This window comes from Luteibacter sp. TLI7-4A (genome assembly GCF_056754745.1).
Genome location: NZ_JBPGWO010000001.1, coordinates 2,050,055 through 2,104,851, shown reverse-complemented (window position 1 = coordinate 2,104,851; position 54,797 = coordinate 2,050,055). Strand labels below are relative to the sequence as shown.

The 54,797-nt window shown below is 67.0% G+C and carries 52 protein-coding genes (2 of these 52 running past the window's edge); 16 read left to right on the top strand and 36 right to left on the bottom strand.

Translation table 11 applies throughout. The annotated features are described in order from the left end of the window. The 18 genes from ACR9Y6_RS09300 to ACR9Y6_RS09215 all read right to left on the bottom strand — a co-directional run. Positions 1–878: the 5' portion of an isovaleryl-CoA dehydrogenase gene (locus tag ACR9Y6_RS09300; protein WP_481281029.1), read on the bottom strand. It extends 280 nt beyond the left edge of the window; only the first 878 of its 1,158 coding nucleotides appear in the window; the start codon lies at positions 876–878; its stop codon lies beyond the left edge, outside the window. A 79-nt stretch (positions 879–957) separates the two neighbouring features. Further along, positions 958–3,072 (bottom strand): YccS family putative transporter, encoded by a 2,115-nt coding sequence (gene yccS, locus ACR9Y6_RS09295; protein ID WP_481281028.1) that lies wholly within the window; start codon positions 3,070–3,072, stop codon positions 958–960. A 132-nt stretch (positions 3,073–3,204) separates the two neighbouring features. Continuing rightward, positions 3,205–3,933, bottom strand: a complete 729-nt coding sequence (fabG, locus tag ACR9Y6_RS09290) for a 3-oxoacyl-ACP reductase FabG (RefSeq protein ID WP_426287200.1) — start codon at positions 3,931–3,933, stop codon at positions 3,205–3,207. Next, positions 3,930–4,403, bottom strand: a complete 474-nt coding sequence (locus ACR9Y6_RS09285; RefSeq protein ID WP_481281027.1) for a hotdog family protein — start codon at positions 4,401–4,403, stop codon at positions 3,930–3,932. Before ACR9Y6_RS09285 ends, fabG begins: the two co-directional genes overlap by 4 nt. Continuing rightward, complete coding sequence (locus ACR9Y6_RS09280) at positions 4,400–5,581, bottom strand: beta-ketoacyl-[acyl-carrier-protein] synthase family protein (RefSeq protein ID WP_481281026.1); 1,182 nt, start codon at positions 5,579–5,581, stop codon at positions 4,400–4,402. The genes ACR9Y6_RS09285 and ACR9Y6_RS09280 overlap by 4 nt, the downstream gene beginning before the upstream one ends. Continuing rightward, positions 5,578–6,300 carry a class I SAM-dependent methyltransferase gene (locus tag ACR9Y6_RS09275; RefSeq protein WP_481281025.1) on the bottom strand — a complete coding sequence of 241 codons (723 nt, stop codon included), beginning with the start codon at positions 6,298–6,300 and terminating at the stop codon, positions 5,578–5,580. Before ACR9Y6_RS09275 ends, ACR9Y6_RS09280 begins: the two co-directional genes overlap by 4 nt. Then, a complete protein-coding gene (locus ACR9Y6_RS09270) occupies positions 6,297–6,746 on the bottom strand; it encodes an acyl-CoA thioesterase (RefSeq protein ID WP_481281024.1) in 450 nt (149 codons plus the stop codon). The genes ACR9Y6_RS09275 and ACR9Y6_RS09270 overlap by 4 nt, the downstream gene beginning before the upstream one ends. Then, positions 6,736–7,689: an LpxL/LpxP family acyltransferase gene (locus ACR9Y6_RS09265; RefSeq protein ID WP_481281023.1), complete on the bottom strand. Its 954-nt coding sequence runs from the start codon at positions 7,687–7,689 to the stop codon at positions 6,736–6,738. Before ACR9Y6_RS09265 ends, ACR9Y6_RS09270 begins: the two co-directional genes overlap by 11 nt. Beyond that, on the bottom strand, positions 7,682–8,854 hold the full coding sequence (locus ACR9Y6_RS09260; protein WP_481281022.1) for an ApeI family dehydratase: 1,173 nt from the start codon (positions 8,852–8,854) through the stop codon (positions 7,682–7,684). Before ACR9Y6_RS09260 ends, ACR9Y6_RS09265 begins: the two co-directional genes overlap by 8 nt. Continuing rightward, a complete protein-coding gene (locus ACR9Y6_RS09255; RefSeq protein ID WP_481281021.1) occupies positions 8,842–9,111 on the bottom strand; it encodes a phosphopantetheine-binding protein in 270 nt (89 codons plus the stop codon). Before ACR9Y6_RS09255 ends, ACR9Y6_RS09260 begins: the two co-directional genes overlap by 13 nt. After that, positions 9,108–9,896: a lysophospholipid acyltransferase family protein gene (locus ACR9Y6_RS09250; protein WP_481281020.1), complete on the bottom strand. Its 789-nt coding sequence runs from the start codon at positions 9,894–9,896 to the stop codon at positions 9,108–9,110. Before ACR9Y6_RS09250 ends, ACR9Y6_RS09255 begins: the two co-directional genes overlap by 4 nt. Next, positions 9,872–10,597, bottom strand: coding sequence for a beta-ketoacyl synthase chain length factor (locus tag ACR9Y6_RS09245; RefSeq protein ID WP_481281019.1), 726 nt, complete (start codon positions 10,595–10,597; stop codon positions 9,872–9,874). Before ACR9Y6_RS09245 ends, ACR9Y6_RS09250 begins: the two co-directional genes overlap by 25 nt. Continuing rightward, on the bottom strand, positions 10,594–11,820 hold the full coding sequence (locus ACR9Y6_RS09240) for a beta-ketoacyl-[acyl-carrier-protein] synthase family protein (protein WP_481281018.1): 1,227 nt from the start codon (positions 11,818–11,820) through the stop codon (positions 10,594–10,596). Before ACR9Y6_RS09240 ends, ACR9Y6_RS09245 begins: the two co-directional genes overlap by 4 nt. After that, positions 11,820–13,046: a beta-ketoacyl-ACP synthase gene (locus ACR9Y6_RS09235; protein WP_481282712.1), complete on the bottom strand. Its 1,227-nt coding sequence runs from the start codon at positions 13,044–13,046 to the stop codon at positions 11,820–11,822. Before ACR9Y6_RS09235 ends, ACR9Y6_RS09240 begins: the two co-directional genes overlap by 1 nt. 32 nt (positions 13,047–13,078) lie before the next feature. Further along, positions 13,079–15,490, bottom strand: a complete 2,412-nt coding sequence (locus tag ACR9Y6_RS09230; RefSeq protein WP_481281017.1) for an MMPL family transporter — start codon at positions 15,488–15,490, stop codon at positions 13,079–13,081. Further along, on the bottom strand, positions 15,487–16,095 hold the full coding sequence (locus ACR9Y6_RS09225; protein WP_481281016.1) for an outer membrane lipoprotein carrier protein LolA: 609 nt from the start codon (positions 16,093–16,095) through the stop codon (positions 15,487–15,489). Before ACR9Y6_RS09225 ends, ACR9Y6_RS09230 begins: the two co-directional genes overlap by 4 nt. Then, a complete protein-coding gene (locus tag ACR9Y6_RS09220; RefSeq protein ID WP_481281015.1) occupies positions 16,083–16,880 on the bottom strand; it encodes a glycosyltransferase family 2 protein in 798 nt (265 codons plus the stop codon). The genes ACR9Y6_RS09225 and ACR9Y6_RS09220 overlap by 13 nt, the downstream gene beginning before the upstream one ends. Positions 16,881–16,888: 8 nt before the next feature. Then, positions 16,889–17,158 carry an acyl carrier protein gene (locus tag ACR9Y6_RS09215; protein ID WP_306851401.1) on the bottom strand — a complete coding sequence of 90 codons (270 nt, stop codon included), beginning with the start codon at positions 17,156–17,158 and terminating at the stop codon, positions 16,889–16,891. A gap of 564 nt (positions 17,159–17,722) precedes the next feature. Between ACR9Y6_RS09215 and ACR9Y6_RS09210 the strand changes: the two genes are divergently transcribed. Beyond that, positions 17,723–17,857 (top strand): hypothetical protein, encoded by a 135-nt coding sequence (locus ACR9Y6_RS09210; protein ID WP_481281014.1) that lies wholly within the window; start codon positions 17,723–17,725, stop codon positions 17,855–17,857. Between the two features lie 17 nt (positions 17,858–17,874). Here the strand turns inward: ACR9Y6_RS09210 and ACR9Y6_RS09205 are convergent, their stop codons facing one another. From ACR9Y6_RS09205 to ACR9Y6_RS09190, 4 genes are all read right to left on the bottom strand, one after another. Beyond that, the gene (locus ACR9Y6_RS09205; RefSeq protein WP_481281013.1) at positions 17,875–19,149 is read right to left on the bottom strand and encodes an NHL repeat-containing protein; all 1,275 of its coding nucleotides are present in this window, start codon (positions 19,147–19,149) and stop codon (positions 17,875–17,877) included. Positions 19,150–19,197: 48 nt separating this feature from the next. Continuing rightward, positions 19,198–19,410: a cold-shock protein gene (locus tag ACR9Y6_RS09200; RefSeq protein WP_481282711.1), complete on the bottom strand. Its 213-nt coding sequence runs from the start codon at positions 19,408–19,410 to the stop codon at positions 19,198–19,200. Between the two features lie 177 nt (positions 19,411–19,587). Then, positions 19,588–20,691 carry a Glu/Leu/Phe/Val dehydrogenase dimerization domain-containing protein gene (locus ACR9Y6_RS09195; protein WP_306851397.1) on the bottom strand — a complete coding sequence of 368 codons (1,104 nt, stop codon included), beginning with the start codon at positions 20,689–20,691 and terminating at the stop codon, positions 19,588–19,590. Positions 20,692–20,882: 191 nt separating this feature from the next. Next, the gene (locus ACR9Y6_RS09190; RefSeq protein ID WP_481281012.1) at positions 20,883–21,224 is read right to left on the bottom strand and encodes a YXWGXW repeat-containing protein; all 342 of its coding nucleotides are present in this window, start codon (positions 21,222–21,224) and stop codon (positions 20,883–20,885) included. Between the two features lie 152 nt (positions 21,225–21,376). Here ACR9Y6_RS09190 and ACR9Y6_RS09185 point away from each other — a divergent pair, with 152 nt between their 5' ends. The 3 genes from ACR9Y6_RS09185 to ACR9Y6_RS09175 all read left to right on the top strand — a co-directional run bounded on the left by ACR9Y6_RS09185 (position 21,377) and on the right by ACR9Y6_RS09175 (position 26,859). Further along, a complete protein-coding gene (locus ACR9Y6_RS09185) occupies positions 21,377–22,243 on the top strand; it encodes an alpha/beta hydrolase (RefSeq protein WP_481281011.1) in 867 nt (288 codons plus the stop codon). A gap of 101 nt (positions 22,244–22,344) precedes the next feature. Continuing rightward, positions 22,345–25,797, top strand: coding sequence for a methylmalonyl-CoA mutase family protein (locus ACR9Y6_RS09180; protein ID WP_481281010.1), 3,453 nt, complete (start codon positions 22,345–22,347; stop codon positions 25,795–25,797). Between the two features lie 210 nt (positions 25,798–26,007). Then, positions 26,008–26,859 carry a DUF3014 domain-containing protein gene (locus ACR9Y6_RS09175; protein WP_481281009.1) on the top strand — a complete coding sequence of 284 codons (852 nt, stop codon included), beginning with the start codon at positions 26,008–26,010 and terminating at the stop codon, positions 26,857–26,859. 198 nt (positions 26,860–27,057) lie between these two features. On the opposite strand, the gene ACR9Y6_RS09170 is transcribed toward ACR9Y6_RS09175, so the two are convergent. Both ACR9Y6_RS09170 and ACR9Y6_RS09165 read right to left on the bottom strand, forming a co-directional pair. After that, positions 27,058–27,972 (bottom strand): peptidylprolyl isomerase, encoded by a 915-nt coding sequence (locus ACR9Y6_RS09170; protein WP_481281008.1) that lies wholly within the window; start codon positions 27,970–27,972, stop codon positions 27,058–27,060. 62 nt (positions 27,973–28,034) lie between these two features. Next, positions 28,035–29,453, bottom strand: coding sequence for an aldehyde dehydrogenase family protein (locus tag ACR9Y6_RS09165; protein ID WP_481281007.1), 1,419 nt, complete (start codon positions 29,451–29,453; stop codon positions 28,035–28,037). Between the two features lie 114 nt (positions 29,454–29,567). On the opposite strand from ACR9Y6_RS09165, the gene ACR9Y6_RS09160 reads away from it, so the two are divergent. From ACR9Y6_RS09160 to ACR9Y6_RS09150, 3 genes are all read left to right on the top strand, one after another. Further along, on the top strand, positions 29,568–30,455 hold the full coding sequence (locus ACR9Y6_RS09160) for a LysR family transcriptional regulator (protein WP_481281006.1): 888 nt from the start codon (positions 29,568–29,570) through the stop codon (positions 30,453–30,455). Between the two features lie 80 nt (positions 30,456–30,535). Then, positions 30,536–32,764, top strand: a complete 2,229-nt coding sequence (locus ACR9Y6_RS09155) for a DUF5916 domain-containing protein (RefSeq protein ID WP_481281005.1) — start codon at positions 30,536–30,538, stop codon at positions 32,762–32,764. 71 nt (positions 32,765–32,835) lie between these two features. Further along, positions 32,836–34,653, top strand: a complete 1,818-nt coding sequence (locus tag ACR9Y6_RS09150; RefSeq protein WP_481281004.1) for a glycoside hydrolase family 15 protein — start codon at positions 32,836–32,838, stop codon at positions 34,651–34,653. Here the strand turns inward: ACR9Y6_RS09150 and ACR9Y6_RS09145 are convergent. The 3 genes from ACR9Y6_RS09145 to ACR9Y6_RS09135 all read right to left on the bottom strand — a co-directional run bounded on the left by ACR9Y6_RS09145 (position 34,650) and on the right by ACR9Y6_RS09135 (position 37,746). Next, positions 34,650–35,840, bottom strand: coding sequence for a DUF1501 domain-containing protein (locus ACR9Y6_RS09145; protein ID WP_481281003.1), 1,191 nt, complete (start codon positions 35,838–35,840; stop codon positions 34,650–34,652). The two genes, ACR9Y6_RS09150 and ACR9Y6_RS09145, sit on opposite strands and share 4 nt — an antisense overlap. An 8-nt stretch (positions 35,841–35,848) precedes the next feature. After that, on the bottom strand, positions 35,849–37,357 hold the full coding sequence (locus ACR9Y6_RS09140) for a DUF1800 domain-containing protein (protein WP_481281002.1): 1,509 nt from the start codon (positions 37,355–37,357) through the stop codon (positions 35,849–35,851). A gap of 89 nt (positions 37,358–37,446) precedes the next feature. Beyond that, on the bottom strand, positions 37,447–37,746 hold the full coding sequence (locus tag ACR9Y6_RS09135; RefSeq protein ID WP_481281001.1) for a hypothetical protein: 300 nt from the start codon (positions 37,744–37,746) through the stop codon (positions 37,447–37,449). Between the two features lie 96 nt (positions 37,747–37,842). Between ACR9Y6_RS09135 and ACR9Y6_RS09130 the strand changes: the two genes are divergently transcribed. Then, positions 37,843–38,439, top strand: coding sequence for a class I SAM-dependent DNA methyltransferase (locus tag ACR9Y6_RS09130; protein ID WP_481281000.1), 597 nt, complete (start codon positions 37,843–37,845; stop codon positions 38,437–38,439). Here ACR9Y6_RS09130 and ACR9Y6_RS09125 read toward each other — a convergent pair. Continuing rightward, a complete protein-coding gene (locus ACR9Y6_RS09125) occupies positions 38,436–39,203 on the bottom strand; it encodes a CPBP family intramembrane glutamic endopeptidase (protein WP_481280999.1) in 768 nt (255 codons plus the stop codon). The genes ACR9Y6_RS09130 and ACR9Y6_RS09125 overlap by 4 nt on opposite strands. Before the next feature lie 121 nt (positions 39,204–39,324). Between ACR9Y6_RS09125 and ACR9Y6_RS09120 the strand changes: the two genes are divergently transcribed. Beyond that, positions 39,325–40,914 carry a TerC family protein gene (locus tag ACR9Y6_RS09120; protein ID WP_481280998.1) on the top strand — a complete coding sequence of 530 codons (1,590 nt, stop codon included), beginning with the start codon at positions 39,325–39,327 and terminating at the stop codon, positions 40,912–40,914. Between the two features lie 22 nt (positions 40,915–40,936). Here ACR9Y6_RS09120 and ACR9Y6_RS09115 read toward each other — a convergent pair whose 3' ends face one another. Further along, positions 40,937–41,365, bottom strand: a complete 429-nt coding sequence (locus ACR9Y6_RS09115; RefSeq protein ID WP_481280997.1) for an MAPEG family protein — start codon at positions 41,363–41,365, stop codon at positions 40,937–40,939. Positions 41,366–41,470: 105 nt separating this feature from the next. On the opposite strand from ACR9Y6_RS09115, the gene ypfJ reads away from it, so the two are divergent. Both ypfJ and ACR9Y6_RS09105 read left to right on the top strand, forming a co-directional pair. Further along, positions 41,471–42,340 (top strand): KPN_02809 family neutral zinc metallopeptidase, encoded by an 870-nt coding sequence (gene ypfJ, locus ACR9Y6_RS09110; RefSeq protein WP_481280996.1) that lies wholly within the window; start codon positions 41,471–41,473, stop codon positions 42,338–42,340. Positions 42,341–42,343: 3 nt separating this feature from the next. Next, positions 42,344–42,688 (top strand): YkgJ family cysteine cluster protein, encoded by a 345-nt coding sequence (locus ACR9Y6_RS09105; protein ID WP_481280995.1) that lies wholly within the window; start codon positions 42,344–42,346, stop codon positions 42,686–42,688. A gap of 1,017 nt (positions 42,689–43,705) precedes the next feature. Here ACR9Y6_RS09105 and ACR9Y6_RS09100 read toward each other — a convergent pair. Then, positions 43,706–45,544, bottom strand: a complete 1,839-nt coding sequence (locus tag ACR9Y6_RS09100) for a DEAD/DEAH box helicase (RefSeq protein ID WP_481280994.1) — start codon at positions 45,542–45,544, stop codon at positions 43,706–43,708. A gap of 146 nt (positions 45,545–45,690) precedes the next feature. Here ACR9Y6_RS09100 and fghA point away from each other — a divergent pair, with 146 nt between their 5' ends. Further along, complete coding sequence (gene fghA, locus ACR9Y6_RS09095) at positions 45,691–46,539, top strand: S-formylglutathione hydrolase (protein WP_481280993.1); 849 nt, start codon at positions 45,691–45,693, stop codon at positions 46,537–46,539. Then, positions 46,536–47,090: a ribosomal protein S5-alanine N-acetyltransferase gene (rimJ, locus tag ACR9Y6_RS09090; RefSeq protein WP_481280992.1), complete on the top strand. Its 555-nt coding sequence runs from the start codon at positions 46,536–46,538 to the stop codon at positions 47,088–47,090. The genes fghA and rimJ overlap by 4 nt, the downstream gene beginning before the upstream one ends. Here the strand turns inward: rimJ and ACR9Y6_RS09085 are convergent. From ACR9Y6_RS09085 to ACR9Y6_RS09070, 4 genes are all read right to left on the bottom strand, one after another. Continuing rightward, a complete protein-coding gene (locus ACR9Y6_RS09085) occupies positions 47,074–47,514 on the bottom strand; it encodes a hypothetical protein (protein WP_481280991.1) in 441 nt (146 codons plus the stop codon). The genes rimJ and ACR9Y6_RS09085 overlap by 17 nt on opposite strands. Positions 47,515–47,599: 85 nt before the next feature. Next, entirely contained in the window at positions 47,600–48,982 is a 1,383-nt protein-coding gene (locus ACR9Y6_RS09080) for a DEAD/DEAH box helicase (protein ID WP_481280990.1), read from the bottom strand. Between the two features lie 228 nt (positions 48,983–49,210). Then, positions 49,211–49,873 (bottom strand): class I SAM-dependent methyltransferase, encoded by a 663-nt coding sequence (locus ACR9Y6_RS09075; RefSeq protein WP_481280989.1) that lies wholly within the window; start codon positions 49,871–49,873, stop codon positions 49,211–49,213. 58 nt (positions 49,874–49,931) lie between these two features. Continuing rightward, positions 49,932–50,210 (bottom strand): hypothetical protein, encoded by a 279-nt coding sequence (locus ACR9Y6_RS09070; RefSeq protein WP_481280988.1) that lies wholly within the window; start codon positions 50,208–50,210, stop codon positions 49,932–49,934. A gap of 122 nt (positions 50,211–50,332) precedes the next feature. Here ACR9Y6_RS09070 and ACR9Y6_RS09065 point away from each other — a divergent pair, with 122 nt between their 5' ends. Both ACR9Y6_RS09065 and ACR9Y6_RS09060 read left to right on the top strand, forming a co-directional pair. Then, positions 50,333–51,568 (top strand): MFS transporter, encoded by a 1,236-nt coding sequence (locus ACR9Y6_RS09065; protein ID WP_481280987.1) that lies wholly within the window; start codon positions 50,333–50,335, stop codon positions 51,566–51,568. Between the two features lie 53 nt (positions 51,569–51,621). Next, entirely contained in the window at positions 51,622–52,110 is a 489-nt protein-coding gene (locus ACR9Y6_RS09060; RefSeq protein WP_306851366.1) for an FKBP-type peptidyl-prolyl cis-trans isomerase, read from the top strand. A 169-nt stretch (positions 52,111–52,279) separates the two neighbouring features. On the opposite strand, the gene ACR9Y6_RS09055 is transcribed toward ACR9Y6_RS09060, so the two are convergent. Together ACR9Y6_RS09055 and ACR9Y6_RS09050 are read right to left on the bottom strand one after the other, a co-directional pair. Continuing rightward, positions 52,280–52,735, bottom strand: coding sequence for an organic hydroperoxide resistance protein (locus ACR9Y6_RS09055; protein ID WP_481280986.1), 456 nt, complete (start codon positions 52,733–52,735; stop codon positions 52,280–52,282). Positions 52,736–52,858: 123 nt separating this feature from the next. Next, positions 52,859–53,431 (bottom strand): C40 family peptidase, encoded by a 573-nt coding sequence (locus tag ACR9Y6_RS09050; protein ID WP_481280985.1) that lies wholly within the window; start codon positions 53,429–53,431, stop codon positions 52,859–52,861. 131 nt (positions 53,432–53,562) lie between these two features. On the opposite strand from ACR9Y6_RS09050, the gene ACR9Y6_RS09045 reads away from it, so the two are divergent. Then, a protein-coding gene (locus ACR9Y6_RS09045) for an NAD(P)/FAD-dependent oxidoreductase (RefSeq protein WP_481280984.1) crosses the window boundary here: on the top strand, positions 53,563–54,797 show its 5' portion. 25 nt of this gene lie beyond the right edge of the window; the window shows 1,235 of its 1,260 coding nt (coding positions 1–1,235); the start codon lies at positions 53,563–53,565; its stop codon lies beyond the right edge, outside the window.

Genomic DNA, 54,797 nt, shown 5'->3' with positions numbered 1-54,797 from the left:
GTGTACATGTCGGCGACCTTGGCCTGCATCATGCCGAACGTGCCGATCGGGGCGTTGAACTGCTTGCGCTCGCGCACGTACGGCAGCACGAGGTCCATGGCCGACTGCATGATGCCGATCGGGCCGCCGGACAACACCAGGCGCTCCGTGTCCAGGCCGCCCATCAGCACGCGCACGCCTTCGTTCACTTCGCCCACGATGTTTTCCGCGGGGATCTCGCAGTTGTCGAACACCAGTTCGCAGGTGTTCGATCCGCGCATGCCGAGCTTGTCGAGCTTCTGCGCCGTGGAGAATCCCTTCATGCCTTTCTCGACGATGAAGGCGGTCATGCATCGGCTGCCAGCGGGGCGCGGCGCCGTCCGCATGTACACGAGCAGCACGTCGGCGTCCGGGCCGTTGGTGATCCACATCTTCGTGCCGTTGGCGACCCAGGTGTCGCCGACCAACTCCGCATGGCAGCTCATCGAGCCGACCACGTCCGAGCCCGCGCCGGGCTCGCTCATGGCCAGCGCGCCCACCCATTCGCCGCTGGCGAGCTTGGGCAGGTACTTGCGTCGCTGGGCCTCGTTACCGTTGTGGTAGATGTTCTGCACGCACAGGTTGGAATGCGCGCCATACGACAGGCCGACCGACGCCGAGGCGCGCGAGATTTCTTCCATCGCGATCATGTGGGCGAGGAAGCCCAGGCCCGAACCACCGTATTCCTCGGGAACCGTGACGCCGAGCAGGCCCATGTCGCCGAACTTGCGCCATAGATCTTCGGGGAACACGTTCTCCCGGTCGATCCGGTCCGCGCGCGGCGCGATCTCCTTTTCGGCGAAGGCGTGCACGCTTTCGCGCAGGAGGTCGAGGTCTTCACCGAGGGAAAACGGGCGCATGCGTGGAACTCCGGAGGATGCGGGAAAAGCGGCCCATCGTAGCGCGGGGGCACGTCCAAGCCACGGCGCGACGCAGCAATCAGATCGGTGGAAGGCCGGCGATACGGTCGTGTACGCGCACCAGCAGCAGGCATTGGCGGTCCACCAGACGCACCGTCTCGACCGGTCCGGCGGCCTGGGCGGCGGCATCGACGACCAGGTCCGGCGTGCCGAGCAACGGTGCCGTCGTACCGTCCCTGACGTGTTCGGCAAGCGCGGCGAAGCCGTTGGCGACGCGGTGGGCCAGCCTTTCCACGGCGTTCGCGTCGTGCACGGCCAGGGCCTGGCGGTGGGCGCCGAGGGTGGACAAGTGCGACAGTCCGGCCTGGAGGGCCGCAAGCAGGCGTAACGCGCGTTCGCCCCGCTCGCGGGAATGGCCGGGCTCGCCGAGCAATTCGGCCACGTTGCCCGCCACCGCCGCCTGCGTGGCGTGGGCGTCGCGGCGGGCGATGCGGTAAGCCAGGTCGTCGGCCTTGCCGGTGGCATACTGGCTCGCGATCGCTTCGAGGTAGCGCGCATACGCATGCAAGGTGTCCGCGGCGATGTCTTCCAGGCGGCGTACCCGCCAGTCCGGCAGCACGAAGCGAATGACGACGGTGGCGACGAAGGCCCCCAGCAAGGTGTCGAGCAAGCGGGGACCGATGGCGTCGTAGCCCGCGCCCGCCAGGTCGAAACAGAGCAGGACGAAGATCGTGATGACGGCCGTCGCCAAGGCGTAGCGTCGCAGGCGGAAGGCGAAGAACGCCACGCCCGTGGCGACCAGCACCGGTAATCGCCAATCGCCGCCGGGAAGCAGGCGAAGCATGGCCCATCCCGCGAACAGCCCCGCCATCGTGCCGGCGATGCGCTGCATGGTGCGGCGCTGGGTTGCCCCGTAGCTGGGCTGGCAGACGAACAGCGTGGTGAGGAGGATCCAGTATCCGTGGGTCGGATGCAGGAGCAGCATGAGGCCGTAGCCCGCGAGCATGCCCGTCGCCAGGCGTACGGCGTGGCGGAAATGCATGGAGCGGCGATCGAGGCGGACGCGGATGCGCGCGAAGGCATCGGCGAACGTATCGGGTTCGCTGTCCTGCAAGGCGATGTCGGTACCCTCGCGCAGGCTGCCTTCGTCCTCGATGCTGGCCAGCAGATGTTCCATGTTGGTAAGCAGCGCGGACAGCGCGTCGTCCAGGGCCTGGCCGGGCGGATCGCTGCGGCGTCGGTAGGCGATGGCCTCGCGCACGTCGTCGAGCGCGGCTCGGGGCAGGGCCATCGGGCCCATGGGCGCCACGCGGCGGATGGCATCGGCACGCTCGCGACAGGCGCTGGCCTGCAAGCGCAGGAGGCGGCCGAAACGGAACATCAGGTCGCTGTGGTAGAGCGCCGCCGCCAGTTCGTCATAGGGATAGTGTGACGAACTGACTCGTTCATGGATGTCCTGGGCGGCGAAGAACATGGCCAGCCGCGAGGCGGAACGGCCGCGCGGTTGACGCCGTCCGATGCGATCGAGCAACGCGGCGCGTGTCGCCGCCAGCGCCTCCACCGTTTGCAGGTTACGCCGGGAAAACTCCACGGCCAGCTTTTCACGGTCGAGACCCCGCACCGGCTCGAACAACGCCGCCTTCGCTTCCATCAACTCAGCCAGGGATTCGAACAGCCGGGCCAGCGCGTGGCGTACCGCGCGCTGCGGCGCCATGGCGCTCCACAGCAGCGAAAGAAGGCCATACCACGCCGCGCCGGCGAGGATGGCGGCGGTGCCGCGCCAGTCGCCGGGGGCGGCGGTCGAGGCGTCGGATGCGATCATCGTGTAGACCGAGAGGATCAGCGTGGCCGTGGCGATCGTCGCGTAGCGTCCGCTGGCCGCGCCCAGCATCACCAGCACGAAGGTGCCGGCGGCAAGCAACAGGGCGAACAAGGGAGGATGGCCGATCGACGCCTTTACCACGCTTGCCGCGCCGGCGAAGCAGACGAGGGTGACCAGGAGTCCCCGCAGTCGGCCGCGCCAGGCATCGTCGGTCTCGGCCAGGGCGCAGGCGATGGCGCCGAGCAGGGCGGGCACGAGCGACTCGACGGGGCCGGCGAGGGTGCACCATGCGGCGATGCCGGTCAGCGCGAGGAAGACACGCGCGACGTCGGCGAAGCGATCGGATTCGGCGAGTTGGCGGAGGGGGCGCATGACCCCTAGCTTAGCGGGATGGGATCGGCGCTATCGCGATAGCGCCGCTGAAGCGGCTCCCACAAGGGCTTGCGGTGACTCGTGGGGGAGCCGCTTCAGCGGCGATGCTCTTTCCCCATCCCGCCAAGGCCTTCAACAAAGCCCACCATTCACCGCGAGGACTTGCCGCGTGATGTACCCGGCCTCCGCACTCACCAGGAAACGCACCGCCGCGGCCACTTCCTCCGGCGTGCCGGTCCGTTCCATCGGGATCGCCTTGAGGATCTGCTCCACCGGCACCTCCGGTTCGAGCATGTCGGTGTCGATCAGGCCCGGCGCGACACAGTTGACGGTGATCCGGCGCTTGGCCAGTTCCACGGCCAATGCCTTCGCGGCGCCGATCACACCCGCCTTGGAGGCACTGTAGTTCACCTGGCCACGGTTGCCGATCAGGCCCGACACCGAGGTGATGCATACGATGCGCCCGGGCGCGCGCCGGCGGATCATCGGCATCACCAGCGGATGCAGCACGTTGTAGAAACCGTCCAGGTTGGTCCGCAGCACCTGGTCCCAATCCTCGGACGTGAGCCCGGGAAAGGCACCGTCGCGAGTGAGGCCCGCGTTGCAGACGACGCCGTAATAGGCGCCGTGCGCGGCGACATCGGCTTCGAGGGCGGCCGCCGATGCGGCGCGGTCCGAGATATCGAATTGCAGTATCCGCGCGGCACGGCCTTTCCCTGCGATATCCGCCTGCACGGCTTCGGCTTCCTCGCGCCGCGAACGGCAGTGCAGGACGAGGTCGTAACCGGCGTCGGCGAGGTTCATCGCGATGGCGCGGCCGATGCCGCGGCTCGAGCCAGTGACGAGGATGGTATCGGTCATGGTGGGGTTCCCCTGGAATCGAGGCTGTTGCGTGGATCGAGGAAGGGCGCTGGATCGGGCGGGCTGAAAACGGTCAGCCGGGCCTCCGCGTGCATGCCCGGCGCGTCGATGCGACAGGTGAAGGCACCCATGCCGTCGTCGTCGTGGAAGTTGCGCACGGCTTCGACAGCCAACCGGGTGCCCGGTGGAAAGGCGTCGACATCCGCGCGATAGGCGCGCGTGCCGAGCAGGAATCCCGGCCTCACCGCGCCACCGGCCGTCAGTACCTGGCACCCGTTCCATGCCGCGATGGCCTGGGCCATGAGTTCCACGCCGGTCCAGGCGGGAAGGCCGGTGGCCTGGACGAAGGCGTCGCCAGGACGTACGACCCGTTCGCACACGATGCGTTCGGCGTCCCATTCCACGACGCGGTCGAGCAGGATCATCCTGCCGGCGTGCGGGAGCAATCGATCGATGGACCAGGGGATCATGTCGCGTCCGCCAGGATCAGGCTCGCGTTGTTGCCGCCGAACGCGAACGAATTGCTCATGAGGTGGCGACGGCCCGCCGGCAGCGTGTCGCCGATTCGCGTGAAGGCGAGGGACGGCAGTGCCGGATCGGGCTCGCCGTCCCATGCATGCGGGGGCAGGCGCCGCCACGGGTCGGTGAGCGCGAGCCAGCAGAACGCGGCTTCCAGGGCACCTGCGGCACCCAGCGTGTGCCCGGTCAGCGCCTTGGTCGATGAGCAGCGCACGGGACGCGCGAAGGTGGTGGCCATCGCGTGGCTTTCCATCGCGTCGTTGTGCTCGGTGGCGGTACCGTGCAGGTTCACGTAGTCGACGCTATCCGCGGCGATGCCCGCCGTCGACAAGGCGCGGCGCATCGCTTCGCTGGCACCGCGCCCATCGGGTTCGGGCGACGACATGTGGTGGGCGTCCGAACTGGCGCCGCCGCCGAGCATGACGACCGGCGCGGCGTCACGGGTCATCAGGAACAACGCGGCGGCTTCGCCGATGTTGATGCCATCACGCGAACGGGAGAACGGCAGGCAGCGTTCGGGTGCCATGGCTTCCAGTGCATGGAATCCATTCGTGGCGAGGCGGCAAAGGGTATCGGCGCCACCACAGATCACCGCATCGCACAGGCCGAGCCGAAGGAGCCGCTGCGCGCTGAGCAGGGCGCGTGCGCCCGAGGTGCACGCGGTGGAAATGCCGTAGCAGGGGCCGGCGACACCCAGCCACTCGGCAAGAAAGGCGGCCGGTGCCCCGAGTTCCTGGTCGCTGTAGCGGTAATCGTCGGGCCATGCGCCGTCCACGCCACGCGCGGCGATGCCGCGGGTCGCTTCCTCGATGCCGGTGGTGCTCGTGCCGACGACCACGCCCACGCGGGCGGCTCCGAAGCGGGCGATCGCGGCACGGATCTCCGTTTCGATTTCCCTGGCCGCGAGCAGCAGCAAGCGATTGTTGCGCGTGTCCCGCCCCTCCATGCCGGCGGGTACGGGCGGCAGCTCCGCCGTCACTTCGCCCAGCGGCAAGGTGCGCGCGGGCACCCAGCCATCGAGTGGCCGGAGACCGTGTGTGGATGCGTGAAACAACGCATCGGCCACCGCGGCCTTGCCCGCGCCCAGCGAACAGGCAACGCCGAGCGCGTTGAGGTACGTCGTGTTCATGCCGGGGAGAGCGGCTTGCGCGCGGCCACGTTCACCAGGGTTTCCTCGCGCTCGCCGGGCGGGGGCGGCGCCTTGATGCCCCAGCGTTCGAGCAGGCCGAAATCCTTCGACCGGCTCCACCAGAGGTAGGGCAGGGAAATATTGCTTTGGTCGAAGACGAAACCCCGGGCGCGCAGCATCGCCATGTATTCGTCGGCGCTCTTCTGCACGTGCATCGGATGGCGGAAGAACCAGCGGATCACCCAGGTGTCGATATAGGCGCGCGTGGATTCGGCGAAGAGCAGCAGTCCGCCCGGCTTCAGTACGCGCCAGAATTCGTCGAGGGCGCGTTCCTGTTCCACCAGGTGATGGAAGGTCTGGTGGCAGAACAGCACGTCCACGCTGGCATCGGGCAGGTCGATGCTGGCGCAGTCGCCGAGCATCAGCTTCGCCTCGATGCCTTCGCGTTCCGCTTCCCGGGCCGACAAGGCGATGCTGTGCGGGTCGGCGTCCAGGCCCACGATGCGGGCGGGTGCGAAGGCATCGCGCAGCAGGCGGAACGAGCGGCCCTGGCCGCAACCGACATCGAGCAGGGTGCCACCTCGTGGCAGCGGCTCGCCGGCCAGTCGTTTCAGGTCGTTGATGGCGACCCGTAGCACGTGGTGCTGCCAGGTATGCGTGCGCAGGAAAACGAAACCGATCCGGGTTTCCTCGACATAGGTGGCGCTGGCGTACTTCATGGCGTGCTTCCCGCGGAGCGGCGTGCGAGGCGACGATCGACGTCGTCGGTGAACACGGTGGGCGAGACCAGTTGCATCTCTCCGTCGACGAGGCTCACCGCGACCTGGATGGTGCTGGCACGGGTGAGGCGCTCGCCGCTGGCGGCATCGCTCAACGTGTAGTGGATCTTCAGGCGGTTCTGCCACTCGACCAGTTCGGCGCGCACGCGCAGGATCTGTCCGAAGCGTGCGGCGCGGGCATAGCGCAGTTGCAGGTCGATGATGGGCCAGGCGTAGCCGGTCTCCTTCATCCGCCTGTAGTTGTGGCCGAGGTCGTCGAGCAGCGCGCAACGCGCGATCTCGAGGTACTTCACGTAGTGGCCGTGCCAGACGACGTCCATGGAGTCGACGTCGAAGAAAGGGACGGTCACTTCGATCTCGGCGGCGAGGATGCCGCTAGCGCGCATGGGTTGCTCCGTTCGTCTCGTGCCAGTACGGGTGGAAATTGAACCATTGCAAGGGCGCCTCGAGGCAACGCTCGCCGAGCCACGCGGCATAGTCCGTCACCGACCTGGCGATGGCCGCGTCGCGCGACCCGCGTTCCCAGCCGGCGGCATCGGCGAAGTGGCGCAGGTGGATGCGATAACGGCCCCGGTGTTTCAGGCAGCAAACGAGATTCACCGGGCAACGCAGCATCGCCGCCATCAGCCACGGACCTTGCGGGAAGGCCGCGGGGGCGCCGAGGAAGTCCGCGTCGACGACGCGGCCGCCATGTTGCGGCACGCGGTCGCCGGCGATGGCGATCCATTCGCCTCGCTCCAGGCGCTGCGACAGTTCCAGCATCGCGGAGGTGTCCAGGTCGCCCACGTGCATCAGGCGCAGCCGCTTGTCGCCCGATTCGCCAAGCAGCCGGTTGAAGTGCGCGGCGCTGGGCAGGTGCATCAGGACGTTCAGCGCCACGCCCTCGCCGAGTTCGGCCATCGCACGGCATACGTCGAGGTTGCCCAGGTGGGTGCAGACCAGCAGCTGCCCGCGCCCACCGGCCAATAGCGCATCGCGTACGCCATCGGGATCGTCCATGTCGATCGAGGCGAGGCGCAGCTTGCCGCGCCAGACATCGAAGCGGTCGAGCATGCATTCGCCGAAGGCCAGGTACTGGGCGAACACGGCACGCGAACGTGGGAAGAGGCCGGCGCGCCCGCTCCATGCGGCGAGGCGCCGCTGGTAGTCGCGCACGTTGTGTCGCGCCGCGCGCCCGGTGACGAAGAAGTACAGCACGATCAGCTGGATCACGGGCGTGACCACGCGCCGGCCGAGTAGCCGCACGGCGATGGCGGTGAGCTTGATGCCGAGGAAGTTGCCGCGCTCCTTCTGCGCCGCCCAATGCACGTTCGCCGTCGCCTCAGGCATGGGTGGCATCCAGGCGAAGATGGGCCGAGGAGACGGCTGCGTCGTCCATGCGATAGGCGAAGTGAAGGCGCGCGGTATCGCGGTCGTGGCGCAGGACGAGACGGACCCGGTCGCCGGGGCGGAGCAGCCGCTGGAACTTCAGGCCGTCCACGGCACGGCAAGTGCGTGATGTGCCCAGCCGCGGCGCGGCCAGGTCGAGCGCCCAACCGACCTGCAATACACCGGGCAGCACCGGCGCATCGGGGAAGTGGTCCGCGAAGCAGGCGAGGTCGAGCGGCAGTTCGAGGTCGATCGTGCAGGTGTCGCCTTCGCGGCGCTCGCCGAGCACGATGGGGGTCTCGGGCAAGGGAGCGCGCAGCAGCGCATCGACGCCGGGCGATTCCGGCAGCGTATCGACGAAGCGCCAGACCAAGGGCGTCGACAGGGCGTCGTCACCGGCCGCGTACTGGCCGAGCTCGTTGACCAGGCCCTCGCGGCCGTGACGAAGCAGGGCCAGCCGTCCAGCGGTGCCCAGCGCGACCACCATGCCCGGGCCCCGCTTTCCTGCATACCCGCCCGCCGCCGCGGCGACCCATGGATGCGAGGCGAGCCGTCGCGCCGCATCGTCCATCGGCGCCTTGTTGATCCGCCGGCGAAGGCGCTGGCGGAGTATCCACTCGCCCAGGAACAGCGCGCCCATGACGGAATAGGCGAGGATGCCGTTGTAGAACGTCCACCATGAAAGCGGCCCCCACTCGGCGAGCACGCCGGAGGCGGTGCCGTTGAGCGCGAAGAACGCCACCCATACCCAGGTCACCCGGCGCGTATAGCGGACGGCCACCGGTGGCAGGTCCGGTTCGCTCACCCGGGCGATGCGCTCGATCATCGGCGGTCCGTATTTCAGGCTCAGGCCGAAGGCCGCCAGCAGCAGGGCGCAGATCAGGCTGGGGTACCAGCGCAGCAGGTGTTCTTCGCCGCCGAAGGCGAGCACGGCGCAATAGACCAGGGTGATGCCGAGCATCCAGCGCCCGCCTGGCTGGCGCAGGAGCGCGGGGGCGCGGACGAGCCAGAGGCTTCCGAGGATCAAGCCGAAGACCGGCGTCGACACGTGATCCATGCCGAAGTACACGATGAACGGGTACAGCACGCCGACGATCAGGAGGACGAGGTCGCTCAGCTTGCGCATGCGGGCCCACTCGCCTGGACGTAGAGGGCCAGGCTGCGCACGGTTTCGAAATGGCGCCGCGCGTCGCGCGAATCCGATGCGATCTTCAGGCCATAGCGGTTTTGCAGGGCGAGCGCGAGTTCCAGCGCATCGACCGAATCCAGCCCGAGGCCCTGGCCGAAAAGCGGCTGGTCCGGGGCGATGTCGTCGACACCCAGGTGTTCCAGGGCGAGCGTGTCGATGATGAGGCGGGCGATATCCCGCTCGAGGTCGTTCATGCCTTGAGTTCCCTGGCGTAGAGGGCGTGCAGGTGTTCGTTGAGACGTCGGGAGGCTATCGGCGCGGGAGTACCTTCGCTGAAGCCCTCCACGGGAATGTCGTCACCCACGCGCAGATGCATGCGCACGCGGCGGTGCGGGACGCGATACCACGGCTCGGCCTTGGTCAGCGTGGTGGGCCGGACGCTGATGAACACCGGCGTGACCACCCGCGCCCCGCGAACGGCGATCGCCGCCGCGCCACGGTGGAACACGGGGAATTTTCCCGGCGTGGTCCGCGTGCCTTCGGGGAAGACGATCAGCGTCTGTCCTTCGCGCAGCACGTCGGCCGCGCGCTCCAGCATGTCCGCGCTGCCGTCGTTGCTGATGTACTGCGCGACGCTCACGGGCCCGCGCATGCAGGGGTTCTTCCAGAGGCTGTGCTTCACGATGCAGTTGGCATCGGGCACGTGGCCGATGAGGTAGACCACGTCGATCAGCGAAGGGTGGTTGGCGACGATCATCTGGCCGGGGCGGCCCAGCTTCTCCAGGCCTTCGAAGGAATAGTTCACCACGCCGGTCCGGTACATGAACTGGGCATGCAGCCAGAAGGCGTGGCCGACCGTGCGCCGGGCGCGCCGCCGGCGCACGGCGGGCGGCCCTGGCCAATGCAGGACCACGGGCAGGATGAGCAGCCGCAGCAGCACGCCGCCGACGCCGAACAGCGCGAAGCTGAGCGCGGTGAAGACGAAGCGCCACGCCCAGGCGTCGCGGCGGCGGCTCACGCTATCGGCTGCCAGGTCCATCGTCGTGTCTTCCACGGGTGGTCGAGGGTCGCACCATGGTGCAGGGCGCGGACGAAACGCAAGGCGTGCGGCTCACCGGCCGCCGGCGTGGCGCCGGTGTTTTCACCGAGCGACAGGCGCCAGCGCGGGCCGTCGCCTGCCAGCGACACACGCAGTGCCAGCGTATACGAGAAGGGCACGTCGTCGATCCACCCGTCGTAGGCCTTGGCGGGGAGCTCTTCGGCGACGACCACGATGGCGGCGGAAGCGCCCTCGGCCAGCAGGGTCGCGGCCTCCACGACGGCGTGCTCGAAGGTGTCGTCCTCGCCGGCGATGGCCACCGATTCGCCGCGCTGGCCGCGCAGGATGGACCATTGCCCGGCGATGGCGTTGTGCACGGACAGGCCGAACCGCGTCGGTGACAGCGGGGCTTCGCGGCCGATCTCGTCGAGCATGGCGAACGTATGGGTGGTTTCGCCGTGGCGAGAGGCGAACACGAAAGGCAATTGTTCGTCGTCGCCGCACAAGGGCCACGCGGTGTGCATCACGATGCGCGCCAGCCTGCTGAGACGGCGGCGTTGCATCGCCGGTACGAAATCGCAGGCAGGCTGTTCGCCACGATCGACGACGGGGTGCGGAGCGGCGGCCCATGCCGCCCAGTCGGCGGCGTCGTCGATGCCCGGCGCCCAGGCACGCCACGCGTCGATGTGCAGGTCGATCATGCGTTGTCCCCGTCGAAACGGCGGATCACCAGCGCGGCGCAACTCCCGCCGAAGCCGAAGGTATTCGAAAGCAGGCTATCGATGCGTGCCGCGCGTTCGCCCTCGATGAGCGGAGCGTCGGCGAAGGCGGGATCGCGTTCGCGTGGCGTGGCACCGCCAAGCAGGACCTCCCGTTCCATCATCGCGATCGCGGCGATGGCATCGAGCGCACCCGCGGCGGCGGGCGCGTGGCCGATGAGGCCCTTGATCGACGACATCGGCGGCACCGGGTGGCCGCGATCGCCGAAAACGCGGCGCAGCGCCTCCCATTCGGCGAGATCGCCCGCGACGGTGGCGCAGGCGTGCGTGTTCACGTAGTCCGGCAGGGTGCCGGCGAGGTCGATGGCCTGGTGCATGGCTTCCGCCATGCCGTCCGCGGCGGGGCTGATCATGCCGTCCGGATCGGAGGCGGCGCCGTAGCCCGCCATCTCGGCGAGGATCGTCGCTCCCCGTGACAACGCGTGTTCCAGCGATTCCAGCACCAGCACGCCGGCGCCGCCGCCGAGCAGGATGCCGTCGCGGTCGATGGCGTAGGGCGTGGACACGCGCTCCCCGGCCACGCTGGTGGAGGAAAGGGCATTCATCACGTCGAAGCACATGGCGGCCTTGTCATGCAGTTCCTCGGCCCCGCCACACACCACGATGTCCTGGCGGCCGAGCTGGATCAGTTCCATGCCCTGGCCGATCGCGTGCGTGGCGCTCGTGCAGGCGGAGCCGACGGTGAATCCGCGGCCGCCGAATCCGAACGCATGGGTGAGCGTGGCCGATACCGCGCTGCCCATGCTGCGCGGCACGATGAAGGGTGACAGCCGGGATATCCCCTTGGCGTGGAAGACATCCAGGCCGGCCTCGTACTCGCTCAACGCCGCGGCACCGCCCATGACGATGCCGACATCGCGTTCGCGCACCCGCGCCTCGTCGAGCTTCGCCTCGGCCAGTGCTTCACGCGTGGCGTGCCAGGCGAACTCGGCCGCCTGGGGCAGGTAGCGGCGCAGCTTGCGCGGTGGCGGCTCCAGCGCGGACAGGTCGACGGGCGCGGCGACCCGGCAGCGCATGCCTAGCGCCTCGAAGTCGTCCCTGTGACGAAAGCCCGCACGGCCCGCGCGCAATCCCTCGAACAGCGCATGCCGGCCGGCGCCGAGGCAGGACACCGCGCCCATGCCGGTGACGACGACACGCCGCATCAGCGATGCGCCTTGAAGATGAGCGAGGTGTTGATGCCGCCGAAGGCGAAGTTGTTGTTCATCACGTGGTCGGTCTGGATGTCCCTTCCTTCGCCGGTGAGGTAGTCCAGTGCCGCACACTCGGGGTCGGGCGTGTCGAGGTTGATCGTCGGGGCGAACCAGCCGCCGCGCATCATCTCGATTGCCCACCAGGCTTCCAGCGCGCCGCAGGCGCCCAGCGTGTGGCCGACGTAGCTCTTCATCGAGCTGATCGGCACGCCGGCGCCCAGCACGTCGGCGGTGGCGTGGCTCTCGGCCACGTCGCCGCGATCGGTGGCGGTGCCATGCGCGCTGACGTAGCCGATCGCGGAAGCCGGCAATCCCGCATCCGCCAACGCCAGGCGCATGGCGCCCGCCATCGTTTCCCGCGTGGGTTGGGTGATGTGCGCGCCGTCGGAATTGGTGCCGAATCCGACGACTTCGGCATAGATTCGCGCACCGCGCGCCAGTGCGTGTTCGTATTCTTCGAGGATCAGCGTGGTCGCGCCTTCGCCGACCACCAGGCCGTCGCGCCCGGCGTCGAACGGTCGGGGCGTGAGTTCCGGCGTATCGTTGCGGGTGCTGGTGGCGAACAAGGTGTCGAACACGGCCGCGCCCGGGCCGGAGAGTTCCTCGGCGCCACCGCACAGCATCAGCGTCTGCTTGCCTTGCTGGATCGCTTCGTAACCGTAGCCGATGGCCTGGCTTCCCGAGGTACAGGCGCTCGAAGTGGTGATCACCCGGCCCTTGAGGCCGAAGAACACGCCCACGTTCACCGCCGTGGTGTGCGCCATCATCTGGATGTAGCTGGTGGCGGTCACGCCCTGCATCGAGCCGGTTTCCAGCATGTGCCCCACGGTACGGGCCGGCTCGATACTGCCGCCGGACGAGCCGTAGGCCACGCCCATGCGGCCATCGGCGATGCGCTCGTCGTGAAGCAGGCCGGCATCCGCGAGTGCGCGTTCGCTGGCGGCGACGGCCAGTTGCGCCACGCGGCCCATCGAACGCACGTGCTTGCGCGACCAGTGCGTGGGCAGGCTGAAATCGTCCACCGGTGCGCCCAGGCGGCCGTTGAGCTTGTCGAAGTAGTCCCACTCGCCCATCCGGCGCACGGCGTTATGGAACCGGCGCAGGCGCGCCTCGATGCCGGCCCAGTCGTGGCCAAGCGGCGTGATGCCGCCGATGCCGGTGACGACGACGCGTTTCATCGTGCGATTCCCCATGGAATATGCGGTGGTGTTCATGCGTTGGATTTCTTTGGTGCGGGGACGCTTACCGGTGCCAGCAGCGCGGTGAAGCCGATCCCGAGGAGCAGGGTAAGACCGAAATGCCGGAGGGCGGGCATCGTGCTGAGCGCGAGCAGCCCGAACGAGAGCAGGGCCGTGACGGCCGATAGCAGCACGCCCGCGTAGGCGGCCCCGGGAACATGGGCGGCATGGGGTTCGCCTTCGCGGAGGAAGACGGCATAGTTCGCGCCGATGCCGAGCACCAGCATCAAGGCCATGATGTGGAACAAGGTGAGCGGTTGGCCGAGATAGCCGAGCGCGGCGACGCTGAAGACGATGCCGGCGGCCGGTGGCAGGAGCACGCGCCAGGCGGCCCGTGGCCCGTAGCGCCAGGCGAAGGCCAGGCCGACCAGCGCCAATGCCGCGCCCAGCCAGATATCCGCGTAGCCGCGATAGCGGCCGAACAACAGGGAGATGCCGGCGGGCTTGTCGACCAGCGAGACGCCGGGCAGGCCTTCGGCGGCCGTGCGCAGCAGGTTCACGTCGTCCTGGCCCTGCGGCAGCACGATGCTGCCGGTGCCATGCTCCCCGCTCATCCACAGGTAGTGGAAGGGCATGTATGCGGGCGTCCCGAGCCAGTCGTCGAGGGTGAACGCCCTGCCCGGGAAGGTGGCCTCGTAGGCGTCGGCCGCCTCGGCCTTGAAGCCCGCCGTCACCATGGCGGAGCGGACCTTGCCATGGCATTCGTCCGCGATTATCGGCGCACTTCCTGCTTCGTCCGATTCGCGCGCAGGCGCGCTCCCACAGAAGAGATGGGAGACGGCGGCCAGGTTGTCGCGTTGCCGTTTCATCGAGGGCAGCATCGTGGTCACGCTGGTCCAGCCGCTGAGCTTGCCGTCATCCCGCCACTTGCCCAGGCGACCGGTGAGTGCTTCCTCGCGTTGCAGTACCTGCTCGGTGTCCTTGCCTTCCACCAGCCAGAACTGGCTGCCGCCACCGAAACCGGCGATGTCACGGATCGCGACCGTCTGCGCTTCGAGCGACCGCGGCGGCGAGATGAGCAGATGGATGTCGTCGTCGTGTCCGAGGCGCAGCCAGCCGGGAAGGGCGAGCAGCGCCAGCACGGCGATGGCCACGAGGGCGTGGCGACCCGAGGCGATGCGCTGCCAGCCGAGCGCCAGCCGCACCAGGGAAGGGGCGAGCGGTGCACGTGCCGGCTTCGCCGCCAGCACCGGCAGCAGCCAGAACACGCTGGCGCAGGCGACGGTCATGCCGGCGATGGCGAAACAGGCCATCTGCCGCAAGGCGGGAAAGGGTACGAGCGCGAGCAGCGCGTAACCCAGCAGGGAGGTGGCCAGTGCCAGCAGCAGCGCCGGGCGGACCTGCCGCACGCCGTGCCCGGCGTTCCATGCCTGGCCTGCGTTGGCACGCGCGCAAAGGTACTGGATCGAATAATCCACCGCTTCGCCCAGCAACGCCGCACCGAAGACTAGGGTCAGCAGGTGTAACTGGCCGAACACCAGCACCGTGGCGACGATGGCGCCGACCACCCCGAGCGCGGTGGAGACGAAGGCGATCAGCAGTGGCCGGAGCGAGCGGAATACGAACAGCAACAAGGCCGCGATGCCGAGCGACGAGGCGATGCCGACCACATGCGTATCCCGTTCCGCGCCGGCACGCGCCGCGGCGGCATAGAAGATCGCTCCGGTGCGCAGCAGTCGTGCATCAGGATGCTTCGCCGCCATGGCCTCTTCGGCCTTGGCCAGCGCCGCCAGCGCCTGGTGCTGCACGGTGTCGTCGTATGACGAGCCGTTGAGCGTGGCGATCACCAGGACATGGCTCCCGTCGTCGCGATGCGCGACGAGCAGGTCGTCCTCGGGCACGAGGACGGCGCGGTTCCATGGCTGGCGGTCGAGCCAGTGTTGCAGCCAGCCGAAGGGATCGTCGGTGAGTTTCGCGCCTGCGTTCGCGCCGAAAGGTTCATTCAACCGCCGCTTCAGCGCGGCGACGGGATCGAAGCCCGGCGCCGCGATGGCGGCGCGATCTTCCGCCGTCAGCAGGTGGAAACGGAACGGCAGGAACGGGGTGACGAGCTGGTCGAGGTCGAAGGGCGGCAGTTCGGCGACGACCGAGGTGAAGGCGGGATCGTTGCTTAGCGTGGCGCCCAGCTCGCGCGCGGCGTCCTTGGCGGTGCCGTCGTCGGCGCTGCCCACCAGCAGCACCATGCGGTCCCCGCTGGACTTCGCCAGCCGTTCCACCGCGTCTTCCGCCAGGGGATGGCGCTCGGTGGCTGGCAGCATGGCCAGCAGGTCGGTCTGCAGTGGGGAGACGCCGCGGCCGAACAATAGCCAAGCGCACAGCACGCAGGCCGCCAGCGCGGTGAAGGCGAACAAGCCGGCACGCACCGCGGTCGGAACCTGCCTCATGGGACGCCGAGCACCTTGGCTTCGAGCAGGGTAAGCGGCCCCGCGTCGCGCGTGTCGGAGAAGGCGATGTGGGTGCGTTCGCCATTGGCGAGCTCGACCTCGATCGACTGCAGGAAGGCGTCGCCCTTCAGCGTGATGCCGGCCAGTACGCGGGCCATGCGTGCCTGGCGCGGTGCGAATCGCAAGGTCCAGCGTTCCGGCGAGCCCTCCTTGGTGACGCTGAACTGGCGCATGGCCTCGGTCGATTGCCCGGCGAGCAGTGACTGCAGCATCGCCGAGACCTGGCTGACGCCACGATTGCCGTCGCGAACGCGTTCGAGCCTGCCTTGAGCATCCAGCCGCGAGGTGCCATCCGTGGTGAGCACGAGGTTGTCGTCGAAAGGCTCGCGTGTGTGCCAGAGCATGCCGTGCCCGACGACGAACAGGAGTTCGCCATGGCTGACCTGGGGCTCCGCCAGCGCGGGGTTCTCGCGGCTCTGGGTGAACGTGGCGCGCACCTGGGCGTGCCGGGCGAGTTGCGCCAGGATGTCGTCCACGGCGGCGGGCACCTGGGCCCGGGCGGCGAACGCGCAGAACAGCGCGGCGAGGACGATCAGGCGGCGCATCGGGGGTTCCTCCGGCCCAACCTGCGAAGGAGCAGGCGTGGCATGCGTGGCAGCATGCCGAGTAACAGGCGGGTATGCATGGCGGTGATGCGGACGTTGTCGTGCCACATGCGAAAGTGCGACAGGCCGTCTTCCGGATAGATCACGCGCGTCGGCACGTTACGCACCGGCACGCCGCGCCAGAAAAGCCGCACCGCGATCTCGGTGTCGAAATCCATGCGCGCCGGAAGCGGCTTGCGCGCGATTTCGGCGGATGTCTCGGCGAGGGGATAAAGGCGGTACCCGCACATGGAATCGTGGATGTCGAACGAAAGCGTCTCGGCCCACACGCAGGCATGCGTGAGGTAACGGCCGTACAGGCGCGCGCGCGGCACCGTGTCGTCGTAGATCGGCTTGCCACAGATCATCGCCTCCGGGGTGGCGCGTGCCTCGGCGAGGAAGCGCGGCACATCGGCGGTGTCGTGCTGCCCGTCGGCGTCGATCTGCAGCACATGGCTGTAACCGGCCGCGTGCGCGGCGAGGAAGCCGGCGGTGAGGGCGGCGCCCTTGCCCGCATTCTCGGGCAGGCGGATCAGGCGAAGCTCGTCGCGGCCGGTGACCAGCGCGTCGAGGATGTGGCGTGTCTCGTCGTTCGAGCCGTCATCGACGATCAGCACGGGCAAGCCATGCGCCGCCAGGGCGTTCGCCGTGGCGGCGATGGTTCGGCCGTGGTTGTAGATCGGTACGACGGCGCAGGGCGCGAAGGAGCGCGCCGCGGCATCGCGCGGTCCGGGCCTGCCCGCCATCGGTCCGCTCAGCGGGTGAGCAGTGACTGCACGGTGGCGACGACGTCGCCGACCGTACGCACGCTCTTGAAGTCCTCGGGCTTGATCCGGGTGCCGGTCATGTCCTGGACCTGGATCGCCAGATCGATCGCGTCGATGCTGTCCAGTTCGAGATCGGTGAAGAGATTGGCTTCCGGAGTCACCTTGCTCGGGTCGATCTCGAAGGTCTCGTGCAGGACCGAGCGGAGGCGAGCGAGGACGTCGTCGGAGGTAAAGGTTTCAGCTGGGATCGCGCTCATAGCTCGGTAAGTCCATTTCATCCCCGGGGTCGCGCAGGCCCGCGCCCGAGAGGGCAAACGGAAACGAGCGCCACCATCGAGGCGACGAAGGTGATCGGAATGCTCTGGTTGTCGCCGCCATCCGGCGGCATTCCCCTGAACCCAAAAGCACCGTGTAGGCAAAGCCTTACAAGAGTGCCCGGGTGTGGAAAGTGTAGCAGATCGAAGCCCGGAACATGGGGGCGGTGCGAACCGCCCGGAGTGGAAGCCGCCCCTGATAGGAGCCGGCCTGGGTGGGAGCCGACCCTGTCGGCGATGAGTGCTTGCCTCAGTCTGGCCCGCTGCCGCGGGATCGCCGACAAGGTCGGCTCCCACCAGGCCGGCTCCGCTGGCTCCTTGCCAACCTCGGGTGCGTCCGGACGCGGTGGCCGTCCGGACGCCGTACCGTCCGCGGACACGTACCGGTATCGCGGACGCTCCGCACGAAGCCCCGTGGAATGCGCCTTCCAGCCCGTTGCAGCGGTTGGCACGGCCCTTGCGATACCACTCTCGAAACCTCTTCATCCATCGTCCTGGAGAACGACCATGAAATTCGAGACCGTCATGCTGAAAACCTTCTTCGTCGCCGCCGTCCTGACCTGCCTTTTGACCCTGGGCGCGATGGTGACCGCGCCGTCGGCCGCCGTGACAGCCACGAACCTGGTCGCCGCGGTGCCCTGAACGCCAGCCGTGGCGCTTCAGGTATTCACGAATCGCATCACCATTGCACGCGAGCCATCCAGTCCCGAGATCTGGCCCGACACCAGGATGCCCCGCTCGCCTTGCATCGCGAACCCACGACGGATCTCGGTATGGGTTGGTTCGTTGAAGAACACGAAGCCATCCAGGTCACCGAACGAGGTATCGAGGGCTCCGGAAGCGAGGTAACGGCCGATCAGGATGCCATCGGAGATCAGGCCGCCACGGTTACCGACCGCGATGAGGTGCCCCTCGCTGTCGAATCCGCCCGTCTTCAGCCACGAAGGGCTCACGGCCGCCGTGGTGTAGAGAATTTCGCCGTCATTGAATGCGCGGTTCGGTTGACCCGTCGAGTCCACGCCGGCAAGGAATCCGCGAAGTTCATGGTTCTGTTCGGGGACCGCATTCATGCCGACGACGATGAACGCCCCTTCGTCAGCGGGGATGAGGTCGTCGAGGGAGCCCACAGCGGTGTGACCGGATTCGGTGTTGATCGGTATCGCGAAGTTCCCGTCGACGCCGAATGAACCGTCGATACTTCCGTCATCGAAGTAGCGGCGAACGAGCAACATGCCGGCGTATTGGCCTGCCACGACGAAAGCGTGACCCTGGGCATGACCGCACTGGACATTCTCTTCTTCCACCTGGCCGGGGAAGCTGCTCAGAGGGAGTATGCCTCCCCCGTTCAGCGTCATATCCCATTGCCCGTTGGCCAGCAATCGAAGGATGACGCCTTCGATCTTCGCGTTCTGCCTGTGTCGGCGTTTGCCCACGACCAGGATGCGCCCGTCTTCCAATGGGGTCACCGTTGCGTGGATGAGGGCGTGGAATTCCATGTCCAGGACAGCCAGGCCGCCGTTCCCGAACGTCTCGTCACGAACGCCCTGGAGATCCACCATCGCGAGTGCGTGGACGATCGAGTCTTTCAGCGACGTCGTCAGGTGCACGAGGATATTGCCGGTCGGGTGCATGTAAACATGTACGGCCTCCGCTCCGATCGCCGGAGTTACCAGGCTCAGGCCCTCGGTGCCGAAGCTGGCATCGACGGACCCGTCGGCACGCAGTTTCATCACGAAGGCGCTGTTCTCATCCTTGCCCGTGCGAATGCAACTGCCCGAGACATAGACCGTGTCGTCGCGCGTGTCGCTGGTGACGCCGTATGCCCTCATCAGGTCGAATCCGGGGGCGGAAAGGACGGTCATTCCGTTGTCGCCGAACGTCGGGTCCAGCCCGCCGGCCCGGTTCGAACGTGTTTTCGATGCATTGCCATTCACGGCGTCGCTCCCTGGCCGTCCATTCCATTCATGTGCCGCGATCCATCTTCAAAGGGGCTGTACGTCGTCGGCCTGCAAGCCTTTCTGGCCTTGCACCACGATGAACGACACCCTCTGTCCTTCCTTCAGGGACTTGAAACCCGGCGACTGGATGGATCGGTAGTGCACGAAAACATCGGCACCCGTTTCCGGCGCGATGAAGCCGAATCCCTTCGCGTCGTTGAACCATTTGACCGTGCCGTTCTGCCTTCCGTTGTTCATGATGCATCCACTCCCTGGGTTGTCGATGGCGGGCTCGAATGTAACCGCCGCATCCAGCGTATGCCCGGCCTCGCCCCGCCGGTAGGCGAGGGCACCCGTCCAGATGGCGTAATCCCGAAACGAAAGAAGCCGCCGGATCGCGCCGGCGGCTTCTTCGTTGCCCATTATGCGTAGTGCTTACTGCCCGCGCATGCGGCCCTGGAAGCGCGGTGCGCCGTTGCCCATGTGGGGCAGGCGGATCTTGCCGATGGCGCTGATGCGCTCTTCCGCCATGCGGTCCGCGGCCTTGTAGGTCGGGATGTTGTCGCGGGCGGAGATCTCGAAGATGCGGCCGACGTTGTAGTAGATCGTGCGCATCATGCGCATGGCGCGCTCGCGGTTGTAGCCGTCGATCTCCAGCGAGACGTTCATCACGCCACCCGCGTTCACCGCGTAGTCCGGGGCGTAGACGATGCCACGACGTGCGACTTCGTCGCCGATGGCGTCGGTGGCGAGCTGGTTGTTGGCCGCGCCGCAGATGATCTTCGCCTTGATGCGGTCGATCGTCTGCTCGTTGATCGTGCCGCCAAGGGCGCACGGGCTGTAGACATCGGCGTCGACGTCGTAGATCTCGTCCAGGCCCACGGCCTCGCACCCGAGTTCGTCGACACAACGCTGCACCGCGTCCTTGTTGATATCGGTGACGAACACCTTCGCGCCCTGCTCGCGCAGCAGCTTGATGAACTCGCTGCCCACATGGCCGCAGCCCTGCACGGCGTAGCTGTACTTGCCGACGTCTTCATTGCCGTGCTTGCTCTGCAGCGCGGCCATCAGGCCCTGCAGGGTGCCGAACGCGGTGAACGGCGAGGGATCGCCCGAACCGCCATGCACCTGGTGCACGCCGGTGACGTATTCGGTCTCGCGGTAGACGTATTCCATGTCGTTGACGTCGATGCCCACGTCCTCGGCGGTGATGTAGCGGCCGTTGAGCGAGTTGACGAAACGACCGAAGGCGCGGAACAGCGCCTCGGACTTGTCCTTGGAGGGATCGCCGATGATCACGGCCTTGCCGCCGCCGAGATTCAGGCCGGCCACCGCGTTCTTGTAGGTCATGCCACGCGACAGGCGGAGCACGTCGTTGACGGCGTCCTGCTCGGTCTTGTACGGCCACATGCGCAGGCCGCCCAGGGACGGGCCAAGCACGGTGTTGTGGATCGCGATGATGGCCTTCAGGCCCGCGTCCTTGTTATGGCAGAAGACGACTTCTTCGTGGCCCGTGTTGGCGATGGTTTCGAAAATCATCGAACGCTAACTCCAGTGTCAAGCGGCAGCAGCACCGCCCTCTAGGTGAAAACCGGCGGTGGGGACCACCGGTGGATGATTGTGACCGTCCAAAAAAATCGCCCCGGCCTGCGAGGCGGGGGCGATATGTCGTGTCAGCTGCCTAGTTTAAACCGTTGCGGCGCTCAGTGTAGGTGCGGCGCAGCACGGCCTCAGCGGTGCCAGTGCGGATCCCGGTACCATGTCTCCCGTTCGATCCGCCAGCCGTGGCCATAGGGGCGCCAGACCGGCGGCCGGTAGACGTACCCGGGGCGCCCCGCGTACCAGTGGCCGCCTACCCAGACATAGCGCCCGCCCGCCCAGTTCCAGTAGCCGGGCGCCCATACGTAGCCCACCCGGGGCGGCGGAACGCGCTCGAAGCGCGGCGGCGGCGGACGGTTGCTCACGGTGACCGACACATATTCCCTTGCGGCGGCGGGGGGCGTGAAGCTCGCGGCGCCGACAGCCAGGCCGAGGGCGGCGACGGCGGCGAGGGTGCGGGTCAGGGTCGTCATTTCTTGCTCCTCCGGGACGTCCGCGGATGCGGATTCGTGCGCCAGAACGCGAGCTCCGGGGCCAGGGTTGACCACCGCCCGATGCGAGCGTTCAGGTTCGTGAAAAGCCCGGATGCGGGATAATCCAGCCGGCCCTCCTGATCGGTTCTCCCATGAAACCTCCTCGCCGCTTCGGCGTCCGCACCATCGCGACCCTGCTGGGCATCCGTGTCGCGTATCGGCTTGGCGGCCGCCTTTTTCCCAAGCGGACCGTCGTCCATGCGGCGCGGGTCTTCCAGACGCCGCTGCCCAGCAGCCGCGAGCGCGCGGCAAGCGCCCTGGCGGCGATGACGGCCCGCCGGGAGCCTGTGGAGGTCGACGGCATCCCGATCGCCACGTATGTCTGGGGCGATCCGTCGACGCAGCCTTACGTCTTGCTGGTGCACGGGTGGTCGAGCATGGGCTTGCGCTGGGAAAACTGGGCGGCTCGCCTTCTCGCCCGTGGTTGGGCTGCCGTGGCCTTCGACCAGCCAGGACATGGGCATAGTGGAGGCACGTTGTGCACGCTGCCCGATTTCGCCCGTACCGTAGGCGCGATAGGGCGCCATTACGGCGATGCCGAGGGTGTGGTCGCCCATTCGCTGGGTGGCGCGGCGGTCACGCTGGCGTTGGACCAGGGATGGACCGCGAAGCGTGTCGTGCTGATCGCGCCCGCCGCCGATCCGCAGGCGGCGACACGACGATTCGCGCGTTTCGTGCGACTGGGCGAACACCTGAGGCCGGCATTGCACGATGTGCTTGCGGAGCGCACGGGCGTCCGTATCGACGATCTGCACATCCGCCACCACGCACCGAAGCGGGCCCAGCCCTTGCTGGTCGTGCACGACGTGTCTGATCGCGACGTGCCGGTGGGCGAGGGTGAGCTGTATGCCAGCCTCTGGCCGGGGGCGAGGTTGCTCAAGACCGACCGCCTCGGCCATCGCCGCGTGGTGGACGACGAAGCGGTGGTGGCGGCCTCGTTGGCGTTCTTGGCGGACTGATTTCATCGCGGCGCCTGCGCTGCACCGCACCAAAGGCCATCGGCGCCTCCGCAGTAGAATCGACGGGTTCCCCACCGTTGTCGGTCTTCCCCGGAGTTTCCATGAGTTCGCAGCCCAAGCACATCCCCGCCAGCAGCACGGACGCGGAGGCGACGCCGCTGCGTTTCGTCACGGCGGCGAGCCTGTTCGACGGCCACGACGCGGCCATCAACATCATGCGCCGGATCATCCAGAGCCAGGGCGCCGAGGTGATCCACCTTGGTCACAACCGCTCGGTGGAAGACGTGGTCCGCGCGGCGCTGCAGGAAGACGCCGACGCGATCGCGCTGTCCTCGTACCAGGGCGGCCACGTCGAGTACTTCAAGTACATGGTCGACATGCTTCGCGAGCGCGGCGCCGCCCATATCCGTGTGTTCGGCGGAGGCGGCGGCACGATCACGCCGGAAGAAATCAAGGAACTCCAGGCCTATGGCGTGGAACGGATCTACCATCCGAACGACGGCATGAAGCTCGGCCTCACCGAGATGATCGAGGACGTGATGTCGCGTACCCGCGCCGCGGTGAAGCGGCGCGTGGAAGCGGCACCGCCGGCCACCTCCGTCGAGGACGAGATCTCCATCGGTGCCATGCTCTCGGCGATCGAGGAAGACCGGTTCGCCGAGGAAGAACTCGCGCGCCTGCGCAAGGCGTGGAAGCTCGCCGCCGGCAAGACGCCGGTGCTCGGCCTCACCGGCACCGGTGGCGCGGGCAAGTCCTCGGTGGTGGACGAATTGCTGCTGCGCTTCCTGCATGCCTTCCCGCAGATGCGCATCGCGGTGCTTGCCGTGGACCCCACCCGTCGGCGAAGCGGCGGCGCATTGCTGGGCGATCGCATCCGCATGAACTCGCTGCGCAGCCCGCGCGTATACATGCGGTCGATGGCCACGCGCCGCCAGCACGCCGCGACCTCCATCGTGCTGCACGATTGCATCGACTTCCTCAAGGCCCAGGCGTACGACCTGGTGATCGTCGAGACCGCCGGCATCGGCCAGAGCGATTCGGAGATCGTCGATCTCGTCGATTTCCCGGTCTATGTCATGACCAGCGAATATGGCGCGGCGAGCCAGCTCGAGAAGATCGACATGCTCGACTTCGCCGAGCTGGTGGTGCTCAACAAATTCGACAAGCGAGGCGCCGAAGACGCGTTGCGTGACGTGCGCAAGCAATGGAAGCGCAACCGTACCGCGTTCCAGTTGGCCGACGAGAAGGTGCCGGTGTATCCGACGATCGCCAGCCAGTTCAACGACCCGGGCGTCACCTGGATGTTCGCCAACCTGTGCCGCCTGCTTTGCGAGAAGCTCTCGCTGCCGGCCGGCGAATGGACCCCCGAGTTGGACACCCGCCTGCGCGAGCCGCGGGCGACGGTGCTGATCCCGGGCAACCGCGTCCGGTACCTGGCCGAGATCGCCGAGCAGGGTCGCGGCGTCAACGCGACGATCGCCAGGCAGGCCGAAGCGGCAAGCAAGGCGCAGCACTATTACGAGTCGCTCAAGGACATCGGCGACGATGCCTTGCCGCGTGCCTTCGACCTCTACGACCACGACCTGCTCGTCGTCGACGGCGACCGGTCGCTGGCTACGCTGCGCCAGCGCTACAACGAGGCGGTGCGTGAACTCTCCAGCGAGGCCATCAACCTGCTTCGCGAGTGGCCGTCGCGGTTCGAATCGGTCACCGCAGAATTCAACGAATACCAGGTGCGCGACAAGGTCATCCGCGTCGAGAACTACCGTGAATCCCTGAGCCACCAGAAGATTCCGAAAGTGTCGCCGCCGAAGACGAAGGATTGGGGCGACCTCCTGTCCTTCCTCATGCGCGAGAACCTGCCCGGGCATTATCCGTACACGGGTGGCGTCTTCCCGTACCGCCGCGCGGGGGAGGATCCCACCCGCATGTTCGCTGGCGAGGGCACGCCGGAACGCACCAACCGCCGCTTCCATTACCTCTCGCTGGGTGGCGCCGCCGCACGCCTGTCCACGGCGTTCGACTCGGTCACGCTGTACGGCGAGGACCCGGCACCGCGCCCCGATATCTACGGCAAGATCGGTAATTCAGGCGTGTCCATCGCGACGCTGGACGACATGAAGAAGCTCTATTCGGGCTTCGACCTGTCGGCGCCCTCGACGTCGGTGTCGATGACGATCAACGGACCGGCGCCGATCATCCTCGCCATGTTCATGAATACCGCGATCGACCAGAACGTGGAAAAGTACCTCAACGAGGACGCCTCGCGCTGGGAGATGGCCAACGCGCGGATCGCCGAGTTGTACCCCGATGGCAACCGCCCTCGTTACAACGGCGACCTGCCGAAGGGTAACGATGGCCTCGGGCTCGGCCTGCTGGGCGTGTCGGGTGAAGAGGTGGTCGATCCGGAAACCTACGCCCGGATCAAGGCGTATACGCTGGCGACCGTGCGCGGGACCGTCCAGGCCGACATCCTGAAGGAAGACCAGGCGCAGAACACCTGCATCTTCAGCACGGAGTTCGCCCTGCGCATGATGGGCGACATCCAGCAGTATTTCGTCGACCACAAGGTACGCAACTTCTATTCGGTGTCGATCTCGGGGTACCACATCGCCGAAGCCGGTGCCAACCCGATCAGCCAGCTGGCCTTCACGCTGTCGAACGGCTTCACCATCGTGGAGTATTACCTTGCGCGTGGCATGAAGATCGATGATTTCGCGCCGAACCTGTCGTTCTTCTTCTCCAACGGCATGGACCCGGAATACACCGTGATCGGCCGCGTCGCCCGCCGCATCTGGGCCCGCGCCATGCGCGAGCGCTACGGTGCCAGCGCGCGCAGCCAGATGCTGAAGTACCACATCCAGACCTCCGGCCGCTCGCTGCATGCGCAGGAGATCCAGTTCAATGACATCCGCACCACGTTGCAGGCCCTGTACGCGCTCTTCGACAACTGCAACAGCCTGCATACCAACGCCTATGACGAGGCCATCACCACGCCGACCGAGGAAAGCGTGCGTCGCGCCGTGGCGATCCAGCTGATCATCAATCGCGAGTTGGGACTCAACTTCAACGAGAACCCGTGGCAGGGCAGCTACGTCGTGGACGAGCTGACCGACCTGGTCGAGGAAGCCGTATACAAGGAGTTCGAGGCGATCAGCGAGCGTGGCGGCGTGCTCGGCGCGATGGACACGATGTACCAGCGCGGAAAGATCCAGGAAGAGTCGATGTACTACGAGCACAAGAAGCACGATGGCTCGCTCCCGCTCATCGGCGTCAATACCTTCCTGCCCAAGGACCACGGCGGCGAGATCGCCACCGAGATCGAACTGATCCGCTCCACGGAAGAAGAAAAAGGCCAGCAGATCGACAATGTGTTGCTTTATGGCAAGGCCCGCAACCGGCTCGCGCCGGAGAGCCTCAAGGTCTTGCAGAAGACCGCCCGCGAACGCCGCAACGTGTTCGAGCAATTGATGGAAGCGGTGAAGAACAATTCCCTCGGCCAGATCAGCCACGCGCTGTACGACGTGGGCGGCGAGTACCGCCGCAACATGTAACCCCGCAAGCCACAGCCGCTCCGCTCCGGCGGAGCCCACCCCGCTTTGGTGGGAGCCGACCCTGTCGGCGATTCAGGTCGCGGCTAGCACCCGATCGCCGACAGGGTCGGCTTCCACCGGATCGCCGCGACGCGACTCCGTCCGTCGGATTTGAACTCGACGCGCGGTTCGTAGTCCCATGGGGGCTTGGTTTTTTGTGGGAGCAGCAGGTTGAGCAGACAGTCATCGGGTTCGAAATGGGTCGCGGCGTTGCTGGTCGTGGCCATCGCCGTGGTCGTCGGCGTGTTCGTCTATCGCGAAAAGCAGGCGCGGGAAGCCGCATCCGCTCCACCGTTCGCCGTTGCCGGATCGTCGTCGGCATCATCGACAGCCGTGCACGATGCGACCTTGCCGCAGCATCCCATCGGCGGTCCGGCGCAGGCGTCCACGGCATCGCTGCCGCCGCTGGACCAGAGCGATGACGAGATCCTCGCCGGCCTGCTGGCGCTGGCCAGCGATGGTGCACTCAAGTCGTTGTTGCGCACCGATGCCATCGTCTCGCGGATGGTGGCCACGATCGACGCCTTGCCGAAGCAGAGTGTCGGCATGAATGTCGTGCCCCTGCGCACGCCCACGGGACGCTTCCAGGTCGTGTCGGACGACGGCAATTTCGTCGCCTCGAAGAAGAATGCCGAACGCTATGCCACCTATATGTACGTCGCGGACCGGATCGATCCGAACGCGGCGGCGGCCTGGTACAAGCGTAACTATCCGTTGTTCCAGCAGGCCTACCGCGACCTCGGGACCAACGGGTACTTCAACGACCGCCTGGTCGAGGTCATCGACCATTTGCTCGCCGCGCCCGAACCGAAGGGGAACCAGCAGCTGATTCCCGCGAAGGAGGGGTATGTGTATGCGAACCCCGCGCTGGAGCAATTGTCGGTCGGGCAAAAGTTCATGATGCGCGTGGGGCTTGAGAACGAAGCGAAGCTCAAGGCGAAATTGCGGGCCTTGCGAGAGGCGGTGGTTGCACAGCCGGAGGCGCCGGGTCCGGTGGGTGATGAGGGGCCGACTTCGCGGTAGCGCCGCAGGAAAGCATCGCCGACAAAGTCGGCTCCCACAGAAGTCCAGGGGCGTCGCCGACAAGGTCGGCTCCCACCGGAGCCTAGGCCTGGCAGGGTCGGCTCCCACCAGAGGCTGGGGCTGACAGGGTCGGCTCGCACCAGGGCAAGCCGGAAACAGCTAGCCCGGTGGGAGCCGACCTTGTCGGCGATGCGCCCGTCAGGGCGCCTTCTTCGACGGATCGCGCACCGGCACGTTGATATTGCACAGGTCGATCTTCCCGGCCGGTCGCGTATAGAACGCATCCTGACGGTTGCGCTTTGCCTCGACCACGGCGGCGAAGGTCTTGCTGTCCGTGCGCAGCACCTGTATCGGCGTGCGCTCTGCTTCCGGAACATCCGCGGCGAGGCGTACGCTCCTGATCGTCACGCGTTGCTCCGGCTTGTCGTAGAAGCCCATCGGTTCGCCGCCGCGCGGATAGGCGGAAAGGATCTCCATGCCCTTGATGACCTTGCCTGCGACCGCGAGGTTGCGGTCGAGGTTGCGCGGCGCCTGGCCGATGATCGCGTAGAGCGAACTGCCGTTGCCGGTCTCGGCACCGGTATCGCGCGCGACGCCGACCGTGCCGTAGCAATGGGTGATCCAGGCCTCGCCCTTGCCATCGCGGGCGACAGGGAAGCCATCGGAAAAGCCGACCTCGGGTGCATAGACGTCGCCGTCCTGAAGCCTGGTGAAGGGATAGGCCTTGCCATCCTTGCGGGTGAACTCCGGGGCCAGGGTTTCCTTCGCCGTACCCAGGCTCTTCGCCTTCTTCTTGTCGTCGCCATCCGGATCGCCCCACTGCGTGACGAAGTTGTCCTGGACGCGGATCACCTGGGTGCCGTCGAAGTAATGCTCGCGGATCAACGTACGGATGTTCGCCGCGTGCAGGGGCGACCAGTCCTGGGCGAGCTCGATGATCACCCGGCCCTGCGGCAGGTCCATGTAGACGAGGTTTTGCGGATCGGGCGTGCGCCATTCCGCCGGTGTCGACTTCGCCAGCAGCTCCTTGGGCGTGGGCGTCTTCTTGGCTTCTTCCGCCACGGCGGGCAGGGCGAGGGCGAGCGCGAGCACGAGGCAGGTACGAGCGAGCATGGGATCCCCAAGGTGTGGTTGGCCAGGCGACGTTAGCAGAGCCCGGCTCGCTCCCGCCATGGCTAGAGACCCAGGATGGCCTTCGGTTCCAGGTAGGCCTCGAGTCCGAAGCGGCCGTACTCGCGTCCCAGTCCCGACTGCTTGAAACCGCCGAACGGCGCCTTCGGGTCGTGGGCCAGCGTGTTCACCATGACACGACCCGCATCGATGCGGGAGGCGACGCGGCGTGCACGGCTGGTGTCGCTGGAGAAGACGTAGGCTTGCAACCCGTACGGCGTGTCGTTGGCGATCGCGATCGCATCTTCCTCGTCGTCGTACGCGATGATCGAAAGCACCGGCCCGAAGATTTCCTCGCGGGCGATGGCCATGTCGTTGCGTATGTCGGTGAACAACGTGGGGCGAACGAGCCATCCGCGCGCGTAACCGGCCGGCCGGCCTTCGCCGCCGGCGAGCAGCCGAGCGCCTTCCTCGACACCCTTGCGGATATAACCCTGCACACGTTGCCATTGCTTCGCGCTGACCATCGGGCCCACCGTGGTGGCGGGATCGTTGGGATCGCCGGAGACGACGGCATCGACGGCGTCCTTCGCCACGGCTTCGAACTCGGCCAGTCGCGAACGCGGCACGAGGATGCGCGAGCCCGCGATGCAGGCCTGCCCGCTGTTGTTGAAGCCCGCCATGATCGTCAGTGGCACCACCTGCGCGAAGTCGGCGTCGTCGAGAACCACGCTGGGTGACTTGCCGCCGAGTTCGAGCGTGACGCGCTTCAACGTCTCGGCGCCCGCGCGAACGATGCCCTTGCCCACCGCCGTCGATCCGGTGAAGGAGATCTTCGAGACATCGGGGCTGCCCACGATCTCCGCGCCCACGACGTCGCCCCGGCCGGTCACGATGTTGAACACGCCGGCGGGGGCTCCGGCCTCGTGCAAGGCCTCGGTGACGATACGTGTCTGCAGCGCGCTCATCTCGCTCGGCTTGATCACCGCCGTGCATCCCGCGGCGATCGCGGCGGCGAGCTTTCCGCAGATAAAGCCGGCATTGCTGTTCCATGGCGTAATGAGGCCGGCGACTCCCACGGGTTGCATCATCACCGTGGACGACCCCATGCGACGCTCGAAATCGAAGTCGCGCAACGTGGCGATGGCATCGAGGAACACGCTGGAGGCGTGCCCGGTCATCCAGCTGCCACGCGATACCGGCGCACCGTATTCCTCGCGAATCGCGGCGAAGAGTTCGTCCTCGCGGGCGACGATCGCGTCGTGCATGCGCTGGAGCAGGGCGATGCGTTCGTCGACCGTGGTCCTGGAGAACGTGGAAAAGGCGCGCTTCGCCGCCGCGATCGCGCGGCGGGCATCCTCGGCATCGGCCAGCCGGACCGTGCCGATGACTTCCTCGGTGGCGGGGTTGAAAAGTTCGAAGCGCTCGTCGCCGTGCGGGGTGACGAAGGCGCCGTCGATATAGACGTGATCGATCGCATGCATGGGGAAATCCTCGGAAAGCCGCTCCGACGTGGGCGGCGCCTTCCAAGGGTGCGGTCGCTGCATTAATCTGATAAGACGGATAAAACGAAATAACTTATTAAGCAGAGACGGATAATGCGCCCAGGACTCACCGAACTCGAAGCCGTGCTCGCCGTGGCCCGGCAGGGAAGCTTCCGCGCCGCCGCCGCGTCGCTGGAGATGTCCACGTCGGCCCTCAGCCAATCCGTCGCCTCGCTGGAATCCCGACTGGGCACGCGGCTCTTCCACCGGACCACGCGTAGCGTCCGGCTCACGGAGGCAGGGGAGCGGTTCGTGGCCGAGGTGGGCCCGGCCCTCGCCGATATTCGTGGCGCGATCGAACGGATCAGCGACCACGGTGAAACCCCGACCGGCAGCTTGCGCATCAATACATCGGTCGGCGCGGCTCGCCGCGTCATGGGCCCGTACCTGATTCCCTACCTTCGGCGATATCCGGAAGTGCGCCTGGACCTCGTCACCGAGGATCGCCTGATCGATATCGTGCGCGAAGGCTTCGATGCCGGATTCCGCACCATGGACACGGTGCCTGGCGACATGATCGCCGTGCCGCTGGGGCCCCCGGTGCGTTTCGCTGTCGTGGGGTCGCCGGATTACTTCGCGCGGCATGGCCGGCCGGTGATCCCGGCGGATCTTGCCCGGCATGCCGGCATTCGCGCGCGCATGCCCGCCGGCCACATCTATCACTGGGAGTTCGAGCGGCACGGTGAAGCATCGACGGTGGACGTTGGCGGAACGCTGACCCTCGACGAGCCGCAGCTGATGCTCGAAGCGGCACGGGCCGGCCTCGGCCTGGCCTATCTCGCCGAGTTCAACGTGGTGGACGATCTCGCCGCGGGCCGCCTCGAACGAGTGCTGGAGGACTGGACGCCACCCTTCGACCGCCTTTGCCTCTACTACCCCGGAAGACGCCACGTGCCAGCGGCCCTGCGCGCCCTGGTCGACCTCATCAGGGAGACGGGCTGAGCGCATGGGCCAAGGGTCATGGCAAACCTTTGCGACGCCGGAGGCATCCTTTCCGTAAGTTTCCACGACCCGGATCGTCCATGCGCCATCGCCTTGCCCTGTTCACCCTCCTTTGTGTCGCCAGCGCCGCCGTGCATGCGGAGGTGACGATCGATGGCCACATCGATCCCGCCGAATGGGCGGGTGCGAAACACATCGTCGATTTCCGCGACACCCAGCCCAAGACAGGCAAGCCTGGCAGCCAGCCCACGGAGGCCTGGGTGCTGTCGACACCGAAAGGCCTGGCCGTGGCGATCCGCGTGACCCAGTCGGCCGACATCCCCCGCTCGCGCCAGCAGGCCCGGCGCGACGAGAACGCCCTGGTCGACCGCATCAACGTGATGGTCGACTTCGATGCCGATGGCCGCGTCGGCTATGACTTCGAGGTGAAGTCGCAAGGCGGTGTCGCGGACGAGGTGATCACCAACGAATCCGACTTCAGCTACGACTGGGACGGGCGCTGGGACCACGCGGTCAGCGAGGACGCGGAAGGCTACTCGGTGGAAGTGCTGATTCCCTGGTACATAGCGCCGATGCGCAAGGCCAACGGGGATACACGCACCATCGGCCTGTACATCGACCGCGTGATCGGCAGCACCGGCGAGCGCATGGCATGGCCGGCGGTAAGCTTCGATAACGGCCGCTTCCTGTCCAACTTCCAGCGCGTGGAACTGCCGGCGTATTCCCAGGCGCTGTTCGCCGTCACGCCCTACGTGGTGGGCAAGGTGGACCGTGCGCATGGCGGAACGTCCTTCGAGCAGGGTGCCGACATCATCTGGAAGCCGAACGGGCAGACCCAGCTCACGGCGACGATCAATCCCGATTTTGGCCAGGTGGAGAGCGACGACCTCGTCGTGAACTTCTCGCCAGAGGAAACCTTCTTCACCGACAAGCGCCCCTTCTTCACTGAGAACCAGGGCATCTTCGATTTCAGCCTGCTCGACGACGATTCGCAGCTGGTCTATACGCGGCGTGTCGGTGGCGCCTCGGACGATGGCCACGGCGCGGCCGACATCTCGGCCGCGGTGAAGGTGAACGGCAGCGTCGGTTCGACCAGTTACGGCATCCTCACCGCGCAGGAAAAGGGCGATGCCGGGCGCACGTTCGGTGCATTCCGGCTCAGCCAGAACGTGGGCACGCAAACCTTCGGCATGCTCGCCACGCGGGTGAACCATCCCTACCTCGACCGCGACGCGAACGTGCTGGGCTTCGACCATCGCTGGCAACCGAACGCGGCCTTTTCCATCACCAGCAACGTGGTCGGCAGCAAGATCGACCAGCCGCGCGCGGACAGCTCCGGCCTCGGTGCGACCAGCATCGCGTTCTGGGAAATGAACGATGTCTGGAGCCAGCAATGGCTGGGCATGTACTTCGGCCGCCGCCTGGACATCGACGACTTCGGTTACCTGCCGCGCAACGATATGGAATACCTGCACTGGGAGGTGCGCCAGCGCGTCACCGGCTTGCCGGAGGACTCGGCATACACCTCGCACATGTGGCATTACCGCATCTCGGCGCTCGACAACACCGAGGGGCGCGTCGTGCATCGCCGCTTCCGCATCCTGCGTGACAGCCAGCGCCGCGACGGCGGCGAGGAAGTGTGGCGGCTGGACGCGTTCACATCCGCCTACGACGACCTGCTCACCCGCGGCGGCAACGCGTTGCATACGCCGCCCACGGCCAAGCTCACCTATGAACGCGAGCGGCCACGCATCGGCCGCTGGGCATGGGAAGCGGAAGGCTTCATCAATGGCAACCAGCTCACCGGTTACCACCGCCTGGGCTATTACTTCAAGTTCACGCCCACGTACTTCATCACCGACGCCTTCAGCGTGTTCGCCGGCGCCAGTTACGAGTGGGACCCCAACTGGCTCATCTGGCAGCACGACAACCTGGTCGGCGCGTTCGATGGGCGTACCGTCGGCATCGACAGCGGGGTGAACTGGAACCTGGGCAACAAGCAGGAATTGCGCGTCAAGCTGCAGACCCTGGCGGTCGGCGCGAAACTGCGCCAGCGCCTGGAGATCACGCCCACGGGCGGCGCGGTGCCCAGCGACGAACCGGTGGACGATCTGGGCGTCGCCAACCTCGGTTTCCAGATTCGTTATCGTTACGAGATCGCGCCCTTGTCGAACCTGTACATCGTGTACAACCGCGGCGGATACATGGACGACACCAACGACGATGTCGATTCCCAGTTCCGTCGTGGCTTCAGCCTCAAGGACGTGAACGAGGGACTGGTGAAGGTGGCCTATCGCCTGGAGTTCTAGGGGGGGCTTAGAGGCCCGCTTCACATCCGCTGTGGCATTCCTCCAGCCAGGGACGGCTCATGGAGATCGTTGTGCCAAATCGCGCGAACCCCAGGCCAGGGCGGACCATCGGTGAACACGGCGTCATCGGCAACCTGGACACCACGGCGCTGGTCGCCATCGATGGCAGCATCGACTTCATGTGCTGGCCGCACCTGGACAGCCCGACGATCTTCGCGGCGCTGCTCGACCCGGAGAAGGGCGGCGAATTCTCGGTGACGCCGGAGCTCGATGGCGCGCACCGCCTGCAGCTCTATATTCCCGAGACCAACGTGCTGAGCACGCGCTGGATGTCCACGCACGGCAGCGTCGAACTGACCGACTTCATGCCCCATCCGGAGACCGGGGTGCGTCTTCCTCGCTGCGTGGTCCGCCGCGTCCGCGTATCGCGCGGCCGGATGCGCATCCGCGCATGCTGCCGGCCGCGCCTGGACTATGCGAAACGCGTGCCGGACGTCGCGATGCATGGCGATACCGTGGTCTTCCACGATGGCACCCGTTCGCTGCGCCTGGGTGCGAACGTGCCACTGCTGCCCGGTGACGGCGAGGCGGGTGCGGAGTTCGAACTGGAACGGGGCGGTGAAGCCTGGTTCGTGCTGTGCGACGAGTCATGCGATCCGCTCGATGCCGCGGAATGCCTCGCGGCCCTCGAAGCCACGGCCGATGCGTGGCGACGCTGGACACGCCGGTCGAACTACCGGGGGCGTTGGCGCGAAAGGGTGGATCGCTCCGCGCTTGTGTTGAAGCTGCTTACGTCGCACGCACACGGTTCGATCGCCGCGGCGGCCACGTTCGGCCTGCCCGAAGCCACGGGGTCCGAGCGTAACTGGGACTACCGCGCCACCTGGATACGCGATGCCTCGTTCACGGTCTACGCCTTCATGCGCCTGGGCTATGTGGACGAGGCGGAACGGTTCCGCCGATGGACCGAGGACCGGATCATGGCGCTGGAGGAGGGCGCCGCCCTGCGCGTCATGTACGCGCTCGACGGCGAGGAGGCGATGGACGAGGGAACGCTCGACCATCTCGCCGGTTACGCCGGCTCGCGTCCCGTGCGGATCGGCAATGGCGCGCGCACGCAGACCCAGCTGGACATCTTCGGCGAATTGATGGACAGCATCTACCTGTCCAACAAGTATGGCTCCGCGATCAGCCACGCGGGCTGGGCGCACGTGCGGCGCCTGGTCGATCACGTGCGCGAACACTGGTGTGACGCCGACGAGGGTATCTGGGAGATTCGCGACGAGCCGCGCCATTTCCTGCATTCCCGCCTGATGTGCTGGGTAGCCCTGGACCGTGCGGTGCGCCTTGCCGGCAAGCGTTCGTTGCCCGGCCCGGTGATGGAATGGGCGGCTGAACGCGACCGCATCGCCGACGATATATGGGCGAATTTCCGTCATCCGGAACACGGTTATTTCGTGCAGGCCCGCGGCGGCGAGGACCTGGACGCCTCGCTGTTGATGATGCCGCTGGTCCGTTTCGTCTCGGCGACCGATCCGGTGTGGTTGAAGACGCTGGACGCGATCGGCGAACGGCTCACCGATGACGGACTGGTCTTCCGCTATCGTAATGCGGACGGATTGGAAGGAGGCGAGGGCGCGTTCACCACCTGCACGTTCTGGTACGTGGAATGCCTGGCGCGTGCGGGACGCCTGCACGAAGCGCGTGAAGTGATGGCGCGTGGCGTCCTCTATGCGAACCATCTCGGCCTTTTTTCCGAAGAGCTCAGCCTGCTCGGCGAGCCGCTGGGCAACTTCCCGCAGGCGCTCACCCACCTGGCCTTCATCAGTGCCGCGTACTACCTCGACCGGCAGCTCTCGCATCCGGAAGGGCAGGTCTGGCAGCCCTAGACCAGTCGCAGGTCGCGCGCGTTGGCGCGGGGAAAGACCTTCGCCAGGTCGGCATCGGACAAGCCATACATCCGCCGCATCAGCCCCGCGAGCACGTCGCGGTAATTGTTGAGTACCGGATAGTCGCGGTTCTGCAGGAGGTTCGCCGCATTCACCGCCACCTGCCTTCCGGCGATGCGGCCACCGGCGACCTTTCCGCCCAGCACCCAGTACGCGGTGCCGTGACCGTGGTCGGTGCCCTTGTTGCCGTTCTCGCGGAAGGTGCGCCCGAATTCCGATACCACGACCACCACGGTGTCGTTCCATTCCGCTTCGCCAAGGCCATCGGCAAAGGCGGCCAGGCCCTTGCCGAGATTGTCCAGGTTGTTCGCCAGCTGGCCGGTCGCGCCACCCTGGTTGACGTGCGTGTCCCAGCCACCCACGTCGACGAAACCCAGGCGGAAGCGATCGCGCATCAGCGTGGCCATGCGCTGACCCTGCTGCGCGAAGCCACGCGCGTTCACCGCGCCCCGGCTGGCGGCGATCATTTCCACTTGCAGGTCCTGGGCCACTTGCTGGCGCAGTTCGAGGCCGTCGGTGGCGGCGGACTGCAAGGGGGTGCCCTGGTACATCCCGGCCAGGATCTTCGCCTGGCGGTCGTCGAACACCGCCTTGCCACCACCCTTCAGGGAGATGTTGGGAACGTCGCCCGCACCACGGAACGTCAGCGGCAACGCATCGGTGAACGCGATCGGCGGAACGCCCCGCAGCACGGTCGAAAGCCGGCCCATGAACCCGGAGCCATAGCTGCGTGCGTCGGAAGCCTCGCCCGCTTCGATATCGTCCTGGGTCTCGAAGTGGCTGCGCGAAAGGTCGTCCGTACCGGCGAAGGGAATGAAGGCGAGTTGGCGCCTGTCCCACAGGGGGCCCATCGAATCGTTCAGTACCGGTGCCAGGCCCCAGTCCGCATCGAGGGCGCGCACGGCGAGGGGATCGCCCGGCGTGGGCCGTGCCAGCGCGATGGTCGGGCGCGCCTCGTGGTAGAAGTCGCTCGAATACGGCACCAGCAGGTTGTTCGAATCGTAGCCTCCACGCAGGAACACCAGCAGGAAACGCGGCGAGGAGGGCGGCGTGGCGAACACCTTGCCACCCAGGGTGAGCGCGGGGACGCCGGCGGCGAGGGCGAGAAGGAACTGACGGCGATCCATGGCGGGCCTCAGCGGTAGTTGAACTCGGGGGACGCGAGCAGGAAGGTGTTCCATTCCTGCTGCGACGTGGCTTGCGCCAGCGCATCGCGCGTCTTCGGGCCCAGCGTGGGTTCGATCGTCGCGTAATACGTCGGCGTGGTCAGTTGCGGGAATCCGCCGCGCGTACGCTTGCCTTCCTCGTCCAGGTCGAACAGGTGGTTCGCCCCGCTGCCGATGGCGCGCGCGATCTCGAAGCGCTTCGCCACCTGCCCGGAACTCGACCATTCCGAATCCGCGATGGGCCATCCATCCGGCGTGATCCGGCCGAATGGTGCCTGGCCGAGTTGGCCGATCCAGTTCACCAGCGGGCGAGGGTTCGGCACCGGCTTGCCGTCGTAGGCGAGCCGCATCGCCGAGACGAGGAACTGGGTCGGGTCCTTGTACCGCTTGCCCAGCGACGCGGTGAAGGCCTTCGATTCCAGCATCGTCTTCACGACGGCGGCGATGTCCCCGTCGCTTCGCCGGAACGTCCTGGCCATCGCCTTTACCAGTTCCGGTGGCGGATCGTCGGCGACGAAGTACTTCGCGAGCCGGGTGGAGACGAAGGTGGCGCAGGCGGGCTGATTCACGATGAGGTCGACGGCTTTTTCCACCTCGTCGAAACCGCCGCCATGCAGGGTCGTCCCGAGCAGTTGCTTGTCGCCGAAGTCGTGGCGGTTCGGATTGAACTCGAAGGCGCCTTCGTGAAGGTAATACGGTTGCAGGGCGGGACGGATCTTGCGCGGTTGTCCGTCGAAGTCGACGCCCACGCCCGTGAGTACGCGGGCGAGGTTCTGCACGTCCGCCTGCGTGTAACCCCCATCGACGCCGAGCGTATGCAGCTCCATCAACTCGCGTGCATAGTTCTCGTTGATCTTGTCGCGCGCGTTCTGCGCATTATCGAGATACTCCAGCATCGCCGGGCTTTTCAGCGTGGCCAGGACGAGGTCGCGAAACTTGCCCAGCGCATGGGGCCGGATCGTGTTCCGTGCGTAGTCGGCCACCAGCCAGCGTACCCGCCCCTTGTCCTGGAAGACGCTGAAATGATTCAACCAGAACCACACGAGTTGCTCGCGCAGCTGGTTCTCGTCGTAGATCGCATGTAGCAGTTCGCTCGCCTGCGCTTCCTGTGCATAGCCGTTGCCCTGCTTCTGCAAGGCCTTGCGGGCCTCCTGTTTCGCGTCGCCGTCGGGCATGTCGTTGATCTGGCGGTACTGGTCGCGCACCTGGGCGAGCAAGGCCGCGGAAGGCGTCTTCATCGCATCGAAGCCGTCGATCTGCGCGTGCACGTCGGCAGGCAGCGCATCCTGTTTCGGGTGCAGCTGTTCATCGAGGAAACGCCGCTTGCCGAGTTCGCGGAAGCGCGCCAGCGTGGCCGAATCCGCGCCGAAGGTGACCCTGTCGAGCCATGCGATATCCTCGTTCGACACGGCGTCGTCACGCGCGGCTGCCGGCAGCGCGGCGAGGGCGAGCAGGAAGGCGACGGCAAGAGATCGCATGGCATGTCCGTGTCCGGCGGGTGGTCCACCTTAAACGGAGTGGCTGGCGGAAGGTTTACTCCCGCCTGAGCGTGGGATCTTGCGATCCGCTAGATCTCGTTCTCGTCCGGCCCGATGAACTCGATGGCGGCCTCGCGCGAGCCGGCGGCTTCCTCGGCGACCTGGCGCACATGTTCGCCCACCTTGTCGTTGGGTACCTCGACCTCGAGCGTGTACGTACGTGAACTCATGTCGTCGGAGAGGTTCTGCGAACTGGAGTCGTCGCGGAAATCGCTCATGAAGTCATCGATTTCCTCGACGCGCTCCACGCGGTCGATACCATGGATCGCATTGGCCACGTCGTCGAAGATGTCACGGTCGCCGGTGATGCGGAGCAGGATACGGGGCATGGGGTCCTCCTGGATCGATACCCGGCGATGCTGCGGGGTGGCATGTATGCCGGAAGTGTACGCCCGGCTAACATGGATGTTTTGGATGGCCGTGCCATGCCCAAGACCTACGACCAGGCCTATTACGACAAGTGGTATCGCAGCGCGGGCCATGCCGTGCGCTCGCCCGCCGAGCTCCGGCGCAAGGTGGCGATGGTGCTGGGCCAGGCCGAGTTCTACCTGGGCCGCCCTGTGCGCAACGTGCTCGACATCGGTTGTGGCGAAGCGCCCTGGCGTGCCGCACTGCGCCGGTTGCGGCCGGGCATCGAGTATCGCGGGCTGGAAGCCAGCGAGTACGCCGTGGCCCGCTACGGCCGCTCGCGCCAGATCGGGTATGCCCGCTTCGGCCAGCTGGCCGAGTTGCGCTTCGACACCCGATTCGACCTGATCGTCTGCACCGACGTGCTGCATTACCTCAAGCCCGCGGAGATCCGCGCGGGCCTCGTCGGCATCGGCGAGATGGTGGAGGGGTTGGCTTTCCTCGAGGCCTATACGCGCGAGGACGATCCCGGTGGCGATCGCGAAGGGTTCTTCGGCCGGCCCGCGCGCTGGTACCGCGAGGCCTTCCGCGAGGTGGGCCTGATTCCCGTCGGCTCGCAGTGCTACGCCAGCCCACGGCTGGAACGCCACGTGGCCTCGCTGGAACGACTCTAGGTCGCGGAGAACCAGGCGATCGTCGCCAGCGCGTTGTTGGCGGCATGCGCGATGAACGCCGGCCATAGCGAACCGCTGCGCACGCGGAGCCAGGCGCAGAACAGGCCGACCAGGACCAGGTTGGGCACCGCGTACCAGAGCCAGTCGAGGTCGGGCAGGTGGACCATGCCGAAAACCAGGGCCGACAGGAGGATCGCCCAACCGTCACCCAGGCGGGTGCGCAGGATCGACAACAGGGCGCCGCGAAACAGCAGTTCCTCCACGGCCGGTCCCGCCAGCACAGCCACCGGGAGCAGGGCCACGCGCATCCCCACGTGGGCCTTGTCGGCGATGTCGCTGACCGCCTGGGTCACCTCGCGGTCGCCGGCAAGGAACTGGGTCAGCAGGCCACCGAGGATCGGCGCCGCGATGCCCAGGGCGGTGCCCATGGCGACGAAGCGTCCGTCCGGCGGCGTGAAGCCAAGGCCGGCCGGTCCGGCGTCCGTGGCGTAGCGACCCCAGCGGCGAAGCAGCAGCCAGAAGATCAGCCCCGCCGAGCAGGCCAGGGTGAGGATCACCACGACGATCAGGCGGTCCGGCGCCTCGGGCACCCGATCCGGGAAATACCGGGCCAGTTGCATGGAGATGCCGCCGAACAGGCCGCCGAAGCCGATCTGGAGGCCGAAATAGGCGGCGATGCAGAGGATCGTCTCGACGACGCCGGGCGTGCGTGGCGGCGACCCGACGGACGCGGCGGAGGACAGGGGGATGTAATCGTGAGCCATGAGGCACCCTAGCCGACGGCCTGCGGGCTCGCAACGACGCTTCCGGCACAGTCCGTCACCTCGCCCCTGTATAGTTGACCGTCCCTGAAGGAGGAAGACGGGCGCCCCGACGCGCCGACCCATGTTTGCATTCGACTGGCTAGCCGACCCTTCGGCCTGGGCGGGACTCCTCACGTTGATCGTGCTGGAGATCGTGCTCGGCATCGACAACCTGGTGTTTGTCGCCATCCTCGCCGACAAGCTCCACGCCCGCCAACGCGACCACGCCCGCTTGCTCGGCCTGGGCCTGGCGCTGGTGATGCGCCTGTGCCTGCTCGCCGCCATGTCCTGGCTGGTGACGCTCACCCGGCCCCTGTTCCAGTGGAACGGCTTCGGCCTTTCATGGCGCGACCTCATCCTGCTGATCGGCGGCGCCTTCCTGTTGTTCAAGGCCACGCTCGAACTGCACGAGCGCCTGGAGGCCTCGGAGCACGACGAGGGCCGCAATGGCCGCCGCGCCAGTTTCTGGCTGGTCGTGGCGCAGATCGTCGTCCTCGACGCGGTGTTCTCGCTCGACTCGGTGATCACCGCCGTGGGCATGGTGGATCACCTCTCCATCATGATGATCGGCGTGGTGGTCGCCATGGCCCTGATGATTACCGCGAGCAAGCCGCTCACGGTCTTCGTGAACGCGCGTCCGACGGTCGTGATCCTTTGCCTGTCGTTCCTGCTGATGATCGGTTTCAGCCTCATCGCGGAAGGCTTCGGTTTCCACATTCCCAAGGGCTACCTGTACGCCGCGATCGGTTTCTCGATCATGATCGAGGTGTTCAACCAGACGATGCGGCGCAACCGCCGGCGTTCGCTGCTGGTCGGTGGCCGGATCATGCGCGACCGCACGGCGAAGGCCGTGCTGCGCCTGCTCGGCGGGGCGCCCGACGAGGAAGGCGAATCCAGCAAGGGTGGCAAGGGCGACGGCGCCGTGGAGATCACGGAGACCGCGGTGTTCGGCAAGGACGAACTCGAGATGGTGCAGGGCGTGCTCGACCTCTCCCAGCGGCCGGTGCGTTCGATCATGACGCCGCGCACGGAGATCGTATGGGTCGATCCGGGCGAAGACATGCCGACGCTGCTGCGGGAAGCACGCGAGTCGCCGCATCACTGGATGCTGGTGGCCAATGGCGACCTCGACGAACTCGTCGGCGTGGTCTCGTCCCGCGACCTCCTGGCTAGCCTCGCGGACCACGGCCGGCTCGATACCGATACCGTCGTGCGCAAGCCGATCACGGTGTTGGAATCACTGAGCGTGCTGCGCCTGATCGACGAATTCCGCCGGGCCCCGCTACAGGTGGCCCTCGTGGTGGACGAGTACGGCAGCATCCTGGGCCTGGTCACGCCAGCCGACGTGCTGGAGGTGATCGCGGGCGAATTTCCAGACGAGAACCGCGAGGGCGATCCCTCGGCGGTGAGCGAGCCGGACGGCGCCTGGTTGCTGGACGCCAGCCTCGACGTGCGTCGCGTGGAACACCTGCTGGGCCATCGCCTGCCCGGCGCGAGCGACGGCAATTTCTCCACGCTGGCGGGCTTCGTCCTGCAACGGCTGGGCCGCCTGCCCACGCCGGGCGACCGCTTCGAATCCGACGGGCTCGAGTTCGAGGTCACCGCGATGGATGGCGCGCGCATCCAGCGGGTGCGCGTGCTGGCGGTGGCAGGCGACGACGAGGACTACTAGCGCCTGGCACCGGTATCCCGGGTCAGGCCCCCGCCGCATCCTCCACGGGCGCGGCATTGTTTTCCATGACGGCCATGCCGATCCCGCCGGCGGCCATCAGCATGAGCACGGCCCAGGCGATCATCGAGACCAGGTAGCCAGGGCCACGGCGCGACGGATCGCGTAGGTAGGCCAGGGCGTACCAGATCCGGCCCGCGAGCCAGACCAGGCCGGCGATACCGGCCCAGAGCGGGTCCACGTACTGGGCGGCCAGCCACAGCGCCGGGATGAACATCACCGCGTTCTCGAGGGTGTTCATCTGCACGCGCCAGGCGCGCTCGAACGCGGGGTCACCCGAGATCGACGGAGCCTTGATGCCATAACGTTCACGCGCGCGGCCTACCATCCACACGGTGGCGAACATCAGGAGCAAGGTGAGCAAGGTGACGACGGCGGGGAGCTGACTGGTCATGAAACGATCCGGGGGATGACATCAGCCGCGGAGTTTACCGGCAACGGTCCGTGCGATCATGCCGACCGCGTCTCGCTTGCGACGCGTTCACGGGAGGGTGAAGCCATGCTCTGGCAAAAAGGCCGTAGAAGCGACAATGTGGAAGACGCCGGCGAAGGCGGCGGTGGTGGTCCGTCTTTCGGCGGCAAGGGGCTGGGCATCGGCGGCATCGTCATTCTCGCCATCCTGGGGCTGGTCTTCTTCAAGGACCCCACGGCCCTGCTCGGCCAGGGCGAACCAGGGGCGGCATCCACGCCGCAGACCCAGCAGGCCCCGCACCAGGCGGCGGCGAACGACCCGCAGGTGGATTTCGTGCGCGCCATCCTGGGCGAGACCGAAGACACCTGGGGCGAGATCTTCGCCGCCAACGGCAAGCAGTACGAACAGCCGAAGCTGGTGTTGTTCCGCAACGGCGTGCGTACCGCGTGCGGTTCGGCGTCCTCCGCGGTGGGCCCGTTCTATTGCCCGGGCGACCACCGCGTCTATCTCGACCTCGGCTTTTTCCAGGACATGCAGACGCGCTTCCACGAGGCGGGGGATTTCGCCCGTGCCTATGTCATCGCGCATGAGGTCGGCCACCACGTGCAGAACCTGGTCGGGGTGTTCGACAAGGTGGGCGATGCGCGCCGCCATGGCGCCCGGCTGGAAGGCGCCTCGGGTTTGTCCGTGCGCCAGGAATTGCAGGCGGATTGCTTCGCCGGCGTATGGGCCAACCATTCGCAGCAGCGCCAGCAGTGGCTGCAGCCCGGCGACGTCGAATCCGCGATCAACGCGGCCACGGCGATCGGTGACGATGCCTTGCAGGAACAGTCGCAGGGCAGGGTGGTCCCCGATTCCTTCACCCACGGCACGTCCGCCCAACGCGTGCATTGGTTCCGCACGGGACTGGAAAGCGGCGACATCGGCAAGTGCAACACGTTCTCCGGCTCGATCTGACCCATGACTCATCCTTGCCTGCGCTGCGGCGCATGCTGCGCGACGTACCGCGTCGCTTTTCATTGGCTGGAAACCGACGTGGCCGGCGGCGTGACGCCGGCCACGCTGACGGAGCATCTCGACCCGCATCGCGTGGCGATGCACGGCACGAACGCCTACGAACCGCGCTGCAAGTCGCTCGTGGGCGAGGTGGGAGTGGCCGCGCACTGCGGTGTCTACGCCGTGCGGCCCTCGCCATGCCATGAGTTGCTACCGGCATGGGAAAACGGCGAGCCAAGCCCCCAATGCGACAAGGCACGCATCCGCCACGGCATGCAACCCCTGACCCCAGCCGATTTCGCGACCTAGAACCCACCCTGGTGAAGGCCCTGGCGGACCGCTGATAGAAGTCTCGGTGAAAGCTCTTGTGGGAGCCGACCTTGTCGGCGATCCCGCGGCAGCGGGCGGCGTGGGGCAGAGCCGTCGGCCGCCACCCTCGTCGCTCCGGTTACACCGTCGCTCGGGAAAGGAAGCCGCTGCGCGGCCATGTCTTATGGCTGGCGCCCCGTCGCGCCCGTCGCGCCGGGCGGGGTTTCCGACTCGCCTTCCATGGCTCGGCGGAAACGGCCGGCCGTCCAGGCCGGCCCCCTGACGGGCCTTTTCGCCCGTCGCTCCTCGGTTCCACAAGTCGCGCCGAGGGTGGCGGCCGACGGCTCTTCCGGGCACGGAGGGGGCGTGCGACAAAAGCAACGCCGTTTACCTGGGTGATGCCGTCTCCCTCCACGGAAGCCACCTTCGTGTGAAACCCCTCACGCGGGTGGGAAGCGGGCTGGCCCGCGATGCGCCACCCTGGGGCGAGCGAATGAGGCCGTGCATCTAGCGAGCGGTGACACGCCTCGCCCGATCAGTGCAAGGCCTCCTTCGCCGCCGGAAAGATTGTGGACTCGCGGCCCAGCCGCTTCCCACCCGGGTGCGGCGAGCGTCGCTTTTCCCACCAACCCACCCCAGGGTCGAGAGAGCTGCCGGGCGCCACCCTCGGCGCGACATTAGGAGCCGAGGACGGGCGGGCGGACAAGGCCCGTCAGGGGGCCGGCCAGGGATGGCCGGCCGTTTCCGCTGAGCCAGGAGGGCGAATCGGAAACCCCCGCCCGCCCGTCCGAGCCCGAAGGGGCGCAGCCATCAAACACGGCCGCGCAGCGGCATCCCTTCCCAAGGGACGGCGACTACCGTCGCGCCGAGGGTGGCGCCCGGCAGCTCCCCCGCCACGCACACGACGAGCGCGAGGGCGAAGCCGAGCCCGCAAAAGAAAGCCCCGCTTTCGCGGGATCGCCGACAAAGTCGGCTCCCACCGGAAGAAAAAAGGCCTCGTTTCCGAGGCCTTTTCGATCAGTAATCGCGCTTCTTGCGCGGTGGCTTGCCGCCGCCGCTGGCACCCGGGCGGGCGCCCGAGGGGCGGAAGCCGCTGCGCTGGGGCGGACGCGAGGCGCCGCCGCCGCTTTGCGGCGCTTCCTTGCCATCCCATTCGGCGATCTTCAGCTGTTGCTGGGCGACCCAGACCTTCTTCAGGTGGTTGAACGTCTCAGCCGGCATGCCGTCGGGGAGATCGATCAGGCTGTAGTCGTCGCGGATGCTGACGCGGCCGATGAACTTGGCTTCGACACCGCCTTCGTTGGCGATCGCGCCGACGATGTTGCCCGGCTTCACGCCGTGCTCGTGGCCGACCTCGATGCGATAGGTGCGCTTGCCGGCCTCGGTCACGTGCGGACGGGGCTGACGCATGCCCTCGCGCACCGGACGACGGTCGTTGAAGTCGCCGCCATCGCGCGACGGACGCTCACGCTCGTATTCGCGCGGCGGCCGCTCGGTGTATTCACGCTTGGCCGGCGGTTCGAGCAGCAGCGGCTGGTCGCCCTGCGCGATGCGCGCCAGCGCGGCGGCGATTTCGATCGCCGGCACGTCGTGCTCCTGCTCGTACTTTTCCACCAACTGCTGGAAGAGGCCGAGGTCGCCCGTGGCCAGCGTATCGGTGATGCGCTGGTTGAACTTGTTGACGCGGGTGTCGTTCACCGCCTCGATCGTGGGCAGCTGCATCTGTTCGATCGGCTGGCGCGTCGCGCGTTCGATCTGGCGGAGCAGGTTCTTCTCGCGCGGCGTCACGAAGAGGATCGCCTCGCCGCTGCGGCCCGCGCGGCCGGTGCGGCCGATGCGATGCACGTACGACTCGGTGTCGTGCGGGATGTCGTAGTTCAGCACATGGCTGATGCGTTCCACGTCGAGGCCGCGCGCGGCGACGTCGGTGGCGATCAGGATGTCGAGCTTGCCCGTCTTCAGTTGGTCGATGACGCGTTCGCGCTGCGCCTGCGCGATGTCGCCGTTGATCGCCGCGGCGGCGAAGCCGCGCGCCTGCAACTTGCTGGCGAGTTCTTCGGTGGCCGACTTCGTGCGCGCGAAAACGATCATCGCGTCGAAGCTTTCGGCCTCGAGGATGCGCGTGAGCGCGTCGAGCTTGTGCACGCCGCTGACCCACCAGTAACGCTGGCGGATGTTCGCCGCGGTGGTGGTCTTGTTCTTGATCGTGACCTCGACCGGTTCCTTCAGGTAGGTCTGCGCGATGCGACGGATCGGTGCCGGCATGGTCGCGGAGAACAGCGCCACCTGGCGGCTGGCGGGCGTGGCCTGGAGCAGCTTCTCGACGTCGTCGATGAAGCCCATGCGGAGCATCTCGTCGGCCTCGTCGAGCACCATGAAGCGCAGGCCGGAAAGATCCAGCGTGCCCTTGTCGAGATGGTCGATGACACGGCCGGGCGTGCCGACGATGACCTGGGCGCCGCGCTTCAGGCCCTGCAACTGCGGGCCGTAGCTCTGGCCGCCGTAGATCGGCAGCACCTGGAAACCGGGCAGGTAGGTGGCGTACTTCTGGAACGCCTCGGCCACCTGGATGGCCAGTTCGCGCGTGGGCGCGAGCACCAGTGCCTGCGGCTTGTTGCCGGCCTTCAGGTCGATGCGCGACAGCACGGGCAGGGCGAAGGCCGCCGTCTTGCCGGTACCGGTCTGCGCCTGGCCGATGACGTCGCGGCCTTCGAGCAGGGCCGGGATGGTGGCGGCCTGGATGGGAGAGGGGGTCTCATAGCCGACCTCGGTCAGCGCACGCACGACGTTTGCGTCGAGCGCGAGCGCGCTGAAACCGGGCAGGGCCGGAGCGTTATTTGTATCGGGGGATGACATGGCGACCTCAAAGGGGGCGCGGCGGCGACATTCGGCGCCGGGCAGTAAACGTATTGTAGCAGCGATATGCGTGGTTCGCCGTGGGTCGTGGCCGCCGGGCGTGACGGCGTTACACTCTTCGGTCAGCTTCGATAAGGGACGGGCACATGACGGCGATCGAGACCGTGTCGGAACAGCGTTGCTTCGGCGGCGTTCAGGGCTTTTATTCGCATGTTTCGGACGCTTGCGGGGGAGCCATGCGTTTCGCCGTCTACCTGCCGCCTGCCGCGGAAAACGGTCCCGTCCCGGTGCTCTGGTTCCTCGCCGGACTGACCTGTACCGCCGAGACCTTCACGATCAAGGCCGGTGCGCAGCGCATGGCGGCGGAACTGGGCCTGGCCCTGGTGATGCCCGACACGAGCCCCCGCGACACCGGGCTGGCGGGCGCCACGGGCGATTGGGAGTTCGGCGAGGGCGCCGGGTTCTATCTCGACGCCACCGAGGCGCCGTGGAACGAGCGCTTCCGCATGTACAGCTACGTGGTGGACGAACTGCCGCGCCTCGTAGCCGGACGTTTTCCGCTGGACATGGGGCGGCAGGGCATTTTCGGCCATTCCATGGGTGGCCATGGCGCGCTGGTGGTCGCCCTGCGGAACCCCGGTCGCTACCGCTCGCTGTCCGCCTTCGCGCCGATCGTCGCTCCCGCCAGTGTCCCGTGGGGCCAGAAAGCCTTTCCCCGCTATCTCGGCGCGGACCGCTCCCGCTGGGCGAAATACGACGCCACCCGCCTGGTGGAGGAAGGTGCCCGCTTCGACGGCACGATCCTGGTGGACCAGGGCGAGGCCGATGGGTTCCTTCTCGACCAGTTGCAGCCACAGCGTTTCGAGGCCGCGTGTGAAGAGGCCGGACAGCCGCTCGACCTGCGCATGCGCCCGGGATACGACCACGGTTACTACTTCATCCAGACCTTCATCGAGGATCACCTGCGTCACCACGCGAAAGCGTTGATCCCATGAGCGAACCGATAAGGATGCGGACGTCGCGCACCGTGATCCGGCTGCTCGACGTGGAGGAAGCGGAACTCCTGCAGCGCTATCGCACGGAGAATCGCGACCATCTCGCGCCCTGGGAACCCTTGCGCACGACATCGCATTATTCGCTGGAAGGGTGCCGCCAGGCGATCGAGGCGGGCCTCGAGGCGGCGCGTGCCGACCGTGGCTATCCCTTCGCGGTGTTGTCGCCCGACGGTGGCGAGATGATCGCCAGCTTCACCTTCGCGAACGTGGTGCGCGGCGTGTTCCAGGCCTGCCACCTCGGCTACGGCATCGCACGGCGGCATGAAGGCAAGGGGCTGATGTACGAGGCCATCGATGCCGGCATCCGCTATGCCTTCGGTCCGCTGGATTTCCATCGGGTGATGGCGAACTACATGCCGCGCAACGATCGCAGTGGACGCCTTCTCGAACGCCTCGGCTTCGAGAAGGAGGGTTATGCGAAGCGTTACCTCAAGATCGACGGCCTGTGGGAGGACCACGTCCTCACGGCGAAGATCAGAACGCAGGGCTGAGCGGCGAGGATTCACCGGACGCGGGCGTGTCGTGTTCCGCGGTGAACAACGCGCGCCATGCACCGCGTTCCTGCCAGGCGAGCAGGAGATAGACGGCCAGCACGAGCACGTGCGGGCCCAGCGTACGGCCTTCGGTGACGAAGTGGTAACCGAAGATCGCGACGACCGGAGCGGCCAGCAGGAGCAGGGCGAGCGGCACCAGCCGCGCCGCCATCAAGGCTACGCCGGCGTAGACGAAGACCACGCCGATCAGCGGCACCACGAAACCGCTGGCTTCCAGCCCCGCGATGAACGCGCGGCCGCCACTGGTATGCGGTGCCGGTGGCTGCCAGAAGGCGAAGATGTGGTTGAGGCCTGAAAAGGTGAAAAGGGCGCCGAACGCCGTGCGCAGCACGGCGACGCTGTAACGATGGAATCGGGTCATGCGGAACTACCTGGGTGGGAAAACCTGCCAGCACCCATGATCCGGATTGCCGCATGGGCGAACCATCGCCCATGCGGCTAGGCCATCAGGCCTTGTTCGTGGCGGGGCCACGACGCTGGCGACGGCGCTTGTGGCTGCCGGTGTTCTCGCCCGTACCCGCGGCCGAGTGGCCGTGCGGACGGTGTGCCGGCGGGCGTCCGCCGCCGTTGCCGCCGCCCTGTCGCGACTGGCCACCGCTACCGCCAGGACGACCCTGGCCACCGCCGCTCTGCGAACGCGGCTGGCGCTGCTGCTGCTTCGGGCGCGGCGCACCCGCATCCAGCCGCAGCGGCGTGCTCGGCTCGTAGCCGGGCACGTTGCTGATCGAGAGGTCGGTCTTCAGCAGGCGACCGATGTCGCGCAGCAGGCCCGATTCGTCGTGGCTGACCAGCGAGATGGCCTGGCCTTCGGCACCGGCGCGGCCGGTACGGCCGATACGGTGCACGTAGTCCTCGGCGACCATCGGCAGGTCGAAGTTGATCACCACCGGCAGCTGGTCGATGTCGATGCCGCGAGCGGCGATATCGGTCGCGACCAGGACGGTGACACGGCCCGACTTGAAGTCGGACAGCGCACGCGTGCGCGCGTTCTGGCTCTTGTTGCCGTGGATCGCCGCGGCCTTGACGCCGGACTGTTCGAGGTGACGGACGAGCTTGTCCGCGCCGTGCTTGGTACGGCCGAAGACCAGCGTCTGGCGACGGCTGTCCTGCGACAGGATGTGCAGCAGCAGGTCGCGCTTCGCTGCCGCATCCACCGGATGCACAACGTGCGTCACGGTATTGGCGACGGTGTTCGCCGGCGTGGTCGAGATCTCGCGCGGCTCGCGCATGAACTGCTGGGCGAGGGCCTTGATCTCGGGCGCGAACGTGGCCGAGAACAGCAGCGTCTGGCGCTGGCGCGGCACGGCGGCGAGGATGCGCTTGAGCGCCGGCAGGAAGCCCATGTCGAGCATGCGATCGGCCTCGTCGAGGACGAGTACGTCGACCTTCGACAGGTCGACCGAGCGCTGCTGCATGTGGTCGAGCAGGCGGCCCGGCGTGGCGACGACGATATCGACGCCACGGCGCAGGGCCTGCAACTGGTTGCCCATGCCGACGCCGCCGAAGATCACGGTGCTGGAGAGACGCACGTACTTGCCGTAGTCGCGCAGGTTTTCCTGCACCTGGGCGGCGAGTTCGCGGGTGGGCGTGAGGATGAGCGCGCGGATCGGACGGCGGCCTTCGTTGCGTTCCTCGCGGGCGAGGCGCTGTAGCACGGGCAGGGCGAACGCGGCGGTCTTGCCGGTGCCGGTCTGCGCGGCGGCCATGAGGTCGTGGCCGGCGAGGACTTCGGGGATGGCGGCGGCCTGGATGGGCGTCGGCTTTTCATAGCCTGCCTCGGACAACGCGCGCAGCAACGCGGGCGCAAGGCCCAGCGAATCGAAAGACATGGAGAAACTCCTGCGTGACCCGAGCGTTCCCTGGAACCGCGCTGCGAGTTATGGATTTGGCGGCCGCGAACCATGACGAAGACAGCAGGCTGGCCGGTGTCGTGCGCGCTTCCGGAGGTGGGGGAACGGGCGGGAAAATCTCCACGCCGGGGGTCCGCAAGGGAGTCGGAGCGCAAGCACGACCCGCCAAGTATACCTTATTGCGGCGCACAATGGGTGCCCGCCGGTTCAGGCCTGGCGGGAGGCCGTCATCAGGTAGCTGTTGTACGGCGTCCGCCCGAACAGCGGCCGGAAATCGACACGTATCCCTCGTGGTTCGAGCACCCCGCGGATGTCGTCCTCGGTCGGAAAGTATTGCGCGCCGCCCGGGATCCAGCCGACCGCCTTGATGAATTTCTCTTCCCAGACCGTGGCCCGGTAGCGCCAGGAGCCGTCGCGGATGACATTGCGCAGGATCAGCACGCCGTCGTCCGCCAGGTGGTCCACCGCGAAGGCCAGCAGTTCGCCCTGGCGCTCCTCCGGCAGGTAATGCAGGACATCGAGCATGGCGACGTGGCCGCGCAGGGCTTGCGGCGTGGCCGCGTCGCCCTCTCGCAGGGCGATCTCGCCGCCCAGCCCGGCACGTTCCGCGGCCACGCGGCCCATGGCGATCTTGCGGGCGTCGTGATCGAGGCCGACGTAGCCGTCGAGCGCATCGCAGGCGTGCAGGTAATGGCCGAGCAGGCCCAGGCCGCAGCCGATGTCGAGCAGGGGCAGGCGCCGGCCGGCGATGGCCTGCGCGGCGGCGGCGTACACGGGATCGGTGGCCAGCTTGCCGTGGATGTAGATCCGGTCGCCGCGGCGGCTGAATCGGGAGGCGATGCGCTGCCTCGTCCGGCTGTCGGGGATCATGCGTGGTGGTCCATCCTTAGAAAGGGCCGCGTACGACGACCGCACGCGGCCTTGGATACTAGCGCTGTTGCTGCGGCTGGTTGCTCTTGTTGACATAGGCGTCGTACTCGCCCTTGTCGACCTTGCCGTCGTGGTTGAGATCGGCTTCGGGGAAGTGCGCACGCAGTTGCTTGAGTGCCTCGACATCCTTGGGAATGTCGCTGCGCTTGATGCCCTTGCCATCCTTGCTGATGTCGGAAAAGGCCGGTGCTCCGCTGTTTTCCGACTGCGCGGACGCCGCGCCGATGCCGAGCACGGCCAGCAACGCGAGTGAAACGATCGATCGCGAGTACTTCATGAGTCCTCCGTCTGTCGTGGTGGCCACCAGTGTAGTGGCATGCCGTCATTGCGCCGTGAGGCGCACGTCGGATCTTAGCGCTGTGCTAGCCTCGGCGCCGCCCGATCGTTGAGGAAATTCTCATGCCGCTTCCCGCCGCGCTGCGCGAACTCGACCACACGCAGCGGCATACCGTGATCGCCAGCTTCCTGGGCTGGACCCTCGACGCCTTCGACTATTTCTTGCTGACCTTCGTCATCCTCGCCGTGGCCAACGAGTTCCACGTGCCCAAGCAGGAGGTGACTTATGGCTTGTTCCTCACCCTGGCCGCGCGGCCGATCGGCGCCTTGATCTTCGGCCGCCTGGCCGACCGCTACGGGCGACGGCCGGTGCTCATGTTCGACATCGTGCTGTTTTCGCTGCTGGAGGTGGCCTGCGCGTTCTCGCCATCGCTGGGCGTGCTGCTCGGCCTGCGCTTCCTCTTCGGCATCGCGATGGGAGGCGAGTGGGGCATCGGGGCGTCGCTGGCGATGGAATCGATCCCGGCCAAATCGCGCGGCTTCGTTTCCGGCCTGCTGCAAAGCGGATATCCGTGTGGCTTCTTCCTCGCGGCGCTCGCCAACTGGTTGCTGGTGGACCACATCGGCTGGCGTGGCCTCTTCGTGGTCGGCGCGTTGCCGGCACTGCTGGTCTTGTACATCCGGCGCAAGGTGCCCGAGTCGCCGGTATGGGAGAGCCGCCGCTCGCAGGCACGCGAGAGCGTCTTCGTTTCCATGCGCGGGCACTGGAAACTGTTCGTCTACCTCATGCTCCTGATGGCGGCGTTCAACATGTTCAGCCACGGATCGCAGGACATGTATCCGACCTTCGTGCAGGAGACCCTGGGAATCCCCGCCGGCTCGGGCACCGCGTTCCTGCTCACGGCATTGCTCAACCTCGGCGCGCTGGCCGGTGGCCTGACCTTCGGTTCGCTCTCCGAGCGGATCGGCCGGCGCAAGGCGATCATCATCGCGGCGCTGCTGGCGATCCCGGTGGTTCCGCTGTGGATGTACGGCGGGTCGTTGCTCCTGCTCGGCCTGGGCGCCTTCCTCATCCAGGTGATGGTGCAGGGTGCGTGGGGCGTGGTGCCCACCCATCTCAATGAACTGGCGCCGGATGCCGTGCGTGGCACCCTGCCGGGCTTCGCCTACCAGATGGGCAACCTGCTCGCGGCGATCACCGCCACCGCGCAGACCTGGCTGGCCAGCCAGCGAGGCGGCGATTTCGCCTTCGCGATGTCGACCTGGATCGCCGTCGTGGCCTTGCTCCTGGCGCTGCTGACCTGGCTCGGGCCGGAGGCCCGTGGCGTCGGCTTCGGCCGCCGCCGTGGTCCGACGTGACGCCACGACCGGGCACGGCTAAAATCCCCCGTTTTCCTCCGGTAGAAACGAACATGCAGGCTGGCAAGGGCAAGGTCATCTCGTTCCATTACACCCTCACCGTCGATGGCGAGAAGGTCGAAAGCTCGATCGAGGGCGGCGAGCCGTTGTGGATCCTGCTCGGCCACGGCCAGCTGATCCCCGGCCTCGAGGCCGGTCTCGAAGGCAAGTCGGTCGGCGACACCTTCGATGTCGAGATCGCTCCGGAACAAGGCTACGGCCCACGCCAGGAAGGCATGACCCAGCGCGTGCCGAAGAAGTACTTCCCGCAGCAGGGCAAGGGCCTGAAGGCCGGCGACAGCACCGTGCTTTCGTTGAAGGAAGGCGGTAGCCGCGTGGTCGTCGTGCAGAAGATCGGTTCCAGCGTCGTCGACATCGACCTCAACCACCCCATGGCGGGCAAGACGCTCAACTTCCACGTCGACGTGCAGTCCGTGCGTGACGCGACGGAAGAGGAAATCGCGCACGGGCACGCCCATCCCAACGGCGACGCCGCGCACTGAGGACCACCGAATCGCCGACAGGGCCGGCTCCCACCAGGTCGCCCTGTTTGCAACAGGTCACATGGCTCGGTGGGAGCCGACTCCGTCGGCGATTCGCGATGACCTCGAAAACAACAACGGCGCCCTAGGGCGCCGTTGTTGTTTCAACCAGCGGGTCTTGAAGCAGGTCTCAGACCACCGGCTGGCCGTTCACCGAAATCTCGACGTCGATATTGCCGCGCGTGGCGTGCGAGTACGGGCAGACATTCTCGTGGGCGAAGGCGACGATTTCCTTCGCGGTCGCGTCGTCGATACCCGGGAGACTCACCTCGAGCTTGGCACGGATGGCGAAACCGTTGCCCTGGCGCTTGCCGATGCTGACGCTGCTGGCGACGGAGGCGTCGTCGGCCTTGACCTTCTTCTGGCCGGCGACGAAACGCACCGCGCCTTCGAAGCAGGCCGCATAGCCGGCGGCGAACAGCTGCTCGGGATTGCTGCCCTCGCCGGTACCGCCCATGGACTTCGGCAGGCGCAGGTCCATGTCGATGCGGCCATCGTCGCTCTTGACGTGACCGTTGCGGCCGCCTGCGACCTTGGCATGCGCGGTGTAGAGGGCGTCGCCGTCGAACTTGGAGATATTGCTCATGGATTTGTCCTTTGTCGTCTGGGAGGGGAGGGCCGGTTGGCCGGTCACGGAAGAGAGTAAAGCACGCAATTTAATCGCGCGCAATTCAATTATTGAACGAGCGCCCGGCGCGTTGCCGTCCGTTCAGTTTAGGACGCGGCGCCCATAGGCGAAGTTCTCTTTCCAGTAGGCGCCGTCCAGGTCGTCCAAACGTACCGTACCGCCCGAGTTCGGTGCATGTACGAAACGACCCTTGCCGACGTAAACCCCTACGTGGGTGATGTGCCCGCGGCCGAAGAAGACGAGGTCGCCGCTGGAAAGCTCGGCTTCGTCGACCTTCGGCTTGTCGAGGGCGGCCATCTCCGCCGAGGTCCGGGGCAGGCGCAACCCGGTCGAGGTCAGGTAGATGTAGTTGATGAGCCCGCTGCAGTCGAAACCGCCCTGCGGGGTATTGCCGCCCCAGCGGTAGGGCGTGCCGACCAGGCCGATGGCACGGAAGAGCACATCGTTGGCGGCATCGGCCGGCGGCGCATCGGCCGGCTTGGTGGACCAGCCCAGGTTTTTCGCCAACGGCACCGCCGAAGCCGGATTCCGCCGCTGCGAGGACGAGGGTTTGTGCGGAGCGCTGCCGCAGGCGACCAGCAAGGTCACGACGGCGGCCACGGCGAAGGAACCGAGCCAGGTTCGGAAGCGGAAAGGACGTGTGGCTGGCGACATCGGGCGTTCCCCTGTCAGGATCGGCGCAACGAGGTTATCAAATCAATGGGTTGCGTGGAATACCTGCTAAAGCGCGCGAATTGTAGGCCGGGACACCCGGTGAAAGGCGGCCGGGCCGCTAAAATGCCTGGATGGACAGGTCCCGAAGCGATGTTCTGATCATGGGTGGCGGAGTGATCGGGCTCGCGTGCGCCCTGTACCTGCTCAAGGCGGGGGCGAGTGTGCGGGTGCTCGAACAGGCCCAGCCCGGCAGCGGAAGCTCTCACGGCAACTGCGGCACGATCACGCCCAGCCACGCGGGGCCGCTGACCATGCCGGGCATGGTCGGAACGGCCCTGGGTTCGCTGCTGCGGCGCGATGCGCCGCTCTACGTGAATCCGCGTCCCGATGCGGCCCGGGCACGCTGGCTGCTCGGTTTCGCCCGGAACTGCACCTGGGCGCGGTATCGGCAAGCGGGTGAGGCGAGAGGGGCGATCCTGGCCCGCTCACGGACCTTGCTGGGCGACCTGATCGCCGGCGAAGGCATAGCCTGCGAATTCGAGGAAGTGGGCGAACTCTACGTTTATCGCCAGGCGCGCACGCTACGCGACGACCGGCCGCACGTGGACCTGCTGCGCCGGCTCGGCATGGACGTGCGGGAACTGGATGCCGACGAGGCCATGGCGCTGGAACCGGGCTTGCGCGATGGCGTGGTGGGCGCCTTGCTGCATCCGGGCGACGCGCGGCTGAGACCGGACCGGTATGTCGCGGAACTGGCGCGACGGGTGCGCGAACTCGGCGGAGCGATCGAGACCGGTGCGCGGGTGGATTCCTTCGTCTTCGACGGCGCGCGCGTTTCCCATGTGCGTACCACCCGCGGCGTCTTCCAGGGCGACCGCGTGGTCATGGCGCTCGGCGCATGGTCGCCGTTGATCGGCAAGCTGCTCGACATCCGTTTGCCGATGCAGCCGGGCAAAGGCTATTCGCTGACCTGGGAGCGGCCACCCGAGCACGCGCCACGTCATTCGCTGGTGCTGCGCGAAGCCGCGGTGTGCGTCACCCCCTGGGTCTCGGGATTCCGCCTTGGCAGCACCATGGAATTTTCGGGCTTCGACGAGGGCCTCAACCCGTTGCGCATCGATGCGTTGCGGCGCGGCGCGGCCACCTATCTTCGCGAGCCGGAAGGGCGCGGCGAGGTCGTGCCGTGGTGGGGTTGGCGGCCGATGAGCGTGGACGAGGTGCCGATCATCGGCCCGAGCGCGCGGTGGTCGAACCTGGTGTACGCGACGGCGCACGGCATGCTAGGCATCAGCATGTCGGCGGCGACGGGAGAGCTGGTGGCCAGTCTTCTCGCGGGCCCGGCGCCGACGCTGGACCCGGTGCCTTA

What these genes read in the sequence shown, in the direction of transcription:
- ACR9Y6_RS09160 (WP_481281006.1), top strand. Translation starts at nt 29,568, where the DNA reads ATGCGCCCAGGACTCACCGAACTCGAAGCCGTGCTCGCCGTGGCCCGG.
- ACR9Y6_RS09275 (WP_481281025.1), bottom strand. Translation starts at nt 6,300, where the DNA reads ATGAAGTACGCCAGCGCCACCTATGTCGAGGAAACCCGGATCGGTTTC.
- ypfJ (WP_481280996.1), top strand. Translation starts at nt 41,471, where the DNA reads ATGCTCTGGCAAAAAGGCCGTAGAAGCGACAATGTGGAAGACGCCGGC.
- ACR9Y6_RS09060 (WP_306851366.1), top strand. Translation starts at nt 51,622, where the DNA reads ATGCAGGCTGGCAAGGGCAAGGTCATCTCGTTCCATTACACCCTCACC.
- ACR9Y6_RS09125 (WP_481280999.1), bottom strand. Translation starts at nt 39,203, where the DNA reads ATGGCTCACGATTACATCCCCCTGTCCTCCGCCGCGTCCGTCGGGTCG.
- ACR9Y6_RS09210 (WP_481281014.1), top strand. Translation starts at nt 17,723, where the DNA reads ATGAAATTCGAGACCGTCATGCTGAAAACCTTCTTCGTCGCCGCCGTC.
- ACR9Y6_RS09230 (WP_481281017.1), bottom strand. Translation starts at nt 15,490, where the DNA reads ATGAGGCAGGTTCCGACCGCGGTGCGTGCCGGCTTGTTCGCCTTCACC.
- ACR9Y6_RS09220 (WP_481281015.1), bottom strand. Translation starts at nt 16,880, where the DNA reads ATGGCGGGCAGGCCCGGACCGCGCGATGCCGCGGCGCGCTCCTTCGCG.
- ACR9Y6_RS09245 (WP_481281019.1), bottom strand. Translation starts at nt 10,597, where the DNA reads ATGATCGACCTGCACATCGACGCGTGGCGTGCCTGGGCGCCGGGCATC.
- ACR9Y6_RS09100 (WP_481280994.1), bottom strand. Translation starts at nt 45,544, where the DNA reads ATGTCATCCCCCGATACAAATAACGCTCCGGCCCTGCCCGGTTTCAGC.
- ACR9Y6_RS09075 (WP_481280989.1), bottom strand. Translation starts at nt 49,873, where the DNA reads ATGATCCCCGACAGCCGGACGAGGCAGCGCATCGCCTCCCGATTCAGC.
- ACR9Y6_RS09170 (WP_481281008.1), bottom strand. Translation starts at nt 27,972, where the DNA reads ATGCTCGCTCGTACCTGCCTCGTGCTCGCGCTCGCCCTCGCCCTGCCC.
- rimJ (WP_481280992.1), top strand. Translation starts at nt 46,536, where the DNA reads ATGAGCGAACCGATAAGGATGCGGACGTCGCGCACCGTGATCCGGCTG.
- fabG (WP_426287200.1), bottom strand. Translation starts at nt 3,933, where the DNA reads ATGACCGATACCATCCTCGTCACTGGCTCGAGCCGCGGCATCGGCCGC.
- ACR9Y6_RS09260 (WP_481281022.1), bottom strand. Translation starts at nt 8,854, where the DNA reads ATGCGCAAGCTGAGCGACCTCGTCCTCCTGATCGTCGGCGTGCTGTAC.
- ACR9Y6_RS09065 (WP_481280987.1), top strand. Translation starts at nt 50,333, where the DNA reads ATGCCGCTTCCCGCCGCGCTGCGCGAACTCGACCACACGCAGCGGCAT.
- ACR9Y6_RS09215 (WP_306851401.1), bottom strand. Translation starts at nt 17,158, where the DNA reads ATGAGCGCGATCCCAGCTGAAACCTTTACCTCCGACGACGTCCTCGCT.
- ACR9Y6_RS09225 (WP_481281016.1), bottom strand. Translation starts at nt 16,095, where the DNA reads ATGCGCCGCCTGATCGTCCTCGCCGCGCTGTTCTGCGCGTTCGCCGCC.
- ACR9Y6_RS09070 (WP_481280988.1), bottom strand. Translation starts at nt 50,210, where the DNA reads ATGAAGTACTCGCGATCGATCGTTTCACTCGCGTTGCTGGCCGTGCTC.
- ACR9Y6_RS09265 (WP_481281023.1), bottom strand. Translation starts at nt 7,689, where the DNA reads ATGCCTGAGGCGACGGCGAACGTGCATTGGGCGGCGCAGAAGGAGCGC.
- ACR9Y6_RS09285 (WP_481281027.1), bottom strand. Translation starts at nt 4,403, where the DNA reads ATGATCCCCTGGTCCATCGATCGATTGCTCCCGCACGCCGGCAGGATG.
- ACR9Y6_RS09190 (WP_481281012.1), bottom strand. Translation starts at nt 21,224, where the DNA reads ATGACGACCCTGACCCGCACCCTCGCCGCCGTCGCCGCCCTCGGCCTG.
- ACR9Y6_RS09240 (WP_481281018.1), bottom strand. Translation starts at nt 11,820, where the DNA reads ATGCGGCGTGTCGTCGTCACCGGCATGGGCGCGGTGTCCTGCCTCGGC.
- ACR9Y6_RS09130 (WP_481281000.1), top strand. Translation starts at nt 37,843, where the DNA reads ATGCCCAAGACCTACGACCAGGCCTATTACGACAAGTGGTATCGCAGC.
- ACR9Y6_RS09055 (WP_481280986.1), bottom strand. Translation starts at nt 52,735, where the DNA reads ATGAGCAATATCTCCAAGTTCGACGGCGACGCCCTCTACACCGCGCAT.
- ACR9Y6_RS09140 (WP_481281002.1), bottom strand. Translation starts at nt 37,357, where the DNA reads ATGCGATCTCTTGCCGTCGCCTTCCTGCTCGCCCTCGCCGCGCTGCCG.
- ACR9Y6_RS09115 (WP_481280997.1), bottom strand. Translation starts at nt 41,365, where the DNA reads ATGACCAGTCAGCTCCCCGCCGTCGTCACCTTGCTCACCTTGCTCCTG.
- ACR9Y6_RS09105 (WP_481280995.1), top strand. Translation starts at nt 42,344, where the DNA reads ATGACTCATCCTTGCCTGCGCTGCGGCGCATGCTGCGCGACGTACCGC.
- ACR9Y6_RS09280 (WP_481281026.1), bottom strand. Translation starts at nt 5,581, where the DNA reads ATGAACACGACGTACCTCAACGCGCTCGGCGTTGCCTGTTCGCTGGGC.
- ACR9Y6_RS09195 (WP_306851397.1), bottom strand. Translation starts at nt 20,691, where the DNA reads ATGATTTTCGAAACCATCGCCAACACGGGCCACGAAGAAGTCGTCTTC.
- yccS (WP_481281028.1), bottom strand. Translation starts at nt 3,072, where the DNA reads ATGCGCCCCCTCCGCCAACTCGCCGAATCCGATCGCTTCGCCGACGTC.
- ACR9Y6_RS09050 (WP_481280985.1), bottom strand. Translation starts at nt 53,431, where the DNA reads ATGTCGCCAGCCACACGTCCTTTCCGCTTCCGAACCTGGCTCGGTTCC.
- ACR9Y6_RS09135 (WP_481281001.1), bottom strand. Translation starts at nt 37,746, where the DNA reads ATGCCCCGTATCCTGCTCCGCATCACCGGCGACCGTGACATCTTCGAC.
- ACR9Y6_RS09120 (WP_481280998.1), top strand. Translation starts at nt 39,325, where the DNA reads ATGTTTGCATTCGACTGGCTAGCCGACCCTTCGGCCTGGGCGGGACTC.
- ACR9Y6_RS09165 (WP_481281007.1), bottom strand. Translation starts at nt 29,453, where the DNA reads ATGCATGCGATCGATCACGTCTATATCGACGGCGCCTTCGTCACCCCG.
- ACR9Y6_RS09085 (WP_481280991.1), bottom strand. Translation starts at nt 47,514, where the DNA reads ATGACCCGATTCCATCGTTACAGCGTCGCCGTGCTGCGCACGGCGTTC.
- fghA (WP_481280993.1), top strand. Translation starts at nt 45,691, where the DNA reads ATGACGGCGATCGAGACCGTGTCGGAACAGCGTTGCTTCGGCGGCGTT.
- ACR9Y6_RS09200 (WP_481282711.1), bottom strand. Translation starts at nt 19,410, where the DNA reads ATGAACAACGGAAGGCAGAACGGCACGGTCAAATGGTTCAACGACGCG.
- ACR9Y6_RS09255 (WP_481281021.1), bottom strand. Translation starts at nt 9,111, where the DNA reads ATGAACGACCTCGAGCGGGATATCGCCCGCCTCATCATCGACACGCTC.
- ACR9Y6_RS09080 (WP_481280990.1), bottom strand. Translation starts at nt 48,982, where the DNA reads ATGTCTTTCGATTCGCTGGGCCTTGCGCCCGCGTTGCTGCGCGCGTTG.
- ACR9Y6_RS09235 (WP_481282712.1), bottom strand. Translation starts at nt 13,046, where the DNA reads ATGAAACGCGTCGTCGTCACCGGCATCGGCGGCATCACGCCGCTTGGC.
- ACR9Y6_RS09180 (WP_481281010.1), top strand. Translation starts at nt 22,345, where the DNA reads ATGAGTTCGCAGCCCAAGCACATCCCCGCCAGCAGCACGGACGCGGAG.
- ACR9Y6_RS09145 (WP_481281003.1), bottom strand. Translation starts at nt 35,840, where the DNA reads ATGGATCGCCGTCAGTTCCTTCTCGCCCTCGCCGCCGGCGTCCCCGCG.
- ACR9Y6_RS09250 (WP_481281020.1), bottom strand. Translation starts at nt 9,896, where the DNA reads ATGGACCTGGCAGCCGATAGCGTGAGCCGCCGCCGCGACGCCTGGGCG.
- ACR9Y6_RS09270 (WP_481281024.1), bottom strand. Translation starts at nt 6,746, where the DNA reads ATGCGCGCTAGCGGCATCCTCGCCGCCGAGATCGAAGTGACCGTCCCT.
- ACR9Y6_RS09155 (WP_481281005.1), top strand. Translation starts at nt 30,536, where the DNA reads ATGCGCCATCGCCTTGCCCTGTTCACCCTCCTTTGTGTCGCCAGCGCC.
- ACR9Y6_RS09185 (WP_481281011.1), top strand. Translation starts at nt 21,377, where the DNA reads ATGAAACCTCCTCGCCGCTTCGGCGTCCGCACCATCGCGACCCTGCTG.